General features: G+C 42.4%; 53 protein-coding genes, 3 tRNA genes, 4 pseudogenes and 1 CRISPR repeat array (1 of these 61 running past the window's edge). Of the genes and pseudogenes, 10 read left to right on the top strand and 50 right to left on the bottom strand.

Annotated features, from left to right (window positions below; translation table 11 throughout):
* The 3 genes in view from FFV08_06145 to FFV08_06135 are tightly spaced (each overlapping or abutting the next) and all read right to left on the bottom strand, a layout consistent with a single transcriptional unit that may run on beyond the window.
* Positions 1 to 261 carry the beginning of an RluA family pseudouridine synthase gene (locus FFV08_06145; protein ID QLB52242.1) on the bottom strand. Its footprint begins 630 nt before the window's first position, so only the first 261 of its 891 coding nucleotides appear in the window; its start codon is at positions 259 to 261; its stop codon lies beyond the left edge, outside the window.
* Positions 258 to 1,106 (bottom strand): NAD kinase, encoded by an 849-nt coding sequence (locus FFV08_06140; protein QLB52241.1) that lies wholly within the window; start codon positions 1,104 to 1,106, stop codon positions 258 to 260. Before FFV08_06140 ends, FFV08_06145 begins: the two co-directional genes overlap by 4 nt.
* Positions 1,060 to 1,731, bottom strand: coding sequence for a GTP pyrophosphokinase family protein (locus FFV08_06135; protein QLB52240.1), 672 nt, complete (start codon positions 1,729 to 1,731; stop codon positions 1,060 to 1,062). The genes FFV08_06140 and FFV08_06135 overlap by 47 nt, the downstream gene beginning before the upstream one ends.
* 93 nt (positions 1,732 to 1,824) lie before the next feature.
* Here FFV08_06135 and FFV08_06130 point away from each other — a divergent pair, with 93 nt between their 5' ends.
* The 7 genes from FFV08_06130 to FFV08_06100 all read left to right on the top strand — a co-directional run bounded on the left by FFV08_06130 (position 1,825) and on the right by FFV08_06100 (position 6,785).
* Entirely contained in the window at positions 1,825 to 2,394 is a 570-nt protein-coding gene (locus FFV08_06130; protein ID QLB52239.1) for a CYTH domain-containing protein, read from the top strand.
* Between the two features lie 134 nt (positions 2,395 to 2,528).
* Positions 2,529 to 3,485, top strand: coding sequence for a ribose-phosphate diphosphokinase (locus tag FFV08_06125; protein QLB52238.1), 957 nt, complete (start codon positions 2,529 to 2,531; stop codon positions 3,483 to 3,485).
* The gene (locus tag FFV08_06120; protein QLB52237.1) at positions 3,418 to 4,608 is read left to right on the top strand and encodes a cysteine desulfurase; all 1,191 of its coding nucleotides are present in this window, start codon (positions 3,418 to 3,420) and stop codon (positions 4,606 to 4,608) included. Before FFV08_06125 ends, FFV08_06120 begins: the two co-directional genes overlap by 68 nt.
* Before the next feature lies 1 nt (position 4,609).
* Positions 4,610 to 4,972, top strand: a complete 363-nt coding sequence (locus tag FFV08_06115; protein ID QLB52236.1) for a cysteine desulfurase — start codon at positions 4,610 to 4,612, stop codon at positions 4,970 to 4,972.
* 106 nt (positions 4,973 to 5,078) lie between these two features.
* Entirely contained in the window at positions 5,079 to 5,300 is a 222-nt protein-coding gene (locus tag FFV08_06110; GenBank protein QLB52235.1) for a DUF4649 family protein, read from the top strand.
* Positions 5,301 to 5,420: 120 nt separating this feature from the next.
* On the top strand, positions 5,421 to 6,068 hold the full coding sequence (locus tag FFV08_06105; GenBank protein QLB52234.1) for a redox-sensing transcriptional repressor Rex: 648 nt from the start codon (positions 5,421 to 5,423) through the stop codon (positions 6,066 to 6,068).
* A 24-nt stretch (positions 6,069 to 6,092) separates the two neighbouring features.
* Complete coding sequence (locus FFV08_06100) at positions 6,093 to 6,785, top strand: gamma-glutamyl-gamma-aminobutyrate hydrolase family protein (protein QLB52233.1); 693 nt, start codon at positions 6,093 to 6,095, stop codon at positions 6,783 to 6,785.
* A 68-nt stretch (positions 6,786 to 6,853) separates the two neighbouring features.
* On the opposite strand, the gene FFV08_06095 is transcribed toward FFV08_06100, so the two are convergent.
* The 3 genes from FFV08_06095 to gyrA all read right to left on the bottom strand — a co-directional run bounded on the left by FFV08_06095 (position 6,854) and on the right by gyrA (position 10,961).
* The gene (locus FFV08_06095) at positions 6,854 to 7,537 is read right to left on the bottom strand and encodes a JAB domain-containing protein (GenBank protein QLB52232.1); all 684 of its coding nucleotides are present in this window, start codon (positions 7,535 to 7,537) and stop codon (positions 6,854 to 6,856) included.
* A gap of 173 nt (positions 7,538 to 7,710) precedes the next feature.
* Entirely contained in the window at positions 7,711 to 8,466 is a 756-nt protein-coding gene (locus tag FFV08_06090; GenBank protein ID QLB52231.1) for a class A sortase, read from the bottom strand.
* A 14-nt stretch (positions 8,467 to 8,480) separates the two neighbouring features.
* Positions 8,481 to 10,961, bottom strand: a complete 2,481-nt coding sequence (gyrA, locus tag FFV08_06085) for a DNA gyrase subunit A (protein QLB52230.1) — start codon at positions 10,959 to 10,961, stop codon at positions 8,481 to 8,483.
* A gap of 173 nt (positions 10,962 to 11,134) precedes the next feature.
* Between gyrA and FFV08_06080 the strand changes: the two genes are divergently transcribed.
* Entirely contained in the window at positions 11,135 to 12,121 is a 987-nt protein-coding gene (locus FFV08_06080; GenBank protein QLB52229.1) for an L-lactate dehydrogenase, read from the top strand.
* 45 nt (positions 12,122 to 12,166) lie between these two features.
* Here the strand turns inward: FFV08_06080 and FFV08_06075 are convergent, their stop codons facing one another.
* From FFV08_06075 to parE, 17 genes and pseudogenes are all read right to left on the bottom strand, one after another.
* Positions 12,167 to 12,583 (bottom strand): NUDIX hydrolase, encoded by a 417-nt coding sequence (locus FFV08_06075; GenBank protein QLB52228.1) that lies wholly within the window; start codon positions 12,581 to 12,583, stop codon positions 12,167 to 12,169.
* A 57-nt stretch (positions 12,584 to 12,640) separates the two neighbouring features.
* A tRNA-Arg gene (locus FFV08_06070) sits at positions 12,641 to 12,712 on the bottom strand.
* Positions 12,713 to 12,799: 87 nt separating this feature from the next.
* Complete coding sequence (gene rpsA / locus FFV08_06065) at positions 12,800 to 14,002, bottom strand: 30S ribosomal protein S1 (GenBank protein QLB52227.1); 1,203 nt, start codon at positions 14,000 to 14,002, stop codon at positions 12,800 to 12,802.
* A gap of 163 nt (positions 14,003 to 14,165) precedes the next feature.
* A tRNA-Gln gene (locus tag FFV08_06060) sits at positions 14,166 to 14,237 on the bottom strand.
* A 13-nt stretch (positions 14,238 to 14,250) separates the two neighbouring features.
* A tRNA-Tyr gene (locus FFV08_06055) sits at positions 14,251 to 14,331 on the bottom strand.
* 49 nt (positions 14,332 to 14,380) lie between these two features.
* Positions 14,381 to 14,611, bottom strand: coding sequence for a DUF2969 domain-containing protein (locus tag FFV08_06050; protein QLB52226.1), 231 nt, complete (start codon positions 14,609 to 14,611; stop codon positions 14,381 to 14,383).
* 105 nt (positions 14,612 to 14,716) lie between these two features.
* The gene (locus FFV08_06045) at positions 14,717 to 15,736 is read right to left on the bottom strand and encodes a branched-chain amino acid aminotransferase (protein QLB52225.1); all 1,020 of its coding nucleotides are present in this window, start codon (positions 15,734 to 15,736) and stop codon (positions 14,717 to 14,719) included.
* Between the two features lie 174 nt (positions 15,737 to 15,910).
* The gene (gene parC, locus FFV08_06040; GenBank protein QLB52224.1) at positions 15,911 to 18,361 is read right to left on the bottom strand and encodes a DNA topoisomerase IV subunit A; all 2,451 of its coding nucleotides are present in this window, start codon (positions 18,359 to 18,361) and stop codon (positions 15,911 to 15,913) included.
* A gap of 335 nt (positions 18,362 to 18,696) precedes the next feature.
* Complete coding sequence (locus FFV08_06035) at positions 18,697 to 19,188, bottom strand: hypothetical protein (GenBank protein QLB52223.1); 492 nt, start codon at positions 19,186 to 19,188, stop codon at positions 18,697 to 18,699.
* A gap of 63 nt (positions 19,189 to 19,251) precedes the next feature.
* Complete coding sequence (gene ant(6) / locus FFV08_06030) at positions 19,252 to 20,064, bottom strand: aminoglycoside 6-adenylyltransferase (protein ID QLB52222.1); 813 nt, start codon at positions 20,062 to 20,064, stop codon at positions 19,252 to 19,254.
* 16 nt (positions 20,065 to 20,080) lie between these two features.
* Positions 20,081 to 20,617 (bottom strand): GNAT family N-acetyltransferase, encoded by a 537-nt coding sequence (locus FFV08_06025; GenBank protein QLB52221.1) that lies wholly within the window; start codon positions 20,615 to 20,617, stop codon positions 20,081 to 20,083.
* Positions 20,618 to 20,646: 29 nt separating this feature from the next.
* Positions 20,647 to 20,754, bottom strand: a pseudogene (locus tag FFV08_06020) (cell filamentation protein Fic).
* Positions 20,748 to 20,819 (bottom strand): annotated as a pseudogene (locus tag FFV08_06015) (cell filamentation protein Fic). The pseudogenes FFV08_06020 and FFV08_06015 overlap by 7 nt, the downstream one beginning before the upstream one ends.
* Before the next feature lie 13 nt (positions 20,820 to 20,832).
* Positions 20,833 to 21,206, bottom strand: a pseudogene (locus tag FFV08_06010) (GNAT family N-acetyltransferase).
* Positions 21,207 to 21,269: 63 nt separating this feature from the next.
* Positions 21,270 to 22,016 carry a hypothetical protein gene (locus FFV08_06005; protein QLB52220.1) on the bottom strand — a complete coding sequence of 249 codons (747 nt, stop codon included), beginning with the start codon at positions 22,014 to 22,016 and terminating at the stop codon, positions 21,270 to 21,272.
* A gap of 273 nt (positions 22,017 to 22,289) precedes the next feature.
* On the bottom strand, positions 22,290 to 23,435 hold the full coding sequence (locus FFV08_06000) for a beta-carotene 15,15'-monooxygenase (protein ID QLB52219.1): 1,146 nt from the start codon (positions 23,433 to 23,435) through the stop codon (positions 22,290 to 22,292).
* A 47-nt stretch (positions 23,436 to 23,482) separates the two neighbouring features.
* On the bottom strand, positions 23,483 to 25,432 hold the full coding sequence (parE, locus tag FFV08_05995; GenBank protein QLB52218.1) for a DNA topoisomerase IV subunit B: 1,950 nt from the start codon (positions 25,430 to 25,432) through the stop codon (positions 23,483 to 23,485).
* A 190-nt stretch (positions 25,433 to 25,622) separates the two neighbouring features.
* Between parE and plsY the strand changes: the two genes are divergently transcribed.
* Positions 25,623 to 26,273 carry a glycerol-3-phosphate 1-O-acyltransferase PlsY gene (gene plsY, locus FFV08_05990; protein QLB52217.1) on the top strand — a complete coding sequence of 217 codons (651 nt, stop codon included), beginning with the start codon at positions 25,623 to 25,625 and terminating at the stop codon, positions 26,271 to 26,273.
* A gap of 39 nt (positions 26,274 to 26,312) precedes the next feature.
* On the opposite strand, the gene FFV08_05985 is transcribed toward plsY, so the two are convergent.
* The 12 genes from FFV08_05985 to FFV08_05930 all read right to left on the bottom strand — a co-directional run bounded on the left by FFV08_05985 (position 26,313) and on the right by FFV08_05930 (position 38,938).
* The gene (locus tag FFV08_05985; GenBank protein ID QLB52216.1) at positions 26,313 to 28,472 is read right to left on the bottom strand and encodes an LPXTG cell wall anchor domain-containing protein; all 2,160 of its coding nucleotides are present in this window, start codon (positions 28,470 to 28,472) and stop codon (positions 26,313 to 26,315) included.
* Between the two features lie 163 nt (positions 28,473 to 28,635).
* Complete coding sequence (locus FFV08_05980; GenBank protein QLB52215.1) at positions 28,636 to 29,904, bottom strand: dihydroorotase; 1,269 nt, start codon at positions 29,902 to 29,904, stop codon at positions 28,636 to 28,638.
* Positions 29,905 to 29,916: 12 nt separating this feature from the next.
* On the bottom strand, positions 29,917 to 30,381 hold the full coding sequence (locus tag FFV08_05975) for an 8-oxo-dGTP diphosphatase (GenBank protein QLB52214.1): 465 nt from the start codon (positions 30,379 to 30,381) through the stop codon (positions 29,917 to 29,919).
* A gap of 8 nt (positions 30,382 to 30,389) precedes the next feature.
* Positions 30,390 to 31,043, bottom strand: coding sequence for a uracil-DNA glycosylase (locus FFV08_05970; protein QLB52213.1), 654 nt, complete (start codon positions 31,041 to 31,043; stop codon positions 30,390 to 30,392).
* A gap of 35 nt (positions 31,044 to 31,078) precedes the next feature.
* Entirely contained in the window at positions 31,079 to 31,831 is a 753-nt protein-coding gene (locus FFV08_05965) for a DUF4336 domain-containing protein (GenBank protein QLB52212.1), read from the bottom strand.
* Positions 31,828 to 33,366 (bottom strand): hypothetical protein, encoded by a 1,539-nt coding sequence (locus tag FFV08_05960; protein QLB52211.1) that lies wholly within the window; start codon positions 33,364 to 33,366, stop codon positions 31,828 to 31,830. Before FFV08_05960 ends, FFV08_05965 begins: the two co-directional genes overlap by 4 nt.
* 111 nt (positions 33,367 to 33,477) lie before the next feature.
* Positions 33,478 to 34,107, bottom strand: a complete 630-nt coding sequence (locus FFV08_05955) for an orotate phosphoribosyltransferase (GenBank protein QLB52210.1) — start codon at positions 34,105 to 34,107, stop codon at positions 33,478 to 33,480.
* Positions 34,108 to 34,185: 78 nt separating this feature from the next.
* A complete protein-coding gene (gene pyrF / locus FFV08_05950; GenBank protein ID QLB52209.1) occupies positions 34,186 to 34,878 on the bottom strand; it encodes an orotidine-5'-phosphate decarboxylase in 693 nt (230 codons plus the stop codon).
* Positions 34,879 to 35,125: 247 nt separating this feature from the next.
* Positions 35,126 to 36,064, bottom strand: coding sequence for a dihydroorotate dehydrogenase (locus tag FFV08_05945; protein QLB52208.1), 939 nt, complete (start codon positions 36,062 to 36,064; stop codon positions 35,126 to 35,128).
* A gap of 11 nt (positions 36,065 to 36,075) precedes the next feature.
* Positions 36,076 to 36,882 (bottom strand): dihydroorotate dehydrogenase electron transfer subunit, encoded by an 807-nt coding sequence (locus FFV08_05940; protein ID QLB52207.1) that lies wholly within the window; start codon positions 36,880 to 36,882, stop codon positions 36,076 to 36,078.
* 210 nt (positions 36,883 to 37,092) lie between these two features.
* Positions 37,093 to 38,070 carry a hypothetical protein gene (locus tag FFV08_05935; GenBank protein ID QLB52206.1) on the bottom strand — a complete coding sequence of 326 codons (978 nt, stop codon included), beginning with the start codon at positions 38,068 to 38,070 and terminating at the stop codon, positions 37,093 to 37,095.
* Between the two features lie 25 nt (positions 38,071 to 38,095).
* Positions 38,096 to 38,938, bottom strand: coding sequence for a hypothetical protein (locus FFV08_05930; protein ID QLB52205.1), 843 nt, complete (start codon positions 38,936 to 38,938; stop codon positions 38,096 to 38,098).
* A 248-nt stretch (positions 38,939 to 39,186) separates the two neighbouring features.
* On the opposite strand from FFV08_05930, the gene FFV08_05925 reads away from it, so the two are divergent.
* Entirely contained in the window at positions 39,187 to 40,095 is a 909-nt protein-coding gene (locus FFV08_05925; GenBank protein ID QLB52204.1) for a LysR family transcriptional regulator, read from the top strand.
* Positions 40,096 to 40,212: 117 nt separating this feature from the next.
* Here the strand turns inward: FFV08_05925 and FFV08_05920 are convergent, their stop codons facing one another.
* From FFV08_05920 to rpiA, 15 genes and pseudogenes are all read right to left on the bottom strand, one after another.
* Positions 40,213 to 41,529: a hypothetical protein gene (locus FFV08_05920; protein QLB52203.1), complete on the bottom strand. Its 1,317-nt coding sequence runs from the start codon at positions 41,527 to 41,529 to the stop codon at positions 40,213 to 40,215.
* On the bottom strand, positions 41,526 to 42,662 hold the full coding sequence (gene csm5, locus FFV08_05915) for a type III-A CRISPR-associated RAMP protein Csm5 (GenBank protein ID QLB52202.1): 1,137 nt from the start codon (positions 42,660 to 42,662) through the stop codon (positions 41,526 to 41,528). The genes FFV08_05920 and csm5 overlap by 4 nt, the downstream gene beginning before the upstream one ends.
* Positions 42,659 to 43,566: pseudogene (gene csm4 / locus FFV08_05910) on the bottom strand (type III-A CRISPR-associated RAMP protein Csm4). Before csm4 ends, csm5 begins: the two are co-directional and overlap by 4 nt.
* An 11-nt stretch (positions 43,567 to 43,577) precedes the next feature.
* Complete coding sequence (gene csm3 / locus FFV08_05905; GenBank protein QLB52201.1) at positions 43,578 to 44,288, bottom strand: type III-A CRISPR-associated RAMP protein Csm3; 711 nt, start codon at positions 44,286 to 44,288, stop codon at positions 43,578 to 43,580.
* Positions 44,285 to 44,815 (bottom strand): type III-A CRISPR-associated protein Csm2, encoded by a 531-nt coding sequence (gene csm2, locus FFV08_05900; GenBank protein ID QLB53277.1) that lies wholly within the window; start codon positions 44,813 to 44,815, stop codon positions 44,285 to 44,287. The genes csm3 and csm2 overlap by 4 nt, the downstream gene beginning before the upstream one ends.
* A complete protein-coding gene (gene cas10 / locus FFV08_05895; protein ID QLB52200.1) occupies positions 44,796 to 47,093 on the bottom strand; it encodes a type III-A CRISPR-associated protein Cas10/Csm1 in 2,298 nt (765 codons plus the stop codon). Before cas10 ends, csm2 begins: the two co-directional genes overlap by 20 nt.
* Positions 47,074 to 47,808 (bottom strand): CRISPR-associated endoribonuclease Cas6, encoded by a 735-nt coding sequence (cas6, locus tag FFV08_05890; protein QLB52199.1) that lies wholly within the window; start codon positions 47,806 to 47,808, stop codon positions 47,074 to 47,076. Before cas6 ends, cas10 begins: the two co-directional genes overlap by 20 nt.
* A gap of 1,723 nt (positions 47,809 to 49,531) precedes the next feature.
* A CRISPR array of direct repeats spans positions 49,532 to 50,736; the repeat unit is 37 nt; unit sequence GTTTCCGTCCCCTCTCGAGGAGACTGGGGTTTCTTAC.
* Between the two features lie 103 nt (positions 50,737 to 50,839).
* Positions 50,840 to 51,172 (bottom strand): CRISPR-associated endonuclease Cas2, encoded by a 333-nt coding sequence (cas2, locus tag FFV08_05885; GenBank protein ID QLB52198.1) that lies wholly within the window; start codon positions 51,170 to 51,172, stop codon positions 50,840 to 50,842.
* A complete protein-coding gene (gene cas1 / locus FFV08_05880; GenBank protein QLB52197.1) occupies positions 51,169 to 52,170 on the bottom strand; it encodes a CRISPR-associated endonuclease Cas1 in 1,002 nt (333 codons plus the stop codon). The genes cas2 and cas1 overlap by 4 nt, the downstream gene beginning before the upstream one ends.
* Positions 52,171 to 52,283: 113 nt before the next feature.
* Positions 52,284 to 53,021: an NAD-dependent protein deacylase gene (locus FFV08_05875; GenBank protein QLB52196.1), complete on the bottom strand. Its 738-nt coding sequence runs from the start codon at positions 53,019 to 53,021 to the stop codon at positions 52,284 to 52,286.
* 11 nt (positions 53,022 to 53,032) lie between these two features.
* A complete protein-coding gene (locus FFV08_05870; GenBank protein ID QLB52195.1) occupies positions 53,033 to 53,794 on the bottom strand; it encodes a hypothetical protein in 762 nt (253 codons plus the stop codon).
* Positions 53,791 to 54,504, bottom strand: coding sequence for a purine-nucleoside phosphorylase (gene deoD, locus FFV08_05865; protein QLB52194.1), 714 nt, complete (start codon positions 54,502 to 54,504; stop codon positions 53,791 to 53,793). Before deoD ends, FFV08_05870 begins: the two co-directional genes overlap by 4 nt.
* 287 nt (positions 54,505 to 54,791) lie before the next feature.
* Positions 54,792 to 55,604, bottom strand: coding sequence for a purine-nucleoside phosphorylase (locus FFV08_05860; protein ID QLB52193.1), 813 nt, complete (start codon positions 55,602 to 55,604; stop codon positions 54,792 to 54,794).
* 29 nt (positions 55,605 to 55,633) lie between these two features.
* Entirely contained in the window at positions 55,634 to 56,845 is a 1,212-nt protein-coding gene (locus FFV08_05855; protein QLB52192.1) for a phosphopentomutase, read from the bottom strand.
* A 13-nt stretch (positions 56,846 to 56,858) separates the two neighbouring features.
* Positions 56,859 to 57,536 carry a ribose-5-phosphate isomerase RpiA gene (gene rpiA / locus FFV08_05850; protein QLB52191.1) on the bottom strand — a complete coding sequence of 226 codons (678 nt, stop codon included), beginning with the start codon at positions 57,534 to 57,536 and terminating at the stop codon, positions 56,859 to 56,861.
* Positions 57,537 to 57,671: the final 135 nt, after the last annotated feature.

Here is a 57,671-nt window from a genome sequence, read left to right as displayed (position 1 = left end):
AACCAAGAAATGTTCATCTTCGTAAATGACTGACAAGTCCTCATCAACAGCCTTCAGACTCTCAAATCCTTTTTCAGACGGGATGTCAATCGTCACCTTATCGCCAATATCCAAGAGATAAATAGCGTTCTGAGGCTGATGGTTGACGAGAATATTTCCGCCGGAAAATTTTATTTTAGCCAAGAGGCCTTTGGAAATTTCATGCCGCTTCAAAAAAGTCTTCACCTTGACATGTTGGTCGGCAATAAACTCAAACCTCATTCCTTGCACTCTCCAATAAAGGAGTCTCTGACACGATTCCAAAAGCTGGTATGGCTTGGTGAAGCCACAAAATGTATCTTATGATTGTCAATCTGATACTCAATACGGACAATATTTTTGAAAGAGAAAGTCTGATTATCAACTGCGATAGTGTGATAGTCACTGCGGGTCGGCACTAACTCAATCTTGTCTTTTTTTGGAACAATGACAGACGAACCCAACGTCCGATAAACCCGATTGTTGAGACTGGCAATTTCTGTCACTTGCAAGGCTTCAATCGTCGGATGCAATACCGCTCCACCCAGAGATTTATTATAGGCTGTACTGCCCGTCGGAGTTGAAACAGAAATCCCATCTCCTCGGAAACGCTCGAAATGAACCCGATTGATAATGACATCGGCTACCATAGTCCGATCAGAGCGCTTGATTGTTGCTTCGTTCAAAGCACGAATGATGCGTGTATCACCATTTTCAAAAGTAATTTTGACATTTAAAATTGGATAGGAAACCTGAGCACCAGAGTCTAATTTGAGATTTTCTACCAACTTATCTAGTTCAAAATCACGGTAGTCCGTATAGAAGCCGAGATGGCCTGTATGCACACCAACAAAGCGAACCCGATCCAGCTGTTCTTCATACATATGAAAAGCCGATAGCAACATGCCGTCACCACCCACCGAAATCACGATGTCGGGATTCTTAGGGGTTAAAATAAAGCCGTTCTGTTTCAGCTTTTGCTTCAAATCCTGATAAACTTGTTCGCTCTGTCTTTTCCGATTGCGGATAATCGCTATTTTTTTATCTGTATTCTTCATCTGTATCATCACTATTTCCCACACCGTCATTTAACTTGCGGTGAAGAGGGTCAAAGAGGGCCTGCGCCTCCTGGATAGCGTCACGGATAGCACCCATCTCCTCATCCAGCTGATAGGCTAGGTTAGCTGTGATTTCCAGGCGACATTTGATTTCCTCGGGAAATTCTCCTTTATACTTATAATTCAAAGAATGCTCGATCGTTGCCCAAAAATTCATCGAAAGGGTGCGAATCTGAATTTCAGCCAGAATAAGCCTATGACCATTAATCGTATCAACTGGATACTCTATAATCACATGGTAGCTCCGATAGCCACTGGCTTTTTTGTTTTTGATGTAATCCCGTTCCTGGACAATACGCATATCGGTCCGGTTTCGCAGGACTTCTAAAACTTCATCCACATCATCAACAAACTGGACCATGATCCGTAAGCCAGCGATATCCTGCATCTCCTGCTTGATATTTTCCTCACGAATGCCTCGCAGAATCATCTTTTCTTTAATGCTCTCAATCGGTTTGACACGCCCGGTCACAAACTCAATCGGGGAATGACGCTGCTGCTTGCGGTATTGCTTTCGCACCCCACGAAGCTTAATTTTCAGCTCTCCAACCGCTTGAATATAGGGGTCTAGAAAATCTTCCCATTCTATTGTCATACACTTACCTTGTCATATCATTATTTTTGTATAAAATAAACACAACTGTTATTATAACATAAATCGCTTTCAAACAAAAGCAAAGAAAAGGACTTGAAAATGAACCACTTAGAAATTGAATTCAAAACCATGCTGACAAAAGAAGAGCACGACCGTTTGCTCCAGTTGTTTGCAGACATCACTCCCGTTAGCCAGACCAACTACTACATCGAGTCAGATCAGCAGTCTATCCGTCACGCCCGCATGGCTTTTCGAGTACGAACTTTTAACCATCGCGAAGCTGAGCTGACACTCAAGATTCCTCAAGAAGTCGGAGCCTTGGAACTTAATCAGAACCTGACATCAGAAGAAACTGAAAATATTTTACAGTACAATACCTTTCCTGCTGGTGAGATTTTAGATACGCTGATTCAAAAAGGACTTCCCATTCAAGACTTAAAAGTTTTAGGTTCTCTAGAGACTATCCGCTATGAAAAAGAAGACGAAATCGGCCTCCTCGCTCTGGATGAGAGCCATTATTTTGGCAAAACAGACTTCGAACTTGAAGTCGAAGTTGAAAATTTTGAAAAAGGAAAAGAAAATTTCCTTGACTTCCTAAAACAGCACAAGATCGACTACAAGCCTGGCAAGAGCAAAATAGCAAGATTTTCTGAAAACTTGTAAATCCAAGACCACAAAATAGCTGAAATAATCTATTTTTTTTGGTAAAATAAAAGGTAGCAATTTAAAGCCTATTGAAAAATAAATTTCATAGAGCATTAAATATAAAAAGAGACAAAAAGAGGACGGTCCAACTCATGTCAGATAAAAAAAATATGAAGCTTTTTTCCCTCAACTCCAATCATTCCATAGCTGAAAAAATCGCTGAGGCTGCTGGGGTTCCTTTGGGTAAACTTTCCTCCCGCCAATTCTCGGATGGCGAGATTCAGATTAACATCGAAGAAAGTGTCCGTGGCTATGATATTTATATCATTCAGTCCACTAGCTTCCCTGTCAATAATCATTTGATGGAACTCTTGATTATGGTGGATGCCTGCAAGCGTGCCAGTGCTAATACAGTCAATGTTGTTATGCCTTATTTTGGTTACGCCCGTCAGGATCGGACAGCTGCTCCACGCGAGCCAATCACAGCTAAGCTGGTTGCCAACATGCTGGTCGGTGCTGGAGTAGATCGCGTGATTTCTCTGGATCTTCATGCGGTGCAGGTACAAGGTTTCTTTGATATCCCAGTCGACAACCTTTTCACTATTCCACTCTTTGCCAAACACTACTGCAATAAGAGACTAACTGGCGAAGATGTCGTTGTCGTCAGTCCTAAAAACTCTGGCGTCAAACGCGCTCGCAATCTTGCTGAGTATTTAGATTCTCCGATTGCAATTATTGATTATGGCGAAGACGAGGCAGGTCGCTCAGAGGGCTATATCATCGGTGATGTCGAAGGCAAGAAAGCAATTCTAGTTGACGATATTTTAAATACTGGCCGGACTTTCTCTGAAGCAGCTAAAATTGTCAGCCGCGAAGGAGCAGTCGAAATTTATGCCGTATCCAGTCATGGACTCTTTGCAGATAAAGCTGCAGAATTACTGGATAATTCTTCTATCAGGGAAATTCTTGTGACCGACTCTGTTGATACCAAAGAAAAAACACCTAAGAATCTCCACTACATTACAGCAAGTGAACTGATTGGTGATGCAATTGTCCGCATCCAAGAAAGAAGACCAGTCAGCCCACTCTTTGCCTATCAAAAGAAATAAGGTAATCGGAGTGATTTATTTAGATAATGCCGCCACAACTGCTTTATCGCCCGCTGCAATCCAAGCAATGACCAAGACTATGACCGTCTTTGGAAATCCTTCCAGTACGCACAGCCATGGTAGAGAAGCTAGTAAACTGCTCAGACAGGCGCGTGAAGATATTGCTCAAGCCCTGCATACTCAAAGCAATAAGATTCTTTTTACTTCAGGCGGCACTGAAAGCAATAATACTGCTATCAAAGGCTATGCCCTTCGTCACCAGAACCGAGGGAAGCATATTGTCACCACCGCTATTGAGCACCATGCTGTCTTAGAAGTGGTGGAGTACTTAGTAGATAAATTCGGCTTCGAAGCTACTTTTGTTCAGCCGGTGGATGGTCAGATTCGAGCGGAGGATATTAAGAAGGCTCTTAGACCTGATACTATTCTTGTATCTGTCATGGCAGTTAATAACGAAACAGGCGCCATGCTTCCCATTAAAGAAATTGGTGAATTACTGCAAGAACATCCTGCTGCTTTTCATGTTGATGCTGTCCAAGCAATTGGTAAACTTCCCATCTACCCTGAAGAGCTAGGGATTGACTTCCTCTCTGCCTCAGCTCATAAGTTTCATGGTCCCAAAGGCGTTGGCTTCCTTTATGCCGAGAAGATGGATTTTGACAATTTCATGCACGGTGGTGATCAGGAAGAAAAACACCGGGCCGGAACAGAAAATCTAATCTCTATCACAGGCATGGCGGCGGCTCTGTCAGAGAGCATGGAACATCTAGAGAAAAATTTAGAGCATGCACAAGACTTAAAAAACAGCTTACTTGCTGACTTATCGGACATTGACTTTTACTTAAATGAAAGTCAGCCAAGCTTGCCTTATGTCATCAATTTGGGATTTCCCAATCAAAAAAATGACCTGCTTCTGCTTCAAATGGATTTAAATGGATTTTCCATTTCAACAGGATCAGCCTGCACAGCCGGAGCTATACAACCCAGTCATGTCTTGCAGGCTATGTATGGCAAGGATTCCAATCGCTTGTATGAGTCCGTTCGTATCAGCACTTCGGACCAAACGACTTTGCAAGAGATTCAATCATTTACAAAGAAATTAAAAGAAATTTTAGGAGGATAAGATGGCCTTTCAAACATCTGTTAGCTTAGCAAACTGTGAATATACCTATTCGCTTCACCCAAATGTCAAGAAATTTACCCTGCGCGACAATACTTTCGCGGAAAGCAAGGTTGGCAACTATGAACTCTCTCGTCTGCTGGAATCTGTTCCCAACAGCGGAAATGGTTTTCTGCTGAAAATCATCGTCAATAAAGATTTGAATGGTTTTAAAATTAACATCACTGACAAATCAGGCCTGCGCTTGGTCAATATTTTCAAATCAGAAGATCATCACATTATCCAACAAAAATTTTATTTCTTGATGGACAGCTTGGTTGAAAGAAATATTTTTGAAAAGACACCACAAAAAGCAAGATTCTCGTAATTTTGCTTTTTGGGTTTTGATTCTTCAAAATTTAAACGAGCTTGACCTCTACTTGGAACGCTTGAAAATATCAAATGACTAATCGAACCCAAAGAAAGGATTAACGATGGTTGAACTGACCTATTTGGACTCATATAAGGTAAAACGAACACTAACCTATGAAGACTTTGACGAATTTCTTCTAGCCTTCTCTGGCTGCGTCACGGTTCCTGACTCGCTCAAGGTGCTTTCTGTTACTTATAAGGGACACCAGCTGCCTTTTACAGGGCTAATTGGGGACTTGTACCGCCAGATGTACCAGCTAGACCTGAGTCCCTACCAGGACTAGGTTTTTCAAGGCTACTATTCCCAGCAATTACTGATTTTCTTTTTTATAAATCAAACATTCTTAATTAGTTGATTTTTTCACAAACTTCCTATAAAATAGAGTTAGAAAGGTTGTGATTTTGTGAAAACTGAAAAAAATACTACAATTCCTCGAGCAACCGCTAAGAGACTGTCGCTCTACTATCGTATTTTTAAACGGTTTAATGCTGAGAAGATTGAGAAAGCCAACTCCAAGCAAATCGCTGAAGCTATTGGCATTGACTCTGCTACCGTCAGACGAGATTTTTCTTATTTCGGTGAACTTGGCCGTAGAGGATTTGGCTATGATGTCAAGAAATTGATGAACTTTTTTGCTGACCTCTTGAATGACAATGCTATCACCAATGTCATGATTGTTGGTGTCGGTAACATGGGGCGGGCTCTTCTGCACTATCGTTTTCATGAGCGCAATAAAATGAAGGTTGTAATGGCTTTCGACACAGATGACCATCCAGAAGTTGGCAGCACAACCAGCGATGGGATTCCTATCTATGGAATTTCCCAAATCAAAGAAAAAATACAGTCAGGAAATGTGCAAACTGCCATCCTAACTGTACCTAGCGTAAAAGCCCAAGAAGTTGCATCTATCTTAGTCCAAGCAGGTGTTAAAGGTATTCTCTGCTTCTCGCCAATAAATCTATCCCTACCTAAGGACGTGGTCGTTCAGTACGTTGACCTGACTAGCGAACTGCAGACTCTGCTCTACTTCATGAGAAAAAATGAACATTAATTTGAAAGAGGTATTAAACACTCAATGAGTAAACCAATTATTGGAATAACTGGAAATGAAAGAGAAATCCCAGATGATCACTTCATCCATATGAGCTATACGGCGACTGGATTCGTTGAGGGAGTCAAAGAAGTTGGCGGAATTCCAATGATTTTGCCAATCGGTGATGAAGAAATGGCAAAACAATATGTTTCCATTGTTGACAAATTAATCATCACAGGCGGCCAGAATGTATGCCCCCAGTTCTATGGAGAAGAAAAAGTCATTGACAGCGATGATTATCTACTCAAACGGGACATTTTTGAACTTGCTTTAATCAAGGAAGCTCGCCGTCAAAACAAACCAATCTTCACCGTCTGCCGCGGAACACAACTTTATAATGTCGCCCTAGGCGGAACTCTTCATCAAGACATTGAAGATCATTGGCAAGATAGCTCTGCTGAGTATACAACTCAAAGTATGGTGACCAAAAATGGCTCTATTCTGCACGAAATCTATGGCCCTGCATCTGAAATCAACTCCTTCCATCACCAAAGTATCAAGGATTTAGCGGCTGGCCTAGAAGTCATTGCTTATGATCCGCGCGATAAGATTATTGAAGCAATCACTTCTACTGACGGCAGTCCTTTTCTTGGTGTCCAATGGCACCCAGAGTTCTTGTTCGGCTCCAGAGAAGGAGACTTAGCCCTGTTTGATTATGTTGTCAATATTCTTTAAAAGCTTCTATTCCTAGATAAACTTCTGTTCTACACGAATAGAAGTTTTTTATATTCAAGTAAATCAAGTTATATCATATCTGTCTCTTCTCTGTAGCTATAGTAGTTAGACCTAGAAACAATCAGATGATCCAAAAGAACCAAGCCCATCATCTCACAAGCTTCTTTCATATGCTGGGTCACTTCATCATCGTTTCTGCTAGGAACGACTGAGCCTGATGGATGATTGTGTACCAGTATAATAGATGTCGCCAGGTGCTTGAGAGCGTAGTGGAGAATTTCTCTCGGCTCAGCAATGCTTCTGCTGACCGTCCCCATGAAAATAGTCTGCTGGTGCAAAATTTGATTTTGACTATTAAGATAAATAGCAACCAAGCACTCCTGCCTCATGTCTCCTAGCTCTTGCTGCATCTTCTGGGCTAATTTTTGACTGCCCATAATCTGCTCTTTCTGCAAAACCTCTGCTCGATTAATCCGTCGCCCCAATTCGATAATGGCCTGTAGCTCCACAGCCTTAATCGGACCGATTCCAGAAATAGTCTGCAATTCCTGCAGAGTTAAATACTTGAGATCGTTCAAACTGGAAATAGATGATAAAATTCTTTGAGAAACTTGAAAAACAGTTTCTTTTTTGTTACCTGTCCTTAGAAAGATTGATAGGAGCTCCTGGTTACTGAGTTTTTCAGCTCCTTCTCTCATTAAACGCTCCCGTGGCATGATGCTAATATCATCTTGAAATGAAATGCTATACATAGAAACCTCCTTACCTTATTATTCGGAAAAAGAGTTGAAATCGTCAAGAATAAATACAAAAAATAAAGATTGAAAATCTTTCGTCCAGAACAAATTTTAGATAAAAAAAAACACTCCAAAAGTTAGCGTTCTTCCTAACCTTTGGAGTAAAATGTCTTTAAGTTTTTTTGCCTTTAAATCTGCATTTGATTATAGGACTTACTGAAAGATTCAAGAACTTCCTTAGGAGCCTTGTCATACTCGACAGAGCCTTCTAATGTTCCTTTGACAATAGTCCGGTTGGTTGCCGCAGCATCCTCACAGGTAACCAAAGTAATCTCTGTAACGCCTTCAGTATCCTCAATCAAATCTGTTCGATCTGGAGTTACCGTTTCAACACTGGTGATTACATATGTATAGATTTGCTCTTTATCGGTGATATAGATCTTCATACCAGCCTTGGCACGATCCAGTGGGGAAAAGAGCATGTTACTAGCCCCTGTGATGCCAAAGACATGGTGGCTAGCCAAGGCATAATTTCCCTGTCCCATCTGCTGAGTCTCTTTCATCGTACCAGCACCATAATACAATCCAGCATTATCCAGCCCTTTGAAGATTGGCAAATTCATGGATACTTCTGGAATCGAGATGCCTCCGATAACGGGCAGTTGCTGGGCTTTCCACTGAGCATTGATGACCGCTTCTGTAGAAAGCGACTCTACCTTATTAAAATCAAAGCTAGTCTCGACATTTTTATTTTTATTAATAGAGTCTTTAGAAACCTTGCTAACCTGATATTGGTTGGTATGCCAGACCATAATCATGTTTCGGATTTGCGCATTAAAGATTAAGCCAAGAGCCACAATAATTAATAATGTCGCAACGATATTGATAAAAATATTTCTTTTGCTTTTTTGTTTTCTTTTTCGACTTCTTTTTCCTTGTACCATATAGAGGTCCTCTTTTACGATTCGTTTTCTTCCTCTGCTACATCTTCTTTGTCGTCTGCTTCGACGCTAGTAAAGGTGACAATCTGTGCATTTTGGTCCAGACGCATGACCTTAACCCCCATGGTTGAGCGGCCGGTCTGAGAAATATTAGCCACACTGGTCCGAATGATGACACCTGTATTGGTGATAATCATCAAATCTTCCTCGCCAGTAACGGTCATCAGACCAGCAAGAGGCCCGTTCTTATCAGTGATATTGGCTGTTTTAATCCCTTTACCGCCACGACCCTTGGTTGGGTACTCGCTAGCAAGAGTTCGCTTACCATAGCCTTTTTCGGTAATGACAAGCACTTCGTCTCCCTCAGCAATCACTCCAGCTCCAACGACCTGATCACCATCTCGAAGATTAACTCCGCGGACACCAGTCGCTATACGGCTCATGCTCCGAACAGCTGTCTCATTGAAGCGGACAGAATAACCAAACTTGGTACCGATGATAACGTCTGCAGCGCCGTCTGTCAGAAAGACATTGATTAACTCGTCTTCGTCTTTCAAATTCAAAGCCTTAAGACCGTTCTGACGAATATTAGCAAATTCCGTTACACTGGTCCGTTTGACCACCCCATGACGGGTAGTAAAGAAGAGATAGGAATCATCACTGCGGTCTTGCTGGACATTAATAATGGTCTGAATAGTCTCTCCTTCATCCAGCTTCAAGAGATTGACCACTGGCAAGCCCTTGGCTGTCCGGCCATACTCAGGAATTTCATATCCTTTGAGACGATAAACTCGGCCTTTATTGGTAAAGAAGAGCAGTCTATCGTGAGTACTCGTTGAAACCAGCTCTTTGACGAAGTCATCGTCTTTGACACCAGTTCCTTGAACACCGCGGCCACCACGTTTCTGAGCAGTGAATTCAGCTTGATTTAGTCGTTTGATATAGCCTTTATTAGACAGGGTAATCAAAACATCCGCTTCCTCAATCAAATCTTCATCTTCAAGAGAAAGAACTTCCCCCACCATCAGCTCAGTTCGGCGATCATCCGCAAATTTACGCTTGACCTCGTCTAACTCTTCCTTGATAATAGCGATAACTCGCTCTGGCTTAGCCAAAATATCAGCCAAATCCGCAATCAAAGCAATCAGCTCGTCGTATTCTGACTGAATCTTATCACGTTCCAAACCAGTCAGACGACGCAGACGCATGTCAAGGATAGCCTGACTCTGGCGCTCAGAAAGTTCAAACTTAGCCATCAATTCAGCTTGGGCTTCTGCGTCCGTCTCGCTATTACGGATAATGCGAATCACTTCATCAATGTGATCCAACGCAATCAGCAAACCAGCCAAGATGTGAGCTCGAGCTTCCGCCTTTTCTTTATCGAAGGCAGTCCGTCGAGTCACCACTTCTTTTTGGTGCTCAATGTAGGCCAACAAAATCTCACGCAGAGATAGAATCTTCGGCACACCATTTTGAATAGCCAGCATATTGAAGCTGAAATTGGTCTGCATCTGAGTCAGCTTGAAAAGGTTATTTAGAATGACATGTGCAGAGGCATCTCGACGAACCTCAATGACAAAACGAACTCCTTCACGGTTGGACTCATCACGAACAGCTGTGATACCGTCAATACGTTTTTCCTGCACCAGACGAACAATATGCTCATGAACCTTAGTCTTATTAACCATGTAAGGAAACTCGGTTACGACAATTCGCTCACGGCCATTTTTCATCTCCTCGATTTCAGTACGAGAACGAAGAACAATCGAACCTTTCCCTGTTTCATAAGCCCGGTGAATACCGGACTTGCCCATAACCAGTGCTCCTGTTGGAAAATCTGGTCCAGGCAGGACTTCCATGATGTCGCGAGTCGTTGCTTCCGGATTGTCCATAACAAGCTTAACTGCATCAATAGACTCACCAAGATTATGTGGTGGGATATTGGTCGCCATCCCAACCGCAATTCCTGTAGCTCCATTTACAAGCAGGTTAGGGAAGCGAGCAGGAAGGACTAAAGGCTCTCTCTCGCTGGCATCATAGTTATCGATATAATTGACCGTGTTTTTATTAATATCACGAAGCATCTCAAGAGCAATCTTACTCATACGTGCTTCTGTATAACGCTGGGCAGCGGCTCCGTCTCCGTCCATCGAACCAAAGTTTCCATGACCGTCTACTAGCATATAACGATAGCTCCACCATTGAGCCATCCGCACCATCGCTTCATAAATAGAGGAGTCACCATGCGGGTGATACTTACCCATGACATCCCCAGTGATACGAGCTGATTTCTTATGAGGCTTCTCAGGTGTCACGCCCAGCTCATTCATACCATAGAGAATCCGACGGTGAACTGGCTTGAGACCATCACGAACATCTGGAAGTGCCCGAGACACGATAACACTCATTGCGTAATCGATGAAACTAGTCTTCATTTCACTAGTCAGATTAACATTTACTAAGTTTCTGTCTTGCATTAAAAAATGCCTTTCTTTCATATTAAACTATCCTATATTATACCACATTTTCTTTAATTTTTCAGTATTTTGAACCATTTGTAAAAACGTTTACATCGCTAGATACACAAGTTGACCGTGACAAAATATGCCAAAAGTGGTAGAATGAATGTGTATGGGAAATCTTCCCTAAAAAAATAAGGAGATGTTTAGAAATGACTGCTACTAAACAACATAAAAAAGTCATCCTTGTCGGTGACGGTGCTGTAGGTTCATCTTACGCATTTGCTCTTGTAAACCAAGGTATCGCTCAAGAACTTGGTATCATTGAAATTCCTCAATTGTTCGAAAAAGCTGTTGGTGATGCGCTTGACCTTAGCCACGCGCTTGCTTTCACTTCACCGAAGAAAATCTACGCAGCTAAATACGAAGACTGTGCGGATGCTGACCTCGTAGTCATCACTGCAGGTGCCCCTCAAAAACCAGGTGAAACTCGTCTTGACCTTGTAGGTAAAAACCTTGCTATCAACAAATCAATCGTTGAACAAGTTGTTGCTTCAGGCTTTGATGGAATCTTCCTTGTGGCAGCTAACCCAGTAGACGTATTGACTTACTCTACATGGAAGTTCTCAGGATTCCCTAAAGAACGCGTTATTGGTTCAGGTACTTCACTTGACTCAGCTCGTTTCCGTCAAGCACTTGCTGAAAAACTTGATGTCGATGCTCGTTCAGTTCACGCTTACATCATGGGTGAACACGGTGACTCAGAGTTTGCGGTTTGGTCACACGCTAACATCGCCGGTGTAAACCTTGAAGAGTTCCTTAAGGATACCCAAAACGTTCAAGAAGCTGAATTGGTTGAGTTGTTCGAAGGTGTTCGTGATGCAGCTTACACAATCATCAACAAAAAAGGTGCTACATACTACGGTATCGCAGTAGCACTTGCTCGTATCACTAAAGCTATCCTTTACGATGAAAATGCAGTACTTCCATTGTCTGTATTCCAAGAAGGTCAATATGGTGTAAGCAACGTCTTTATCGGTCAACCTGCTATCGTAGGTGCACACGGTATCGTACGTCCAGTAAACATCCCATTGAACGATGCGGAACAACAAAAGATGCAAGCTTCTGCTAAAGAATTGAAAGCAATTATTGATGAAGCATGGAAGAATCCAGAATTCCAAGAAGCATCTAAAAACTAATTATAAAAAACATCTCCTGACAAAAGGGGATGTTTTTTTGTTGCTTTAAATGGATTTGTTAGCAAAAATTTCAAGCAAATAAGGAACAACGAGATCACTCTCTATGTCTTCTAAAGAAGAAATCCAGACAAAGTCTGTATGCTCTTCTGGATCCAATATAATATCACGATGCTCCACAATTCTGCCCCCATAAACTAAGCGTGTGAAAACACTATCTTTGCTAGCATCAAACTGACTATCTTCATGGATAATCTTATCAATCCGAAGCTTTTGATTAACTTCTTCCATAGCCTCACGTAGAGCCGCCTCTATAGGCAGTTCATTCTCTTCTACACTCCCACCAGGAATATCCCAATAGCTAGAATCCACATTAGTAAGACCTCGCTTTATTTTCGAGCGTTTGATAAGCAAATACCTCCCGTCTTTCTCGATCAAGGTATGGGCGATTAATTTTACTGTCATTGCATTTTCCTCAAAGAAAGAACAAAAAAGGACTCCAAGGAGCCCAGTCTTAAGTCATCCACCCTGAGAGAATCGAACTCCCATCTCAAGAACCGGAATCTTGCGTGATATCCATTACACTAAGGGTGGCAACTAATTCATTATAACTGATTTTCTCTGAAAATACAAGTGAAAATCAGAAAAAGAAGTTGAGAAATCTCAACTTCTTTTATCTAATTACAATTCAATATCGCCAAACAAATCAGCCATTGAGAATCCAGTTTGAGTTTCTGGAAGTTCAAAGTCACGTTTTTCTTGACGTTTTGGACGACGAGGACGTGATTGACGTTTCTCATCTTTTTGTCCTTCTTCTTGAGCTGGACGTTCTTCAAGAGCCTTGATAGAAAGTGATACACGCTCAGCAGCAGCATTCACTTCAAGAACCTTAACAGTCACTTCTTGACCAACCTTAAGGGCATCCTTAGGGCTTTCAACACGTTTGTGTGAAATTTGTGAGATGTGAACCAATCCATCAATACCCGGCAATACTTCAACGAAAGCACCGAAATCAGTCAAACGTTTTACAGTTCCTTCAATCACATCGCCTGCAGCAAGTTTTTGCTCAACGCCATCCCATGGTCCAGGTGTTGTTGCTTTAAGAGAGAGGGATACGCGTCCTTCTTCTTCGTTCAAGTCAAGAACTTTCACTTCAATTTCATCACCAACTGATACAACAGACTTAGGCGATACATTGCGCTCATGTGACAATTCAGTCAAATGAACCAATCCGTCAACTCCGCCAAGGTCAATGAACGCACCGAAGCTAGTGATACGAGCAACTTTACCAGTTACAACATCACCAACATTCAACTTACCAAAGACTTCAGCACGTGCTGCTGCAGCTTCAGCTTCTACAACTTCACGACGAGAAAGGATGAAGCGGTTTTCTTTTGGATCTACTTCTTTAATCTTAGCATCAAACTCTTGACCTACAAAACGCTCAGTGTTGCGAACGAAACGAGTATCAAGCATTGAAGCAGGGATAAATCCACGAAGTCCTTCAAACTCAACTGAAAGTCCACCTTTAACAGCACGAGTGCCCTTAACAGTGACAACTTCTTCTTCACGACCAACCAATTTGTCCCAAGCTTTGCGAGCTTCCAAACGTTTTTTAGATACCAGGTAAGTTACTGTATCTGTATCTTTACCTACTACTTGACGAAGAACAAGCAATTCAAGTGTTTCACCTGGTTTTACAAGGTCGTTGATATCAGCGTCGCGGTCGTTTGTCAACTCACGAAGAGTCAAAACACCCTCAACACCAGTTCCAGCGATTGCAACATTAGCTTGGTTAGCGTCAACAGTCAATACTTCAGCAGTAACGACGTCACCTGGCTCAACTTGGCTAACACTGTTTAGCAAATCTTCAAATTCATTCATCTAAAAAAATCCTCCAACAATCAAGCTTTCGCTTGACATACTACTTATTTATTTTCCTAAGCACCCGCAAATGACATTGATCTATCGTTAACGATTTCCATCCTATAAAGAAATAAAACACCTGAAGACATTTTATTATTTTATCAGATCTATTACCTAAGAACTGGGGTAGCTGGATTCGAACCAACGCATGAGGGAGTCAAAGTCCCTTGCCTTACCGCTTGGCTATACCCCATTAATATAAAGAATGGAGAGAGAGGGATTCGAACCCCCGAACCCGAAGGAGCGGATTTACAGTCCGCCGCGTTTAGCCTCTTCGCTATCTCTCCGACAATCAACGCTATCTATTATAACATTGATACAATGAAAATGCAAGCCCTATTTGCTTAAATTATAGGTTTCAATCAAAGTTTCCACAGCTCTTTCAAGTTTTTTATAAAAACTTTCAGCATTTCCATTTTTGATGATTGCAAACTGGCCATCTAGTTCGGCAATCTCGCCGATAACCTTCTTGCCAATAGCAAGACTATAACCATCAAATTGGTCTGCTCCGACCTTCACTTTGCTGTCTGTGATTTGAATTTCAATCTTTTTGTCTTTTTTACTCATAACTTACCTCTTTCAAATTCCTATTGTACACGAAAAAAACTGACTTCGCAAGCTATCTTAGGCTAGAATCACAGAAAAACTGCCCAATCAAGGACAGTTTTTAGATTATACTTTTACAATCCAACCTTCTGGTGCTTCAACATCACCGAATTGGATACCAGTCAATTCGTCATACAGCTTGCGAGTGACTGGGCCAACTTCTGTTTCGCTATAAAAGACATGGAAATCTTCGCCGTGCTGGATACCACCGATAGGTGATATAACTGCAGCTGTTCCGCAAGCTCCCGCTTCAGTGAATTTACCCAAGTCTGCCAGAGGAACATCACCCTCAATCGGTTTGAGTCCTAGTCTATGCTCCGCCAGATAAAGCAAAGAGTACTTGGTGATGGATGGCAAGATTGAGGGACTGAGCGGTGTTACAAACTCATCATCCTTGGTGATACCAAAGAAGTTGGCTGACCCTACTTCTTCAATCTTGGTATGGGTTGCTGGATCCAGATAAATCACATCAGAGAAATGCTTATCCTTAGCAATCTTTCCTGGTAATAAACTGGCAGCGTAATTGCCTCCTACTTTAGCTGCACCAGTTCCGTGCGGTGCCGCGCGATCATAGTCATCTGAGACAATGAAGTTAGTCGGAGTCAGACCGCCTTTGAAGTAATTGCCGACTGGCATTACAAAGATTGTAAAAATGTATTCTTCAGCTGGTTTCACTCCGATAATGTCACCGACTCCAATCAAGAGAGGTCGAATATAAAGGGTTCCGCCTGTTCCATAAGGTGGTACATATTCTTCATTAGCTCGGACAACTTGCTTGACTGCTTCCACAAACATTTCTGTAGAAACCTGCGGCATGAGCAAGCGGTCAGCTGTCCGCTGCAGACGTTCCGCATTTTTATCCGGACGAAAGAGCTGAATGCTGCCGTCTTTAGTTCGATAAGCCTTCAGACCCTCAAAAGCCTGCTGACCGTAGTGAAGGCAAGGAGACGACTCAGAAATATGGAGCGTAGCGTCCTCAGTTAGGGTTCCTTCTTCCCACTGGCCATTGCGATAGTAAGCTAAATAGCGATAAGGTAGTTTCATATATGAGAATCCTAGATTTTCCCAGTCAAGATTTACAGTCATGGTCTTTCTCCTCTTCTTCCAAACTTCATTTTTAGATACTCCCTATTTTACACCTTTTTAAGATATTTTCAAGTATTATTTTCAATTTTCAGAAAATTTTGTTATTCAATCTTTTGTGCCACTATCAAACTTTTAGAAATTGAAAAAACCAGCTCCTGCGAACTGGTTTGATGATTATTTAATGTAAGCTGAGAAGACTTCTTCGTCTGATATGGTATCAGAAATGAAGCTGCCATTGCTAGTTCGCTCGGACAGGCTAAGATCAGCCAGATTGATTTCATAAGCAGTGCCTTTATTGGAAAGCACCTGCAAAATCTGCTCCTCACTGGCTTCTGTTTCTGTTGTAAAGAGATCAAAGTCCAGTGCTTCGCTATAAACTGGTCCAGCTGCAAAGACACGATGCGGTTTGGTCTTAAGCTCTCTCAGAACTTGAAGACCACGATTTGCCCGACTGGTAACAGGAATATCTGCGACTGCCATACGCTTGAGCGAACCTCGCTGAGTCAGGAGGTAAAGTGAGTCTGTATTGGCGATAAAGGCTGCCGCTAGGACATCGTCCTTCTTGAGGTTGATGGCTTTAACCCCAGCTGCCTTAGCTCCGATGACAGGAACTTCCTCAATATTGAAGCGCAGTGCATAGCCATTCTTGGTCACGAGCATAACATCATCCAGCTTAATCGGCGCCAGAGCAATAACCTGATCTTCTTCATTTTTTAGTTTAGCAAACTTGAGCGACTTAGACTTGTAGGTCCGCCAAGGACTGAACTCCTTGCGCTCTACACGCTTGATTTGACCTAACTTGGTCGCTGCAAAGTAAGTGCCCTCCTCAAAGCTATCCAGCAATTCTGTATAGATAACCTCTTCCTTGGTATCAAAGTTGCTGATAGTCTGGCTGAGGTGTTCTCCGATTTCTTTCCAGCGGATGTCTGACAGCTCATGAACAGGCCGGTAAATGACATTTCCAAGACTCGTAAAGATCAGCAAGTGCTGGGTTGTCTTGGCCGGACTAACAAAAATCAGTCGGTCATCGTCACGCTTGCCCATCTCTTCTAGGGTCGACGCCGAGAAAGAACGCGGACTTGTCCGCTTGATATAACCAGAACGAGTCACGCTGACATAGGTCTCTTCCTCAACGATGAGACTAGCTGTATCAATCTCGATGGCGTTTGCCGTATCCTGCAGCTCGCTGAGACGCGGATTGCCAAACTTCTTCTTGACATCGCGGAGCTCACGCTTCATAAGATTATACATGGTGCGCTCATCGCCGATAATGGCTGCCAGCATCGCAATCTTCTCGCGTAGCTCTGCTTCTTCCTCTTCCAGAACCACTACGTCTGTATTGGTCAAACGGTAGAGTTGGAGAGTGACGATAGCTTCAGCCTGCTCCTCAGTGAAATCATAGCTGACTTTAAGATTTTCCTTGGCGTCTGCTTTGTTTTCTGATGCACGAATCAGGGCAATTACCTCGTCCAAGATGGAAAGCACCCGAATCAGTCCTTCCACGATATGAAGCCGTTTCTCAGCCTTGGCCTTGTCAAACCGGCTGCGAGCCAGAATGATCTCCTTGCGGTGGGCAATATAACTGGTCAAGATTGGTACAATTCCCACCAAACGAGGCGTAAAATTGTCAATAGCCACCATGTTGAAATTGTAATTGACTTGCAAATCAGTGTACTTAAAGAGATAGTTGAGAATCAGCTCAGTATTGGCATCTTTCTTGAGCTCGATGGCAATCCGAAGACCGTCACGATCGGATTCGTCCCGCACCTCGGCAATGCCAGCCACCTTATTGTTGACCCGCACATCGTCAATCTTCTTGACCAAGACAGCTTTATTAATCTCGTAAGGAATCTCGGTGATGACGATTTGCTCTTTGCCGCCCTTCAGCTTTTCAATCTCAGTTCTAGAGCGCACCACGACGCGACCTTTACCAGTCTCGTAGGCTTTCTTGATCTCATCACGGCCTTGGACAATGGCTCCTGTCGGGAAGTCTGGACCAGGCAGAAACTCCATGAGTTTGTCCACCTTGGCCGACGGATGGTCAATCATATAGATGACCGCGTCAATGACTTCGGCTAGATTATGAGGTGGAATATCAGTCGCATAACCAGCAGAAATCCCAGTTGCTCCATTGACCAAGAGATTAGGAAAGGCTGCCGGCAGAACAGTTGGCTCCTTCTCGGTATCGTCAAAGTTCCATGCAAAAGGAACGGTATCTTTCTCGATATCCTGCAAAAGATAGCCAGCCATCTCAGACAGGCGCGCCTCAGTATAACGCATAGCTGCCGGTGGATCACCGTCCATGGAACCATTGTTACCGTGCATCTCAACGAGAATCTCACGATTTTTCCAATCCTGAGACATACGAACCATGGCATCGTAGATGGAGCTGTCGCCGTGGGGGTGGAAATTCCCCATGATGTTCCCGACAGACTTGGCAGACTTGCGGTAGCCCTTGTCAAAAGTGTTGCCGTCCTTGTTCATCGAATAAAGAATACGGCGCTGAACAGGCTTCAAGCCATCGCGAATGTCCGGCAAGGCCCGCTCCTGAATGATGTATTTGGAGTAGCGACCAAAGCGCTCTCCCATGATGTCCTCAAGGGACATGTTTTGAATGTTACTCATAAGATACAAAGGGACGTTTCGGCTTGCCGAAAATTTCTGTAGAAAAATAGGAAATCGATGCAGGGTTCGATGAACCCCAAGCGATTTATCTTTTTTCCTAAGTCTTAGTCCCGTGTTCAGTTACTATAAGCAACTAAACTATCCTTTCTGTAGTTTAAATACGTTGTTAAATGGTGGGGAAGGAGTTTTCACACAGTATTTAGGGCGTGTTCAACTCCTTTCAAAGAATGTAGAGTAGATTTTTACATTAAAATTGGTAGTTAAGAAAAATATTTTTAGATAGCATTTAAGTCATTCACAAACACTTATTTAGATTAACCAAAAGCAACTATTACCTATGGATTGTTCTTTCTTCTTTGAAGTATGTACAAATATAGACAAGGTAAATAAGAAATTATAGCAGTTGATATCAGCAAGATATCAAATACAAACTTTTGCCTTCGAAATAGCTCCTCCCAATGCATTGTATTAAGATAATGAAAAATTAAACCGAATAAATAACAGATACTTATAGGGAAGACTCTCCACTTGATTGATTTGTATAAATAATATAAGCGTATTGAGTGATAGAGCGCGGAAGAAATAAGCATAGGTAAACAAAAATCAATTAGAAAAAAATAAAACCTTAAAGCATCGTGAAACATATCTGTCCGATCTATGGGAAACAACCAAATATTACACATGGTGATAATTACAGGAAAAAATAAACCATAAAATCTTTTGCTATGTTTATTATTTTGTAAGGCAATATATATTGATAAGATTATGGACACAATCGGAAGAAATGGGAATAACATAGCAAATATTCCAAACATAAAATCCAACATACTGTTTCACCTCAATAACTATTATCAACCAAAGTTTTTTTCATCTTGTAAGTGTCTCTGAAACTATTTCAACTTCTCCTCAGCATACTCAATCATCTTCTCTGCAGTTTCTTTGTCATAGTGGAAACCGGTTTTGCGAGAGAAAGCTTGTGCTTCTTTTTGGAAAAAGTGCATGGTAGCTAAGAGAGACTTGGTGATTTTTTTCTGGTCAGAAAAGTCAAGCAAGGCTGTAAATTCTTTCTCTTTCTCAGCAGGCAAATACTGAAAGAGGTACTTGTAGTTCTTGCCAACATCGACCGTCCCCTTATCTGCTGCCACTTGCCAAGCTAAAAGCTTGAGCAATTCTTGCTGGCAGATTCCATACAAATGATCCGTCGCATAGACAAGGTGATTTCGATAAATGCCCTTGACTACATAAGCTGACACCCACCAAAATTCATTGCAGGATTTATCAAAGTCAGTCGCACTAGCTGGTGTCGTCCAATAGCGCTTGGGTGTCGGTGCATAAGGAGCAAACAGCCCCTGCGAGTCATCCAGCACCGTGAAATCCGCTTCGCTATCCACCCACTCTTTGATGTGCTCCTTTGGGCAAAGGGTCAAATCTATCCGATTTCCATCCTCCAAAAGCATGAGGTAGAGACGGCGATGGTCTAGTAGGACATGCTGCTCGATCATGCGCTTGCCAAATCCTTCCAACCAAGCAAGGTCAGCCACCAGAGCATCCAAATCCTCTACAATGTAGACTACATCATAGTCTTGGAACTCGTCCTTGGGAGCATTCGGATTTGTCCGCGAGCCGGACATGGCGACAGCGTCGACTTGTAGCACTTTTGCGGTTTGCAAAATCACATCAAGCATTTCGGGTTCAGTTCTCATGGGAATACCTGCCTTTTTAATGAAAACTCTTGATTCTGTAGAGGACATGTCTGTAAAGCGGACTGTCTGCTGGAACTTTTTCATTATCAAATTCTTTGACAAATTCCATGCCTAGCTTTTGCATGACTTTTTGCGAAGGGAAATTGAGTAAGGATGTAAAAGAGTAAACTTCTGACAAACCAGCTTGCTGGAAAGCGAAGTCTAGACAGGCCTGGGCAGCCTCCGTCGCATAACCACGATTCCAAAACTCTTTTCGCAGACGCCAGCCGATTTCTACAGCTTCTTTTCCAGCAAAAATCCGTAAATCCGAATGGTGGAGACCTACCAAGCCGATAAACTCCTGACTGTCCTTTTCTTCAACAGCCCAAAGACTGTATCCATAGGCCTTAACTTCATCTTGAATGCCCCGATAAAGCCGCAAGGACTCCGCTTGGCTATATGGCTTCGGAAAATACTGCATGACCTCCGAATCCTGATTCATAGCAATCAAAGCCGGCAAATCTGATTCCTGCAAGTCCCGCAAGATCAGATGGTCTGTTTCAAGAATAGTCATCTAAACACTCCTCTGCAAACTTTCTTTTCTCACAACTCCTCAGCTTTATATAGGCTATAGCCTTCATAGTAGTAACTATGATCTACGCCCTTCATGTAGAAGTTGCGGTTATGAATGTCCTTTGTGAGGGCTTGCTGATTTTTTCTTCCATCTTGGCTAGTTCAAGCGAATCCGTCAGACCCAGTTTATTGTCAAGCGTCATTGGCTTGCTCCTTTCATTCAGATTTTCTAAATCCTGTACCAACAGGCTTAAAACCTACTGCCCGATAAAATCCATCTGCTTCAGATATGAGTTCAATCCGTGTCAAAGGATATTTTTTGTGGATCTCCTCAATCAGCTGCTGTCCCAATCCTTTTCCGCGATAGGATTTATCAATGATAATCTCAGCTAAAAAGGTCGTCATGACTTCATCTGTCAGGTAGCGGGCAAAACCAAGGATTTTCTGGTTCTCTTCAACTACCAAGTAATGGGACAGATTTGTTGAAAATAGTGATGTCACTTTTCCTCTGTAAAAGACATCCATTTTTCATTTTGATAAAGGGCATAAATAGCTTGACAATCTTTTGTGCTTGCAAGTCTGATTATCATTTTCTACTCCTTTCAAATCCGATGCGACCACTAACAATTTTTCAACTCAAATTTAGTTATATTCTAGTTGCTCTCCGCCACTTCTTCTTTCACCTTCTTAGTAGGTTTGCGTTTTTTGTAGCGGCTGCGGATAGTGTTGAGGTGGTCGCGAAGATTGACCACATGAGTTCTTTCAGGATAAGCGTAGGCAATGATCGCAGTGAAATCGACCAGAAAATCATAGATTTCTTGCAGCTTGAGGCGGACGTTCTTATTCTGGCTCGGTGTCTTTCCCTTGAGCTCAGTCAGTCGCTCCTTGTAGACCTTTTCAAAGGCCTTCTGAGCAGCTGCCAGACTGTCGACATGGGCTTCCAGATGGAGCTTAGCCAGTGCTGTCTGGTAGGCCGGCTTTTTCAGCTCTTGGAGTAGGTGGTTGATGCCCTCGGTCTCCTTCTCCAAGCTAGTTGCAGCTAGACCAGTGTAGTTTTTCAGGAGCTGAGACAGGGTCTCGTAAGCTTCCTTGGTCGCTGCGTCCTTGACCCGTGCAAAGGCCCAAACCAAAGACTGGAGCGTACCCAAAGCATCATCACGCTCGCGGTCAGCCTGATCCAAACTAGCCACCAGCTTGCTGGACTTAGTCTGATGAAGTCCGCCCTGAAGCTGTTCCAGAAGTCTGTCCATCTCATCCAGCTTGGTTGTGTAAACGCCATCCACCTTATTTTCCTTGATAAATGCCGCAACCTCGCTCCGACTCTCGGACATAAGCTGGAAAAATTCGTTGTTTTCTAAAATCTGAACATCTACACTAGTAATTCCATAAAATTTTTTCATTTCTATAATCTCCTAAATTTTTTATTTATTTTAACTTTAATTCCTTTTTTACCTTTTCTGATTTTCTGAAAAAGTTTCTTGCTTTAAAACTGCTTGCCAGAAAAATAAACGTTCGTCTTTTACTCAAAAAATCCTCGCCAGATTTTCTGCCAAATAGAATTTGCTAAAAAATGCCTTATCAGAAAATCTGACGGTCTCACTTTAACTCTGGCGAGTTTGTCAGAAAATCTGGTGAGAGGGAATTATTATTTTAGGTCTGGGGGGAGAAGTTATTTATAAATAACTTCTTCCCTTATATGCTTTATAAAGCCTATAATCATCATAAGTTTTTAAATCTTTTAATGATTTCAATTCATTTTTTACAATCACTTCTAAAAATTTCTCTGTGCTTAGCAATTTCTCTTTATACTTCTCACCACCATGATAGTAACATTTTTTTAATTCTTCATAGTCTGGATTGCTTGAAAGAAGTTGTATTTCAAAAATCCGTTGTGCTTTTTCATACAGTTTTGAAAGGCGATGCGAATGGTACCATTCAAAAAAAGTCGTCTGAATAACTAATAGTAAAAGACCGATAGCAATTGGTCTAACTTTATCAAGATCAATGCCGATTACGAATGTTATTATCGCAAGAAATGCAATAATAAAACGATTTTCAGTTCCCATAGCTTCTAAATCAAAACTATCTTGTATTAAAACAAAATTTAAAACCATATAAAGAGAAAGGCACGAACCAATAAACACCGCAGTGATCATCAACCAAAAGTGCCAAGCGGGTTTGGTCACGTCATACGCTCTAAAAAAGGCGCGCATAGTTGAATCTTTCTCATCCGAAAACAGATCTACAGTCATATCTGTAATATAATATGCATAAAAAAACATTGAGGTAGAAAGAATAAGATATCGCGATATAAAAAGAATAAGACGTCGCCACAATTTAGAAAGGAGAGGACACCGCGATATAAAAAGAATAAGACGTCGCCACAATTTAGAAAGGAGAGGACACCACGATATAAAAAGAATAAGACATCGCCACAATTTAGAAAGAATAAAAAGAATAAACCGCAGCAAAATTCTACACAAAGATAGAATGAATAGGACACAAAAATTGATAAGGCTGAAAACAAGAACAGTCATTAAAAAAACCAAAGGTACGATTAGGAGGGGAGAGGTATTTTCAAGCAAAGTTTTTTTCGGCCAAAATACTATTATTATTAATAGACTTATAATAATTAATAAAACACCTAGTTTTAAGATATATTCACACCACTTGTTTTTATATTTTTGAATAAGATAATTTTCATCGTCTAGTATTGCTAAAAATTTGAGACTATTTATCTTATCTTTTGTACCCTTTTGGCCATATCCCCAAATTTCCTCAATTGGACTTTTTATACTATCTATATAAGACTGCACCATATTAACTAATTTTTTCTTACATTGTTTAAATTTATTTATAATCCTCCTCAAAACACCATCTCCCCGCTCTCCTCAAGCGTAAACTTGACGTTATCCTCAATCCACTTGCGGCGTGGTTCGACCTTGTCGCCCATGAGGACATTGACACGGCGTTCGGCGCGGGCCAGGTCCTCGATAGTGACACGGATGAGGGTGCGGGTATCAGGATTCATAGTCGTCTCCCAGAGTTGGTCAGCGTTCATTTCACCAAGCCCTTTGTAGCGCTGAAGCATGGCTCCCTTGCCAAACTTGCGGCGCAGGTCATCCAGCTCGCCATCGGTCCAGGCATACTCAACAACTTCGCTCTTGCCCTTGCCCTTGGACATCTTGTAAAGAGGCGGCAGGGCAATATAGACGCGGCCAGCCTCGACCAGCGGGCGCATATAACGATAGAAAAAGGTCAGCAGCAAGGTCTGGATATGGGCACCATCGGTGTCCGCATCGGTCATGATGATGATCTTGTCATAGTTGGCATCCTCAAGGGTAAAGTCTGACCCAACACCTGCTCCAATCGTGTAGATCATGGTGTTGATTTCTTCGTTCTTGAGAATGTCAGCCATCTTAGCCTTGGCAGTATTGATAACCTTACCGCGCAGGGGCAGGATGGCTTGGAACTTACGGTCACGGCCTTGCTTGGCAGAGCCACCGGCAGAGTCACCCTCGACCAGATAGAGTTCGTTCTTGGCTGGATTCTTGGACTGGGCCGGAGTCAGCTTACCAGAGAGCAAGCCCTTGTCTTTCTTATTCTTCTTGCCATTGCGGCTTTCGTCACGTGCCTTGCGGGCTGCTTCCCTGGCATCTCTGGCCTTGATAGCCTTGCGGATGAGGTTGGAAGCCAGCTCGCCATTTTCCAAGAGGAAGAAGGTCAGCTTGTCAGAGACGATAGAGTCCACAGCCGGACGAGCCAAAGGGCTGCCTAGCTTGTCCTTGGTCTGGCCTTCAAACTGCAGGTGCGCCTCAGGGACCAGGATGGACAGGACAGCAGCCAGACCCTCGCGGTAGTCCGATCCTTCTAGATTCTTGTCCTTTTCCTTGAGAAGTCCGGTCTTTCTGGCATAGTCGTTCATGGCCTTGGTAATAGCGGTCTTGAGCCCCGTCTCATGGGTACCGCCGTCCTTGGTGCGGACGTTATTGACAAAGGACAGGATATTATCGGCGTAGCCGTCGTTATACTGGAGAGCCACCTGGACTTGGAAGCCGCTCTCCTCGCCCTCGAAGTAGAGGACAGGAGTCAGGGTTTCCTTGTCTTCATTGAGATAGCTGACAAAGTCTTCAACCCCGTTCTCATAGTGGAACTCTACTTCTTCACCAGTCCGCGCATCAGTCAGCGACAGGCGGACATTCTTGAGCAGGAAGGCTGATTCCTTCAGCCGCTCAGCAATAGTGTTGTACTTGAAGTCAGTCGTTGAAAAAATCGTATCGTCCGGCATGAAGGTCACTTTAGTCCCAGACTTGGACTTAGGTGCAGTGCCGATTTTCTTGAGCGTAGTGACTGGTTTCCCACCATTTTCAAAGCGTTGTTTGTAAACATTCCCATCCCGCGTGATTTCCACTTCCAGCCAGCTGGACAGGGCATTGACGACAGAGGACCCTACACCATGGAGACCGCCCGAGGTCTTATAGCCACCTTGACCAAACTTACCGCCGGCGTGGAGAACTGTGAAGATGACCTCAACCGTAGGAATACCCATAGCGTGCTTGCCGACTGGCATCCCACGTCCGTGGTCTGCGACGGTCAAACTGCCGTCCTTGTTGATAGTCACATCGATCCGGTCACCGAAGCCTGACAAGGCTTCATCGACAGCATTGTCCACAATTTCCCAGACCAGATGGTGGAGTCCAGCTCCGTCGGTCGATCCGATATACATCCCCGGACGTTTGCGAACCGCATCCAACCCTTCTAATACCTGAATGGCATCGTCATTATAATTGTTAATATTGATTTCCTTTTTTGCCACAAGAACCTCCTAATGATTCATCTTTTCTATCTTACAAGTTTTTACCAAATATTGCAAAGATTTTTTTGAAAAAAATGCTGATGAGGACTGATTTTACACGAAAAACAATCCAATATCCGAGTAGACATTTCCTGCTATAAATTCTATCCTTTTCTATTGTAAGAAAGCGAAATAATGGTATAATAAAATCATGATGAACACGATAATTGGATTAATACTAGCATACTTACTGGGCTCTATTCCAACTGGACTTTGGATTGGGCAAATTTTCTTTAAAAAGAACCTGAGAGAATACGGCAGCGGCAATACCGGAACGACCAATACTTTCCGTATTTTGGGAAAGACGGCTGGGACAGCTACTTTTGCTATCGACTTTCTCAAAGGAACTGCAGCGACCCTGCTGCCTTTCTTTTTGCATATTGAGGGAGTTTCGCCGCTTGTCTTTGGCCTCTTGGCTGTGATTGGCCATACTTTTCCTATCTTTGCTGGCTTTAAGGGCGGCAAGGCTGTGGCAACCAGTGCCGGTGTTGTTCTGGGCTTCTCACCAGCCTTCTTTATCTATCTGATTGTCATCTTTGCCAGCATCCTCTATCTGGGAAGTATGATTTCTCTGGCAAGTGTGCTCTCAGCAGTCATCGCTATCCTATCAGCTCTGCTCTTCCCTCTAATCGGCTTTATCCTGCCCAGCTATGACCTCTTCTTCACTCTGATTATCATTTCGCTAGCCTTGATTATTATCCTCCGGCACAAGGACAATATCCAACGTATCAAGCAGAAAAAAGAAAATTTAATCCCTTGGGGCTTGAATATTACACATCAAAATCCTGAGGCTAAGAAATAAAACGGAAGTGAACAACTTCCGTTTTATTGTGTCTTCTAACTAGTCTTCTTTGTGACTTTTCTTGATTCCTGCCAATCCAAAGAATCCTAAAACCATACCAACTAGGCTCAAGGCAACTGCTGATTCGCTGCCTGTTTGTGGCAGTTCTTTAGCTGCAGGGTCCTTAGTGAAGGTCTTGGCAACATGGACAGGTACTTGCTTAGTTTGATTTGGCGTGTTGGCCATTGGAGCTGCCTGTTTTGCAGGATCAGCTGCTTTGGCACCAGCTGGGTAGGAAGCTGCATTAGCAGGATCCGTTCCTTGCTTGATTTCCTCAATATCAGTGTAGCCATCACCGTCTGTATCTTTAGTGGATGAAATAGAGATAGCACGTGAGTTTGGATTAATGACCGAATAGCCTGTCAAATCAGCTTTTGCAAGATAGTCTGCAAAGGCCACATCCATAGATGGTCCTTCCTCGCGAGGGCCACCCAGCATGGTATAGCCGTCACCACCAGCAGCCAAGAAGTCATTAGTCGTCAGATAGTAGGTCTTATTTGGATCAAGTGGCTCATAAACACCAGTTTCTTTGTTCTTAATCTCGATGTGTAGGATACGCTGATCAGCCGGCAGAGTCGTGTCGTAGTAGACTTTAGCTCCAGAGATTTGCAAGTAACCACCGCTTGGTTCTAGCAAGGGTTGTCCGTTCTCATCCAGCACAGGCTTGCCATCTTTTTCCTGAAGAATAGAGCCCAGAGATTTGGCAAACATATCTGCGATATTTTGACCAGTTACCTTGATTTGAGAAATAGTATTTCCAAAAGGCAAGACAGCGATAACATTTCCCTTGGTGATTGGCTTGTCTTTGGCAATAGTTTCGCGCAGACCGCCTCCGTTAGTAACAGCTAGGTCTGTTTTATTGGCAAAGCCAGTTTGACCATAATCGTAGAGAGCATCAGCTACGACATTACCCAGATTGGTTTCGCGAACGCGGACATTTTCTCGGTCGCCATTAAGCTCTACAGGGCTGTTTGCTACGATAACTTTGGCATTATCTGCGTCGTATCTAGCTTTAATCTTGCTAACCATGTCTGCAACAACTGGGTCTGGATCGACTTTTTTAGCTGTTTCAGCAGGGATTTGCTGAGGATTACCCAGAAGTTGATTGGCCTTGAAAGTCACTTTTCCGATATTGTGTAGGTAGCTACCGGTCTGGTTGTAAGTTACATTGTCACCATAAGTGGTAGACTCTACTGTGTGGGAGTGGCCGTCAATAACGGTTACACGCTTACCTTTGAGCTTAGGATTTTTAGAAAGAGCTTCAGCCAAGGTTGAGCCGCGCCACTCTGTCGGAGTGGTCGTATCAATACCCAAGTGAGCTAGAACAACATAGTTTTTGTAGTTCTTTCCTTCTGCTGCTGCGCGTGCTTCGATTTCGTCAATGACGCGATTGACTTCTGTGATTGGATCAGTGAAGGTCACGCCTTGAACGTTTTTAGGGTGAGTTTTTGTAGCAGTTTCTGGTGTTGTCACACCGATGACTACAAACTCATCTCCCTCAACTGCTGGATCCTTGTCCACAATGGTAGAAGCTTGGAAAATCCGAGCATTATTGGCGTAGGTGTTAGAACTGAGGAGTGGGAATTTAAGAATTTCCTTATATTTCTTTGCCTCATCCAGACCAAAGTCAAACTCATGGTTACCGACTGCCATAGCATCATAGCCAATTTCATTGAGGATTTTTGCTTGTTCTTCCCCCTTGGAGCTATTGGAAATTGGCAGACCCTGGAAGGCATCACCCGCATCCACAACAAGCACTTTAGGATTTTTAGCGCGCTCCTCCTTGATAACAGTAGCCAACTTGGAATCACCGATAACGCCTTTTTCCTCTACGATGCGACCGTGAACATCGTTGGTATGGAGAATCGTAGCCTCTGGTAGATTTTCAGACTGGGCTGGTGCTACAGCGGCTTCCGTCGCAGCTGGACCAGCCGGATCAGCTGCATTCTGACTATCTGCTGCTGGTTTTTCTTCTGCTGAAGCTGCTGGAGCAGTTGGTTGCGCTGCAGAAGCTGTCTCAGTAGCTGGCTGACTGGTCAACTCCGTCGTTGCAGGTTCAGGACTAGCCTGAGCCTCTTCCGCAGAGACTTGATGCGCCAAAAAAGCAGGTGCCAAAAGCACTGTTGATAGAACAGGTAAGATGAAAAATTTCTTCTTCATATAACGAACACTCCTCTTTAGTATTTTGTTATATTATACCTCTTTTTAGTTTAAAAAGGAACTATATCCTTAATATTTCAACAAACATTCGTTTTTTCAGAAAACTTCTGGAAAGTTTTCTGTGTTAAAAAAGACCCTGAAATTCATCAGAGCCTTATTAGTATTATCCTTCAAAGACAACTTCCCCATCACAGATGGTAAACTTCACTTGACCTTTGAGTTTTTCATCAATAAATGGCGAATTGGCTGCCTTGGAGGCAAAGTGGTCAGTCACAAGTCTATCTGCTTCTGGGTCAAATATCGTCAAATCGGCTGGACCATCCTGAGCGATGAAGCCAGCATCGAAACCATATAACTGAGCCGGATTAAGAGTCATTTTCTCTAAAAGTTCCATCAAGCTCAGATGACCAGTCTCAACTAGGTAGGTCAGTCCCAGAGAAAGTGAAGTCTCAAGCCCAGTCATTCCAGAAGGTGCCTGAGTGATATCAGCTACATTTTTCTCGTCAGCATGATGTGGAGCATGATCCGTCGCAATGACAGAAATGACACCAGACTTGAGCCCCTCAATAACTGCCAGACGGTCCGATTCTAAGCGCAGAGGCGGATTCATCTTAGCATTGCTGCCCTTGGTCAATAGCAGAGCTTCTGTCTTAGAGAAGTGCTGAGGTGCTGCTTCAGCGGTGACTTGAGCGCCTAGATTCTGAGCGAATTCCACCACCTTTACACTCTCAGCCTTGGACAAATGCTGGATATGCACATGAGCCTTGGCATCATAAGCAATCATGACATCGCGGGCAATCATGCTGTATTCTGCCACACCTGTCGCACCGCAGATATGAAAATGCTCTTTAGCGATATGCTCATTGAAACCAAGTATACCGTTGAGATTTGGATCTTCCTCGTGCAAGCTGATAAAGGTGTTATTTTTACGCGCTTCTACGAGGGCCTTGCGGACAATGCCAGCGTTGGTCAGCGGAATACCGTCATCAGAAAAACCTACTGCACCAGCTGCCAAAAGACCTTGGAAATCTGTCAGATGCTGCCCATCAAAATTTTCTGTAATTGTTGCAACCGACTTGATATGGATTTTTTCGCGACTAGCCGACTCCAGTACTTCTTTCAGGGTTTCAACCGTTGAAATGGTAGGATTGGTATTGGCCATCATAACAACAGTCGTAAAGCCACCTGCTGCTGCAGCCAATGCCCCCGTATGAATGTCTTCCTTATGAGTCTGGCCCGGCTCCCGGAAATGAACGTGTATATCCACCAAACCTGGAGCCACAACCAAACCACTGGCATCAATAACTGTTGCATCTTCCGCCTGCAAATCTTGACCGATTTTGACGATTTTCTTCCCCTCAACCAAAAGGTCAGTAATTTGGTCAAAACCAGTCTTAGGATCCATAACTCGTCCGTTTTTGATTAATAGCATCGTCTTATCTCCTTATTCGTAAAAGTCCACCTGCGTATCCAACAGCTTATCCCCGTCATAAACAAACTTTGCTGAAAAGAAAGGCTTGTCTTCTAAAAGCCACTCAACAAAAGTATGATCGCCTTCCCAAGTTGGTTTAGATAAAACCTGGTCATAGGGCACCCATTCCAAAGTCCCTTCGTTGCAGTCAATCAGTTCACCCTCAAACTCAGTCACCTTGAAAACATAGGTATACCAGTCCAAGTCGGGAGTAAACTCTGGAAAAGTGATAACTCCTTTGAGAACAGGTTTAGCCTTTAGACCTGTTTCCTCTAGAATCTCACGTGCAGCGCATTCCTGTGGGGTTTCTCCACGCTCTAGCTTGCCACCGACACCAATCCATTTCCCAGCATGGACATCATTGGGCTTTTTGTTGCGGTGAAGCATGAGAAACTCCCGGCCATTATCGATATAACAAATCGTTGCTAACTGAACCATACTACCTCCTAAGCTAACCAATCAATAGGTTCCAAGCCCTTAGCCACTAAGAAATCATTGGTACGTGAAAAAGGTTTGCTGCCAAAGAAGCCACGGTAAGCAGACAGCGGACTTGGGTGAGCTGACTCAATAATCAAATGTTGGGAATTACTAATCAAGGCTTTTTTCTTGCGGGCATAGGAACCCCATAGGATAAAGACAACTGGATCAGACTTTTCATTGACCACTTTGATAATAGCATCTGTAAAAGGCTCCCAGATTAGGCCGGCATGCGCATTGGCCTGGCCAGCAGGCACAGTCAGCCCAGCATTGAGCAATAGAACACCTTGCTGAGCCCAGGAAGTCAAATCATGTGACTCTTTCACTCCGATATCTTCTGCCAGTTCTTTAAGAATATTCTGCAAAGAAGGTGGAGCTGGAATGTCATCAGGTACCGAAAAACTCAAGCCTTGTGCCTGTCTCGGTCCGTGGTAGGGGTCCTGCCCCAAAATAACCACCTTAACATCCGCTAAATCTGTCGTCTGAATCGCATTAAACACCTTTTCCCGAGGTGGGTAAATGGTCCCTGAAGCATACACTTCATCTAAAAAATGATTGATTTTTGCAAAATAACCTTCTGGCAGCTGCTCCTTAATCAAAGCATGCCAAGCTGAATGCTGCATATATGTCTCCTCTTATTTCCTACGATAAAATTCTCTTACCTAATCCACCTAAGCGCTCTTTTGAGTTCTGCTGTGCTATTTTCCAGAAAACAAGAACCGTGAGCTAAGATGATTTTTTCCGGTTGCCAAGCCAGCATCCGCTCTAGACATTCTTTGGCTTCTTTTTGATGACCTATAAAGGTCATACGGTAGTCAATAGGCGTCTGACCATCTGGAGCTGCAACTCGAACTAATTTATAAGCCTTGCCACGAAGCGAACTCGGAAAACGCTCTGTTTCAAAATTCTCAATTAAATCCGTCAAAATCAAGGTTTGACTGTCCTTATGAAAAAAGACAACTTCCTCAATATAAGTACTTCCCTTGAAAATCAACTGTTCTATCTGGCCTGCCCAAGCTTCAGGAGCCTCATTCGTCAGCTTTTCATCAAAAGAGACTGGGATTTTCTGCTTGGCTGCTCTCTCCTCAACTCCTGGGCTAGACCAAGCAATTGTCTCAGGATAACTCTTCTTCCAGTCAGCTATATAAGCATAGTGAATCTTATTGGGTGAAACAAGATGCGAAACTGATCCCAAAGCGTCTAACTGGTCAAACAAGGCTTGATTTGGCTGGATTGGTGAATGGCACCAGAGCTGACCATTTGCTAACTTGATGACAGTCATGCGGGTAGAAAAGGGCAACTTTGTCACCACCGCATCCATCTCAATCAAATCACCGTCAACAATCCAAATATTCTCAGCAATGGGCTTCAAGCTATAAAGCGGTTCATAGATAGGAACAGGTCTTTTCATTCTAAAGACTCCTTCTTTCTAGTCCAAAAACGAAACTTCCCTAGGGCTTGTGGGTACTGAGATAAGCCCACAGCGGACAGAATCAGTATCTGTGGTAGAAACTGAATCAAATAACGCGTCTTTCCTCCCTCGAAAATCTGCAAAAAGAGCAGGCCGCCAAAAACAGCTAAGGTTAGAAAATTCAACTCATCGCTGGAGCGATATTTCCAAAGGACAAAGACAAGTCCTGCTGTCATGACAATCCAAACCACCTGCTTGGACAGCGAGAAATAGACAAATTCTGACTTGTCAGTGTTTATGAAGAAGTCGCGGACAAACTGAGTTAAAGGATTATCTTTCGTAGCTTGGTAAAAAGGCGATATATAAGGCGTCTTTTCATTCTCGACACTGCGGTAGATCCAGCCCAAATCTCCTTCAGCTACAGTCAGAGACTGCTTGTAGAAGAGATGAAGAGCGAAAGTCAAAGGATTATATTCACTTAAACGCCGCTTGATTTCCTTGATAACATATTCCTTGGCAAACATGCCGTTGTTGTAATCAGCTTGCTTATCAGGTTCAATATACTGCAAGAGACCTTCTTTCATATCTTCCTGATTGTGGCCATTGAAGGTCAGACCTAAATTGATAAAGAGCAAGGGGCCTTTTGCCAATCCCTCTCCCTCTATAATCGGCACTTCCGTCTGGTGCTTGGACCAGTAATGCAGCGGAGCATAGCTAATCGCAAAACTACAAGCAAAAACGACTAGTGTCAGAAAGAACTTCTTCCAATTCTTTTTGAAAAAGAGGACTCCGAAGACAGCTATTAGCAAAATCATTACCGTTGGTCTAAAGAACAAAGCAAGACTAGTCATCAGCCCAAGCAAAATACTGCGCCAAATCAGCTGTCGGCTGGATTCCTCTCTCTTCAGCAATCCCAGAACTAGGAAAATCTGCAGACTGATGAAAGGCAGAGGCGGGATATCCGTATACATTGAAATGAAATAAGGAGAGAAGCCCAGCAAGAGCACATATAAACTAAAGACAGCATCCGCAGTCTTTTGGGAAAAATACTTTTGGCAGCCCTTATAGAGAATCAAGGCCGTTACGTTAGTATAAAGAATATTCAAGGCCTGCATGACCCATAGACCGGATTCCCCAAATATATTAAAGAAAAAACGCTCATAGAGAAATAGTGAGACATTGTTAGGGTTCCGGGTCAGATAGCTGGAAATGGAGCTTTCTTTCAGAATTTTGAAAGCCCCTGTAAAGACAACTGCTGCATCCCGCCTAATCAAAAGCTCTGCCGAAAAGAGCATAATCAGCTGAAAAATAAAGGCAGCTAGCATAATAAGAAGTTTATGCTTCATCAGCCAATGATAAGCTTTTTCTAGCAAATGTCGATAGCGATAGGCCAGATAAGCTAAAGCAGCAAAGGCAAACAAAGCTAAGATATTCAGCTCTGCAACATGCCAGACAGCAATCAGAAACCAGTGAACAGCCGTAATCAGCATAACTTTCTGTAATATCAAAAAGGATAGGTGATAAATCTTAGACATAGCTCTATTATACCAAACGCCGAGACTTTAAGCCATTTTTAAAGGCAGTCCAAGGACGTTTTACAGAAAAATGACCTGAATAAAGGTCAGATCATTTTATTTCTATTCGGTCTAAGACTGCCAATTTTCTTGGTCATGCTTAAATTTTTCAAGCAAGGCCAAGCCCTCAGGACTGACATAACCTTCTGCTTCAGCCAGAGTGATTAGCTCAGTGTAGTTAGAAAGGGTCACCAATTTCACACCCGCTTCATTGAAGTTCTTTTCTGCCTTTGGCAGCTCATAGGTAAAGATGGCCGCTGCGCCAATCACATCCGCACCTTCACGTTTAGCGGCAGCTATAGCATCCAAGACCGAACCGCCAGTCGAGATTAAGTCTTCGATGACAACCATCTTCTGCCCAGGCGCTACGCGACCTTCGATTTGATTGCCCGCTCCGTGATCTTTTGGTTTGCTGCGGATATAAGCAAATGGCAGGTTCATCTTATCAGCGATAATAGCTCCATGAGGAATTCCTGCTGTCGCAGTTCCGGCAATGACTTCTACATCTGGAAATTCAGCCCGAATCTTTTCGACGAAACCATCTTCAATCAAGGTTCGAGTCTCTGGATAAGCCAAGGTCACACGGTTGTCCGTATATATAGGTGATTTGATGCCTGATGCCCATGTAAAAGGCTCTTCCGGCTTCAAATACACAGCTTTGATTTTCAATAAATCACGCGCAATCTCTTTTGCTAAAGTCATTTTTTGCTCCTTATAAATTTGAAATTTTATGATGCTGTTAATTTTGACAAACGATTTAATTCGTATCTCTTGTTTTACCTAGCTATTCCACTGCTTCTTAATCTCGTGGTAAGCATCCCAAGGATTTTCAGCTTGGATAATTGGACGTCCTACTACAATATAGTCACTGCCGATTTGGTGGGCTTCCTGCGGTGTCATGACCCGTTTTTGGTCACCGATTTCTGATCCAGCTGGCCGAATCCCCGGCGTCACACAGAGAAAGTCATTTGCAGTTGCTGCCTTTATTAGTTCCACTTCTTGAGCTGAACAAACTACGCCATCCAAACCAGCTTCTTTGGCCTTGCGAGCGTAATTGACAACAGACTCCTGAACTGTGGTCTGGATGTTTTGGCAATCCCGCATATCTTCCTCACTGGTTGAGGTCAGCTGGGTCACCGCAACCAACTTAGCCTTATCCCCTAAGACCTTCTTGGCTTCACTCATCATCTCCACACCGCCTGCTGCATGAACTGTCACCATGTCGATACCAAAAGTACCTAAGACAGACATGGCTGAGCGAACCGTATTGGGAATGTCGTGCAGTTTCAGATCCAAGAAAATGCTGTGTCCAAGACCTTTCAGGTAATGAACGATTTCTGGACCAATGGCATAGAAGAATTCCATACCGATTTTGACATAGAGTTTTTCATCTTCCGGAAAATGCTCCAAGAAATCTTTGACATCGTCAAAAGATGGAAAGTCGAGGGCGATAATAGGCCGTTCTTCACGCATGAGGGGAAAATCTCCTTTTAAATTATTATCTTCAAAGAAGTCTGCTAGGCAATCCTATCTAAAAACCAACTGTAACGTTAGTCCTAAAGACATAGAAAAACCTTGCCCGAGAGCAAGGTTACACGAAAATGTGGCAGTATCTGCCATTCAAACGTATGTACCTTAGTAGCCTCTCTGGACTTCTTTAAAGGTTATATTTAGTTCATTCTATAATTTCACAGCAGGATTGTCAAGTAAAAATGTAACTTTAAAGCAAATTCTCTCGAACTTCTTTTCGTAAGCTTTCAAGACTTTCGATGCCGTATTTATCCATAGCCTTAGGCAGGTTCTCAATGATGGTAGGACAAGCATATGGATCCGTGAAATTGGCAGTTCCCACTCCAATGGCTGAAGCGCCTGCTATAAACATCTCCAGAGCAGCCTCCGCCGAATCAACTCCACCCATACCAATAATAGGAAGTTTGCTTGCCTGAGCCACTTGACGGATTAGCTTGAGAGCTACAGGAAAGACAGCCGGACCCGACATACCGCCTGTGCCATTAGCGATAATAGGCTTGCGTGACTTCAAGTCAAATCGCATACCTACTAAGGTGTTAATCATGGTAAAACCAGCAGCACCAGCGTCTTCAACAGCCTTAGCTACCTGAGTGATGTCTGCCACACTCGGAGTCAATTTGACATAGACTGGTACAGCAGAACTTTCTACTGCTGCCTTGGTTGCTTGGTAAGCCAACTCCGGAACTTGACCAATCAAAAGTCCAGCATTTCCATGGTCAACGTTAGGGCAGGAAATATTGAGCTCAATAGCCATGACATTGGGGGCTTGAGAAATTTTCCCAGCCACTGTGGCATACTCGTGATTGGAAAAGCCTGCTACATTGGCGATGATTGGCAGGTTGGGATAATGCTTTTCCAGCCAGGGAAGTTTTTCAGCTAGAACAACATCAAGACCTGGATTTTGAAGGCCAATGGCATTAAGCATCCCAGCTGGCGTTTCTGCAACCCGCGGAGTGGGATTGCCAAAGCGGGGGTCCAAAGTCGTAGCCTTTATCATGATGGAGCCTAGCAACTCTAGGTCATAGTATTTGGCATATTCTTGTCCGAAGCCAAAACAGCCAGATGCTGGAATAATTGGATTTTTCAGGTCCAAGCCTGGCAAGGAAACTCTTAAACGTTGGTCACTCATTCTTTCCCCTCCTAGACAACAATCGTGCCCGTCTCAAAGACCGGGCCGTCTTCACAAACCCGCTTATTGACTGACTCGTCCTGACCTGCAAGATGAACTACGCAGGCATAGCAGGCGCCCATGCCACAAGCCATACGAGACTCCATGGAGAGATAAGCATGCGGATGGTCCTGAAACTTACGATCCACATACTGAAGCATAGCAGGCGCACCACAGGAATAAACAGCTGCATAGTCTTGAGACAACTCATCCACAACGGCTGATACATAGCCCTGGCAGCCATAAGAGCCGTTATCCGTTGTAACAATGACCTCGGCGTATTCTTTCATTTCTTCCTCTAAAATGACAGCAGATTTATCAGCAAATCCCAGAACAGCAGTCACTTGAGCTCCCTTGGCATGCAATTCTTTAGCAACCTCAAGCAGGGGAGGGACGCCAATCCCACCACCGATAATCAAAGCGTGGTCACCTGCCCTTACAGGACTCAAATCAAAGCCATTGCCCTGAGGCCCCATAACATCAAGAAAAGTTCCAACTGAAAGTTGAGAAAAAATAGCCGTCCCGCCACCTTCTATCCGATAAATGATGCGACAAGTCAGATTGTCTCGGTCAATCTGTGCGATTGAGATAGGCCGGCGCAAAAGCTTGCTGTCATCTGGTACCCGAATATGTAAAAACTGCCCTGCCTGCATCTGAGCAACCATTTGTCCCTTTAGAAGCATGGAAAAAATATTAGGCGCAATCTCTACTTGCTCCAGCAGCTCCATTTGCTCCAGCATAATCTTGCCAAATCTCTTTTTACAACTGTCACTAACCATGACAACCTCACTTTCTACAAGAAAAAACCTCGCCGCAGCAAGGTTTCGCAAAAAACAAGGCAGTCTACTTGCCTCTTATAACGTTTTTCCTACCTTGCAGCCTCACTGGACTTGATTAAAGGTTAAATTGTAAACATTATATCGTTAGAGATGAGGAATGTCAAGGCATAAAAAATATTAGAATTTTCACATCTCCGACTTACCACAGCTTTACCAGCTCTTATCAAATTCACTTCTTGCGTCTGCTAGACAAAAGCTGCCATCCTCCTGTCTTCTGAAAATCAAGGCTACTCTATCACTTTTTCGTTCAGTATCTGATTTTCGTATATTAATATACTGTATACTCAACGATAAGGGATCAAAATCCGTATCATTCCCATGAATATTACTGTAAGAGGGTAATCCAAAACGTTCAACAACTTCTTGATAAGTCATACCACCTTTACCTCGCTGCCTATCACCCAATATCAATGTATCGATATCTTCTGGCTTCCAGTTAAAGACAAACTCCTCTTTGGCAGCCACTGGATAGCGACTATCGTCCAAGAACAATGCCGATTTAGTTATCAAATAGTACTCCTTGCCATTGGAATCGGGATCAAAAAAACCTAGTCTTATCTCCTGAGGATGATCAGATAAGCTGTTTTTTTCTATGTTCATCACCCTTGTCTTATAAGTTAGTGTCAATCCATTTTCGGTAAAACTCACATTTGAACCCTTACCGTATTTCGTAATAACCTCTTCCAAAGTCGGATTATTCTTCCACTCCCCAACTTTTGCTATTTTGAGTTCTACAAAATTGTCTAATGTCCATTTAAAAGCAAACTTTTTTTCATCTTCTACCACAAGTTTATTTTTAAGTTCCTTCTGTTTCTTGTCCGTTTCTAACTCAGGTTCATCTTGCTGACTAGTAGAGCTTTCTTTACTAACTGACGAGACTGTCTTATCTTCTTTGTGTTTAGCATTGTCTTTGTTAGGAACCTTTAGTGATAAATAATAGAAGCCAAATAATAAAGTAAATGATATGGTTAAACAAAGAAGAATAAAGGCTAAGTTAGTCCTTTTTTTCTTCTCCTGTATGGCCATCATGCTGAGTTCTTCTCTTTTTATCTTTTGTTGTCTATAAAGTTCCTTTTTTATATCTCTAAATGAATTGGAATCATGTTTTTTCTTGCTATTCTTTCTCAAGTTTGTCTCCTCTTTCTTATTTAGTTTACTGGCTTTGTTTAGAAACTAAACGCCATGTTCCATCTTCTTGGTTGTAGAATTCTAGAATAACAGTCTGTAATTTATTACGTTCTTTCCAACCCTTTGGATTATTATAAGTAATCCTTAACTTAAGTTGATTGTTTTCTCCTGAAATTATTTGATAAAAAGGCAAACCAACATTTGAAACAATCTCATCATAAGCCGTACCTTTGTCAGTACCTTCTCTAGCACCAATAACAAGACTATCTATATATTCTTGCGTCCATAAAAAATCTCGATCAGGGTTTTTATCAACTTTAATTGCATTACTTGAAAGATTAAAGAACTTTGAGGTGAGCTTATAGACACCATCAAATTCAGCAAATATTAAAGATACATTGCCTATATTACCGTTTTTATCTTTCCAGAAAAGACTAATATAGTTTCGGACTTCATGATTTGGTAACAAGTGAATCCACGAACCAGCTTCGACAGGTTTTCCAAATTCTTTTAAAACATCTTCCAAGACGTCTCCGCCTTTATCTTTGTCCATGTGTAGAGAAACTGCCTTGTCAACCGTCCAAAGAAAGGGACCACTTTTTTCTGGAGAAACTGTAAGACTTTCAGCGAATTTTTTTACTTCAGTCTTCTTATCCTCTAATTCTTTTGATGGTGAAATAATCTGACTTGACTGGCTCACCGGTTGCTTAGATTGAGCTTTTTCCGGTATAGAAAGCATTAAAAAAACTGCTCCAACAATAGAAAAGCCAATAATGGCTAATAAAACGAATGGTAAGAATTTAGACTTAGAAGTCTCCTTCTCTAACTCAAAAGCAATATCTTCAAAAGAATCCTCTTTTCTCTTCATAACTACTCCTTTTACAGTCTAAAAATCATCATATCACGAATAACTTGAAATTGCAAAATCTGCTTCATTGTAAAAGACTAGATAAAATTCCTCAATATAGTTCCAATAAGAACAAACTTTAAAAATGTCACTATATCCAATAGAATTTCTTTTACCACCTATCCATTTTAATAAATTCAATTACAAAACTATGCTAGCTTTCATTGATTTATCAGGAAAAAATCCCCAGTTTGTGATAAAATAGTCCTATGAGAATTCAACAGTTACACTATATTATCAAAATTGTCGAGACTGGCAGTATGAACGAAGCTGCCAAACAGCTTTTCATTACCCAGCCTAGTTTGTCCAATGCTGTGCGGGATTTGGAAAATGAAATGGGTATCGAGATTTTCATTCGCAATCCCAAAGGAATTACCTTAACCAAGGACGGCATGGAGTTTCTTTCTTATGCCCGGCAGGTGGTTGAGCAGACTCAGCTTCTAGAGGAGCGATACAAAAACCCTGTCGCCCACCGCGAACTTTTCAGCGTTTCTGCCCAGCACTATGCCTTTGTGGTCAATGCCTTTGTCTCCCTGCTCAAAAAAAGCGATATGGAGAAATACGAGCTCTTTTTACGGGAAACTCGGACTTGGGAAATTATTGACGACGTAAAAAACTTCCGCAGCGAAATCGGCGTCCTCTTTCTCAATAGCTACAACCGCGATGTCCTATCCAAGATGCTGGATGACAATCACCTGATTGCTACTCATCTATTCACAGCTCAACCCCATATCTTTGTCAGCAAGTCCAATCCGCTGGCCAAGAAAAAGCTGGTTCAATTATCTGACTTAGAAAACTTCCCCTACCTCAGCTACGACCAAGGAACTCACAACTCCTTCTACTTTTCTGAGGAAATTCTCTCTCAGGAACACCATAAAAAATCAATCGTCGTCAGCGACCGCGCGACCCTCTTTAACCTCTTGATTGGTTTGGACGGCTACACGATTGCAACCGGTATTCTAAACAGCAACCTCAACGGAGATAATATCGTCTCCATTCCACTGGACATTGATGATCCAATTGAACTGGTCTACATCCAACACGAAAAAGCCAGCCTATCCAAAATGGGAGAACGCTTCATTGATTATCTGATTGAGGAAGTGAAGTTTGATAAATAAAGTAAAACACCTAGAAGCAGGCAGCTTACTGCAGGCTCTAGGTGTTTTTTCTATTTTTCAGACTTGGTTTCACTTCAGGTCTATCAGATGGAGGAAAGAGGTAGGGAAAGCGGAAGTCTATTTAAGACAGCTGATTAAATCTTGATTCTTTATATCATAATAATCAAAATATTTCTGATATAAAGAGACATCTATATCAGAATATGCTGTAGTGACCAGCTCCTTCAAACCTTCCACTAATTCATCCAATTCCTCTTGCTCCACTGAGATTCCAGTCAGTCCATGAGCAACTTTGTTTCTTTGAGAATTTACATCCTGAACTTTAGAAATTGAAGTTTCAAATTCAGAATATTCATGATAATGGTTGAGAATTTTAACCATATCAAAGATATTAATTTTCTTAATTTTTTTAATTACTTTTAAATCCGGATGTCTTCTTTCAATTACAGATTTCAAGATAAATTCCGCAAAGGATTTTACCTTGACTAGCACATCAGTAACTTGACCTCTACGGTTTAGAATATCAATCATCAGATAATAATTTAACACTTTTTGAAACTCCTCTGTGTCATCATATTGCAAATTATCATCAGCAGCAATCTCTTCAAGAACTCTCTGTTTTTGAAAAACACTAATCATGTTTTCTAATATATTTTTTGAATCTTCCCAATCTTGTTCGTTGGAAATGATATCGCGATTTGCCTTTAAGATATCTAACGCCGCTTTGTACTCATACTTCAAAATGAAGTTTTTATAGGTTCGTTGTAGTAAATTGTTTTTTAATTTTTCGCCTGTTTCAATTTCTGGTTTACGCTCATCTTCATTTTCTGCTGTTTGCTTTTTCAATAAATCATCTAAAACAACTTCTTCAAAATAAGGAGCGCCCTGATTAGACCTATTTGTTTTCTTCCCATTTGGAGAATCTACCCGAGCAAGTCTTGTATGATAATCCTTGATAAAATTGATAAAGTACATGGCAGCCTGGCATTGAGCAGTACCACTTGTGATATTTAAAATATAATCTCCGTTCGACATATCTTCTCTATCAAGGATTTTTTCCACGAATTTATACATCGCTTCAAATTCATGAATCCCCTCTGCTACATACTCATTTTGAATCTCAGGGATTTGGACTGCTTTTGTTCTATAAACAGCTTTAGCAGCCCTTGTAAAGTTTTCCTGTTTTACCTTCATCTCATCACTATATATCACAATAATTTTGTCAGGTAATTCATTTTTAATAATTACGAGTGCAGGACCATCTGAAATTTCCTGTTGGTACCCATCATGCTCATATGTATGAATGTCCCCTATAGACAAGGCTCTTCGAAAATTGTCCGTTTTTTCTCGACCCGTTTCATCTTTTTTTGTAGGATGTTTAAATTTTACACCAATCGGATCATACTGACTGATAAATGTAACCAACGTCTTCATCTTGTAGCTACCTCCGTAATCGTAAAACAGGTTTTGCCCATTTCATAGAAATTTTGCGCATTATTTATCAAGCTTTTTTCGCCTTTAGTAGTTTTTATAACTTGCTGGGGTGCCTTCGTCAATTTTAGAGCGCCTCGTCCAGACATTTTCTTATGTCGTTTTTGAACTTCGCCATCCGCTTGCCTAAATATTGTTTTGGTCCAAGCACCACTTCCACCACCTAAATAGAGGGGATAGGATAGATTGTTTTGAATTAAATGATTAGGAAATTTCTTTAGAAAGAAATCTTTATATCCTTCATAGCCTTCATCTTCTGTCACTCCAAAGTAAAATTCTTGTGCATATTCTCCAAGAGAAGCAATGAGGTCACCTGCTCTTCCACCCTTAAAACCTGAAGCAGTAATGATTTCAAATTCCAGCTTGGTTCCAGGTTTCAAAGCTTCACGATAGATACTTAGTGAATGTGCCTCTGTATCCTTATCTGGAGTAAAATCCCACTTTTGAACAAGAATTAAATCATCATTTGTCAGAGGCTGACTGTCTGAGACACGAATCTCATTAAAAATATCATCAAAAGGTTCTAATTCTTTATATCTCTGCTGTCGAGTTGGTCCCCAAGGAATCGCTTTCTTATTTTCAAGAATTTTGTCTTTTTTTTCCTGCTTAAAATCCGTTGAATGCCAATGTGTATTCATCAAAATAGTTCGAATAGCACCTTTAAGAGAGCTGCCAGGGACATAAGGATTACCGTAACAATCTCTCATAAATTGATGAACGCCATTTATTTCTCCTGGATCTGTCGTTTCCTGGTTTCTAGGTACTTTCTCTCCTTTAGGCTTTTCAAGTCCTGTTGCTTTAAGTCTATAGCCCCCAAAATCACGTTTTGTTACACCATGCTCAGCTAGAAAATCACTTATTCGATTGGTTTTATTATCCGAATCAATTAAGAACTTTTGGAATTTTTCATCAATACCTCGTTTGATAAGTTCGTCATAAAGCAGAGTCATATCTGGAAAATAATATTCATCCCCTTCAAGAATATACTCACGAGCAGTATGAAGCTGACCACTCCCGATATGCACTGGTCCCAAGGTCCACAGAGTCAGCTTGAATTTCCTATATTTTGTCTTCATTTGGATTCCTCCAATATATAGAATAAGGGTTTAGCATAATGCCAGACTGAATGAGGAAAATCATCACTTGGCTTGACATCGCAGATTTGCCCACTATAAGTTTTGGAAAAGGTTGAACCTGCCTTAAAAGTGTAAAGATTCTGCTTGCGGAAGTTAGATACCGTCTCTTCACTAAATGCAAAGCCACTTGCCTTTTTCAGTAAGTATCTCCCCTCATTCATTGCAACTTCCAAATCACTATCCACTGGTAAAGAAGTCGTCAAAGTCATTACTTTGCCTGTATGGTTAACAGTTAATTTTTCCAAAAAATCCAGTGGCTGGGCAACAGTTTTATCCAGAGTAAAACCACCGTAACCACTGCTGCGCTTTCCTCCGATACCACTAAACTGAAGACTTTCCAATAAACGATCCAACAAATCAGATTGACTAGCGATGAAATACAGACTGCTTTTGTCAAAGTGAACTGAAGCAACTTGATAAAGATTTCCATCTTGGAAGGGCTGGTTTTTTGTGTTAATTGATTTTGTAGCCAGAGATTCACCAACGATACTATTTCCAGATAGAAAGCAGTCAAAATCCCCAGCTTAATAAAGGCTATTTTTTTTGCTTTTTTTGCCTCTTCACGCTGTTTGATAATATCTTCATTTCGGTTGACTTTATCCAACAATGGATAGCCGATTGGCTTAGGGAGATAAGGGGCTTCCATATAGGGGAAAGCATCAGTCAGTACAAACTCATCCTGTCGAGATAAATTCTCAAACTCATCTAAGACCCCCGCCTTGATAGCTTCAAGCACTAAGGCAGAGTAAAGACGAGCTGCCGTGAAAGTCATGGCCGAATCATCCAAATGACCTTCTCCAAAATGAGCAGACTTAAAATCTAATTTATAGAGTTGATAGGCCATAGCAGACCTCCTTACTTAATTTCTGAATCTGGGATCTCTGTACTTCCTCCACCATCGGACTCATCATTAGTAAATGGTTTCAGGGCTTTTTTAATCCTAAACTCATCAAATTCACCAAAGACAGTCTTAACCTCAAAGTTTTTAAAACACACTTTACCATAGCCACGACTGCCAGAACCGCCTAAGTAATCCCATTCTAACAATTCAAAACCAGCTTTGAGAATTTCCATATCCTTTTCGACCTCAGTGAGTTCTTTCTCCTGAATAGAATAGATAATCTCAAAAGCAAATTCACTTTCACGAATAGCTCGCTCAACTTGTCGAGGAGTTGCTTCAGCTGTAATGCGATTGATTGTATTTTCAAACTTAACTTCTGTGTAAGTAGATACTCTTTTACCTAGCTCTTCTTTGTTGTTTAGAAAGGCATCTCGAAAAACCAAGCGGCCAATTTTATAAGTTTCTGAATTTCCGAAGAGACGGCTAATTTCCAAACTATCTTTACTTAACTTCTCTGTTGTGTTGCTATTATAGTCTGTCCGATAAAGTAAGCTGCGCATTTTTCCTTTTAAAGTGGATCCAGGAATATAGGGAAGATTCGTAAGGGGATCTTTTATAATAGGATTATTGGTAGCACCAATAGCTGCGAAAGCATTACTTGTCCCAATATGAAGTCCGCTTTTCAGCTCAATAATTCCTGAAATTTTTACTTTTGAATAGGTCATTGCTCTCTTCCTCCATTAAATTTAAAATATGCAATCAAAGCTTCCATATACCGACAGAAGCGTTGCAAACTAGGTATATCTTGAATTTCTTTCAACGCTTCTAATAAACCTGCTTTTTTAACAAAATCTTCTACAGCTGGTTCTCTTCCAGATTGGTAAACAAACTGAATCCTCAAATAGGAAATTTTTTCTCTTAATTCCTCAATATCATTTTTTGTCTTACTTTCGTCAAAAAGATTGCTGGTCAAGGCTGCTAAATTACGAATTTGTGTACTGGTTAACTTGAATTTTTTCTTACCGTTATTTAGTTGTTTTTTATCGGAATCTAAAGTATGAATAACTAGGTCAGCTTTATCAACATAATCATCCGTCAAAATAGGCGGGTGAAGCTTGAAATTTTTTTGTCCATTACTTTGACTACTATAACTACCTTTACTACGATTGTTTTGAAATTGATTTCTGCCGTTAGTTTGGTTGTTTCTATTTTTTTCGTACGGTGCCATCATTTTATGCCTTTCTAATTTCATATAGATAGTAGACGAGAGCGAACTCTGCTTCTCTCTGTGTTTTACTGCTGCTCTTGTACCAATTCCAAAAAGCATCTTTAAATTCTCTGAAGTGCTCCTTCCCCTCTTTGCCAGCTTCATCTTCCATTCGCGCCAATAGATAAGCCAAGCGGGCAACATTCATCCTTCTATCATCTTCCGGCCCATATCCCTTATACATCGTTTTATCATTAAGTTGCAAAAGTTCGACCAAGCGATAGAGAAAATTGATACCCCGCTCCTTCTGCCCAGAGAAATATTTCCGAATATCCTTCAATTTCCCTTTGTAAATCTCATCAATAAAGTCATCAAACGTGAAAGTGTACCGTTCATTGAAAAGAGAAATGCTATCTTTGCCATTGGACTTGGCAGCCTCTTCAAGTTGTCCAGCATCCAAAGCCATCAGATGAATCGGAGTTTTGTCTGGATAAAGCCCAACACCTGCAGATAAGGTCAATTTCCCATTTGTAAAAGCAATAAATTTCTGCCTAATATCTACCGCAAAATCTATAACATCCTGCCAGCTGCCAATCGCAAACACATCATCACCACCTGCATAGATGATCGTCAAATTCTTATCCTTTGCAAATTGATTAATATGAAATTTAAAGAACAGACTCATCTGCTGAGAAAATACAGCAGAGCGAGCAAGAGTATTATAACTTCCAGCTGCTTGCTCAGAAAATCCAGCCATAAAAGCTGCACCTAGATTGTCTACATCCAAACGCAAAACAGCCAGCCGCTTAATTCCCCTAGTCACTCCCTCACTTCCTTCGATTTCTTTTTGAGACAGACCAGCATAATCTTCGATATTCGCTGCCTGATGATCTCCGATATAGACATGAATAGCAGCATTGTTCGTAGAAAATTTATTTTTCACATATAAACGACCTGAAGTGGGAATATCATCTTCATCCACAGCCAGCAATACAGCTCCAGGGCCAATCGGCAGTCCTTCTTCTCCCTCTACAATTTGAAAATAATAATAGTCTTCCCTTTCAGGATTTTCAGTGTCGTTAAAAGTATGAATTTTAGCAGCAAATCCTCTAAGCTCACGACAAATAGGACAAAGATTTTGTACATCCTCGCCACCTATCCGCAGCACCTCAATATCCCCAACTGCATGGCAAATTTCACACTCTCGTTCAGACTGTTTACCACCCTTATTAAGCTCTCGCAGGGTAGTTGCATCGTAGCGAGAGATTTTCTTTTCAGAAATCATCCGACTAGTCTCTTGGTAGATCTCGCGATAGTGCTGTAGATAACAAGCAACCGAGCCATAACGGTATTTCATAATCTGCTCTGCAGCAAATGGTGCCCAACCAAAAGCAACATAGAGACCCGTCTGAAAATGCTTCAGGAGGAAACTGTTAAATTCCATTTCAAACTGCTCCAAAACTGCCACTGTTGCTTCTGTATTGGGTAAAACGAAATAGGCATGGCCACCGCCAATATAAAGGGCATTAGCGCGTGATAGTGCCAACTTCTCCAAGAGACTATCCACAATATTCTCACTCATAAATTCCAGATAAAGACTACGAGCCTTGAGTTGCTTAGCAGCCCCTTTGCTGGCGATATTGTAGATAAAGTCCTGGATACCTGACAAATCAAAACTAGCTAGTAAGAAAGCAGATGCTGTATAGAGATTCGATGAATCATCCAGCAGAGAATCTTGACCTTGATTTTCCAGATAATCAAAAATCGCAGTAGCAAAAGCAACTGTTAATCGGCTATGCTCTGCCAAAGAGAGATCTCCCAGCTCCTTGTCTCCAGGAAGTAGAGGTACTTTCGAAAACAAAGTCCTCCAAAGATTGAAAAAGGAAGGCAAGCTTTCTTCCTCTAAGGGAAGTTGTTGCAGTTTTTCATTCAAAACATTCAGTAGTTCTTCATAGCAGTCCTGACTAATATCAACAGCTTCGTGGCCGGCAATATTGAGCTCAATCTCATCTGTTAAGACTTCAAACTTCTGATAACGAGACTCCTCTTTCTTTTTGAAGGCGTTAAAGATATCAGCCAGAGGTTTGAAAAGCTTCTCTTTTGAAACTTTGTTTTCATCCAATGAGCCACTGGCAATATGACTGGCCAAAGTGATTATTTTTTCTGTTCTGCTATCCCCACCAAAATTAAGATGGGGCAGTTGCTCTTTTAACCATGCTTTTCCCAAATCTATATCATCGGGCTGACCGTTCGAGCGACTAACAACTCGGCCAAGATTGTGAAGCAAGGCCGCATGGATTAAATCAAGTTTTTCTTTCTTCAATTCTCATCCCTCCCATTCCTAAGCTGCATTTAGCTCCGACTCCAGAATATTCCCCGAATCTCAGAAGCATCTGGGCATAGGCCTTTAAGGTAGATGCTCCCTGGATCCGAATAGTTACCCTGCCCTCAAAGGCGGGGTATTTTCGTCCATGAATCGGGAAATAATGACTCTTCAGACGATAACTGGTGATTTGGCTATGCTCTGCTAAAAACTCCAGAGTTTCCTCCTCTATCTCTGCTTTGCCTTCTACCAGCCGGCTGTACTTCTGCATGAGGCTCTGAAAGATTAGACGTGTATCTGGAAAAAGGACAAACTGCCCCTGACGTTTAAAGGTCGTCGGAGTATAGAAGTGCAAGCTTATCAAGTGCGAAGCCTCATCTCCCTGAAAAACCTCCAGCAAGGACTGGGACGAAAGGGACTGGATCTCGATATTCTTCACCAGAATCTCCTCAGAATAAGTCTCTAATTTTATCGTTTCAAGACTCAATAACTGGGGCAATATCTGCTGCTCCGCTTCTTCCGAAAGTAAGTTTACCGTCCAAATAGACTCTTCCCGCTCCGAGCGAAGATTCATCGAGTAGGGATTGGTCTCTTGCTGATGGAGGAAGGAGGCAAAGTCATCCGACAGCTTCTCCATGAGAAAGCCCTGCAGTTTACAGACTAAGTCATCATCCTTCAAAGATACCTTTGAAAGATGCAATCGTATTTTCTTCACATTTCCATTCCTTTCTATAATAAGAAAAAGCGCCTAAAAACGGTGAAAGTATTTTTCACCGAATCTAGGGCGCCCTTTTTAGTTATTATCAGTACTGTTTTTACGATTGTTATTATATCAAATCTTGAAAGCGATGTCAAGGTTTTTCTTATTTTAAATATCTAATCCTATTTTAAAAATCGCATCATAATTCCCCCAGTTTGCAGTCCCCTCGCGAGGAGACTGGGGGTTCTTACGGAGCTTATGGCTCAACCATTACAGGCTACTATGCGGAGTTTCCGTCCCTCGCGAGGTGACTGGGGCTTCTTACCGTCCATTGGGTTGCTCGTATCAATTACAGGAAAGCGCTTCCGTACCCTCGCGAGGTGACTGGGGTTCTTAACTGAATAATGTACAACTTATCGGTCGAACTACGGCGTTTCCGTCCCCTCCCGAGGTGAATGGGGTTTTTACAAGGAAAATTATGATTACTAGTAATACTCAAAATTCAGTTCCCGTCCCCTCTCGAGGAGACTGGGGTTTCTTACGAAAGCATACGATGCAGGCATGCCTGCGGAATTCGAGTTTCCGTACCCTCGCGAGCTGAATGGGGTTCTTACAGACTACAAAGCACATCAAAGAAGCTTGTGACCTAAGTTTCCGTACCCTCCCGAGGTGAATGGGGGCTTACGAAATGAAGGACAATCAATGCGACATGATACAGAGTTTCCGCCCCCTCTCGAGGAGACTGGGGGTTCTTACAAAAATCGTTGAGGTTTTACCAGTGTTCTTTCAGTTTCCGTCCCCTCGCGAGGTGACTAGGGGTTCTAACGTCAGTTGTGAAATTAGAAAGAAGGTAACTTATGACAGGTTTCCGTACCCTCGCAAGGTGACTGAGGTGTCTTACTCTGTGCTACACAAGCGACAGTGCCGGTCAACATAATGTTTCCGTACCCTCTCGAGGTGAATGGGGGGGCTTACAATTACTAGCGGAGAATACAACGATTATAGGCAACTAGTTTCCGTCCCCAATCGACGTGACTGAGGCTTCTTACGTTGAAAGACCAAAGATTGATACGGTTAGAAATCTGTTTTCGTCCCCTCGCGAGGTGAATGGGGCTTCTTACAGAGGAAGGTGGTTAGAACTGATGTTTTTAGCTCGTTTCCGTACCCTCTCAAGGTGATTGGGGGTTATTGCTTCTGGAGATTTACAAATACCAGGCACAAGCTGAAAGGTTTCCGCCCCCTCTCGAGGCGACTGGGGTTTCTTACAGAATCCCGTTTATTGAAAGGTTGAAAGAAATTTCGGTTTCCGTCCCCTCCCGAGGTGAATGGGGGTTCTTACATCTGGTTCATCCTTGCAGGAAATCCAGCACCCTCTATGTTTCCGTCCCCTCTCGGGGTGACTGGGGGGTCTTACTGAAATCACATTGGAAAACATTTATACAATGTTGCGTTTCCGTCCCCTTTCGAGGTAACTGGGGTTTCTTACATCGCTTGAAACTAAAAGATAGTTATTTGGGAGAAGAAGTTTCCGTACCCTCCCGAGCTGAATGGGGGTTCTAACTTGATGGTTCAGGGATGCCTACAGAGGCAATTGTTATGTTTCCGCCCCCTTTCGAGGTGATTGGAGTTTCTTACTGATATGACCAAGAACATTGGTACGTTTACAGCAGGTTTCCGTTCCCTCTCGGGCAGATTGGAGGTTCTAACCGTTACTAGACGAGCGATGTTTCATAATCTCCTTGTTTCCATCCCCCTCGAGGTGACTGGGGGTCTTACCGTTTGCAACCACGAACAAAAGATGCAGCAGATGCAGAGTTTCCGTCCCCTACCGAGGTGACACTGGGGTTCTTACTTTCTTCCTAACCAAACAATCGAGGGCAATATTTAGTTTCCGTACCCTCTCGAGGTGAATGGGGGGTATTACTTACACATGACAAAAGTACTAGCTATCTCTAACAAGTTTCCGTACCCTCGCGAGGTGAATGGGGGTTCTAACATAACATTTCATAACCAATCTATTACATTACGAAAGTTTCCGTTCCCTCTCGGGCAGACTGGAGGTTCTAACCGTTACTAGACGAGCGATGTTTCATAATCTCCTTGTTTCCGTCCCCTCCCGAGGTGACTGGGGTTTCTAACAAAATCAAGATAAATATATCGGGTGTATTGTTGAAGTTTCCGTACCCTACCAACGTGAATGGGGGTGTCTTACGAGATATACGTCTAAATTACAATTTAATCGCAAGACGTTTCCGCCCCCTCCCGAGGTGAATGCGAGTTCTAACAAGTACTCTTCGTTAGCGAATATCCTGGCAACAACTGAGTTTCCGTTCCCTCTCGAGGTGACTGGGGGTTCTTACCGAGAAGAGCAGACAGGAAGCAGGCCATCTTTTAAAGTTTCCGTCCCTTCGCGAGGTAAATGGGGGGTATTACAGCAAGTAAATAAGCACTAATCGAATTTAATAAAGCGTTTCCGCCCCCTTGCGAGGTGAATGGAGATTTTTACTATACTGATAAAGATGTGAGCAAGTTAACAGGGATTTCGTTTCCGTACCCTTACGAGGGGAATAGGGGTTCTTACGCGGAAAAGCTATATAGCATTGCGGTTAGTCGCTTTGGTTTCCGTCCCCTCTCGAGGAAACTGGGGTTTCTTACACAACAACCAGTTGTTGAAGAGAAACAAGGAAAAGGTTTCCGTCCCCTCTCGAGGAGACTGGGGTTTCTTACCAAGATGCGTAGTGATGAGAAAATCGATAACGTGTTTCCGTCCCCTCTCGAGGAGACTGGGGTTTCTTACTAAAGTCGTTCACCTAAAACGTCCTTAATTTGTTCGTTTCCGTCCCCTCTCGAGGAGACTGGGGTTTCTTACGAAATGGTCTTTTATGAGTATGACGAAAACTCAATCCGTTTCCGTCCCCTCTCGAGGAGACTGGGGTTTCTTACCCCATATCTTGTATAGGGTCTTCATGTCAAACTACTAGATCTAGTTTGACATCCCAGTTGAAACTTATCCTTATTATACCATGAAGCCAGCAAAATTTAAAGATTAAAAGAATAATATCTCTTCCAGCAACTCAGCGCCAGCATAGGGATTAAAGACTACAGTTTCTTCTTTATGCCCGACATATACGATGATATTGTCTCCTTCATCGGCTTGATAAAAGTCTCTTATATCTTTTATCAAAAGATCAAAATTCAGCTTTTCTATATCGACCTCGAAGCAAGAACGCTGAACCCTTGTACCATAGCCTTCTAAAAGCTTGGCTAGTTTTAAACGCCTTTTATTACTTACGATATCATAAATAACCAGACAAAACTTTGTTTTCTTCCTGGCAAATTCCTTGCTGACACTATCAAGATTATAAAAAGTCATCTTCACTCTCCCGTATAACTGCTGATATAGTCGTCAGCATTCCTTGACTTAAAACATCGAATCAAAGACTTGATTTGCTGATCTGCCGTGTACAAAAAAGTGTAGCGATTCTTATCCAATTCGACATAATGATGGATTTCTAAGATGCGCTCCCTCATAGCTCGAGAAAATACTTCAATCCCTTCCGAAGTCAAATGCATTTCATCCCCCATCTTCTCAAAATGCTCCCCCCTAATATCACCATGCTTAATCAGACTCATCACAGTATCATCTACGATGACTGGCCGCCACTCTTCCATTAGGTCGCTGGCTAGTACTGCATGATGGGTATGTGGCTGATGGGTAACGCCAAAGCCTGCACTAAGACCATTTTTCCGAATCAAACCAATAAAACAGGAATACAAAATTGAATACCCAAAATTTAGCAGCGCATTAAAACGATCTAAGGATGGCCTCCTATTGCGACTATAAAACTGAAAATCTTCTTCTACCAGTAGATTTAGATAGTAGAAATAAGATTTTGCAATTCTGCCTTCAATCCCCATAATTTCTGATATGCTTTTGGCAGATTTAAGGCTCTCACAAGCAGATTTAAAACGTTTAAAGTCCTCTTCGTCAAATAGCCCTTGCTCATCGTATGCTTTTAGCAGATTTAATTGATTCATGATTTTTGCCGAAGCTATTCTCTGTGACATCTTCAGACAGAAACATTTATCAAAAGAAGCCTGAGCCTGCTCTCTCTGCTTTTCATAGTCCGCTTCCTTAAAAGAATCCATCGAAAATAAAAACTCACCCTTACTAGAAAAATAGAAGACTGGAATCCCATGGCGAGATAAAGATTTCAGTAATTGTGTAGATAACTGAGGATTGCCAAATATGAGAATGTTATCAATTAGACTTAATGAAATAGCCTTGAGCATAGTTCGTTCTTGGTTCTTTATCATTAACTTATGATCACTAATTGATAAGCTGTATGAAGAGTTCTGAATATACAAATCAGCCATATTAAAACACTTTCTTTTTTATTTAATATTTTAATATGGCTATTTTAAGTTGTCAATAAAAACCCTTGCAAAATCTACAAGAGTCTTTTTTTCTTATTTTTTAGTAGTAGATTCTAGCTATCTCTTCTCAATTTCCCCAGCACTTCCCCTATTTTACCTTCAATAACTAGATCTGCCTGGCTGTCTTGAGGGATGCTGGTCTTATTGATGACGACCAAATGCTTACCTGCAAAGTACTGGATGAGGCTGGCTGCTGGATGGACGACTAAGGACGTACCGCCGATTATCAGTAGATCTGCTTGCTGGATAGCTTGGGCAGCCTGCTGGAAAACTTCCATATCTAGAGGTTCTTCATAGAGAGTCACATCTGGCTTGACAATACCACCACAGTCAAGGCAGTGAGGAATGGTACCGTCCAGAGCCAGAAAACCATCCAAATCATAGAATCGCTGACAATTCAGACAATAATTTCTATCCGCACTGCCATGAAGCTTGAGAACCTTTTTCGAACCGGCCATTTCATGCAAGCTATCGATATTTTGAGTCACCACAGCCTTGAGCTTGCCCGCTTTCTCTAAGTCCGCCAAGTAGAGATGTGCTGCATTGGGCTTAGCTTCTGGATAGAGCAGGTACTTCTTGTAAAAGTCAAAAAACTCCTGCGGATAGCGCTCAAACATAGTGTGAGAAACCAGCTGCTCCGCTGTAAAATGCCGTCCCAACTTGACACTGTAAATTCCATCTGAACTGCGAAAGTCCGGAATATTGGACTCAGTCGAAACACCCGCACCTCCAAAAAAGACGATATTCTGACTTTGGTCTATCAATTCTTGCAACCTTGCAATCTTATCCATCCTGCTACTCCTTATAAGAGACTTTCTATGACCGCATTCGCTCGGTCGAAGTAAAAGGGTTCCCTCTGATAAACTATGCCTGTCTCCTGCACCAAATCAATCAGAAGCTCCATAAAGTGCTGAGATGAGAAACCTGTCGTCCTGTGCAACTCCTCCTCATCAAAAGGCTTGATAAGATGAGCCAACGGATTGCGGACTGACTTTTCTAACTCTCTTAGCTGCTGTGCTGATTCTTTGACAGATTCGGGCAAATGCAACTGCAAAATCAGCTCCGTCAAACTAGAAGAATTGACCGTGCTTTCCGCATGAAAATTTTGCAGGTCAGGATTATCAGAATTTCGCATCTTTTCAAACTTCCAACGGTCATAACTGGCCCCTCGTGAATTATGAATATAGCAGTCAATATCCGGTATTTGCATGCGAATCAACCGCATAAAAATCCTATAAATAGCTGGACTGACAGCCCGGATAAAGTCAATCAGCTGCTCATTTCTAAGCTTGGCTTCCAGATCATAAAGGTAATTAACCAGCTGTTCATCCGCTTCATTTTCATGGCAAAAAAGCTGAAAATCAGCTAGGTTAGACCCAGTGATTTCCAACTTTAGATTCATCATAGATTGGATGTTGAGCTCTCTTCGCTCCGCTAAAGCCTCAAGAAGACGGACCAAGTCAGACTGGACACTGCTTCCTGCTCGCTCAGCCAGCTTATACGCATAAGCATAGTCATAGCGGGAAATAGCAAAGAGAATAGCTTCTTTGACATCTACTTTCATGCTTCTGCAATCAAGGTTTCCAAACCAACCTTCATCATATCGGTAAAGGTATTTTGGCGTTCTTCTGCTGTCGTATCCTCTTCAGGATTGACCAAGCTGTCAGAAATGGTCATAATCGCAAGAGCATCTACATGGTGCTGAGCAGCCAGATAATAAAGTGCCGCAGCTTCCATTTCAACAGCTTTAACTCCCCATTTACCAAGCTCAATATTCTTTTCAAAGTAGTTTGAGTAAAAGACATCAGACGACAAGACGTTTCCAACGTGCGTCGTCATACCGAGATCTTTAGCGATATGATAGGCCTTATCTAGTAAATCAAAGCTAGCGATTTGTGGGAAATCATACTGTGGCCAGTCATTGCGGATGATATTGGAGTTAGTTGCAGCTGCTTGCGCCAGTACTAATTCACGGACATGGACATCAGCATTTAACGAGCCAGCTGTTCCGACACGTATCAGCTTTTTCACACCGTAATCAACAATCAGCTCACGCGCGTAGATAGAGATTGAGGGCATTCCCATCCCTGTCCCCATAACAGAAACACGCTCGCCTTTGTAAGTACCTGTGTAGCCGAACATATTACGGACTTCATTGAAACAAACAGCATCTTCTAGGAAATTCTCCGCAATAAATTTGGCCCGAAGCGGATCACCAGGAAGAAGGATTTTATCAGCAATTTCACCTGGCTTAGCAGAAATATGAATAGACATAGTTATGATACTAAGGGCTTAAAAGAGGCAAAGCAAAAATAGGAAATCGAACGAAGATGCGACTGCATCTAGGTAGATTTATCTTTTTTGCACCGCCTCTAGCCCGAGTTCAATTCAGACTCAGACGCCCTTCCTTTCTGTGTTTATTTGAAAGATAGTTTTCCTCTCGTGTTCAAATCTGAACAACTCACTCTACCTTTCTCTAGTTTAATGATTTTATCAGCATAGATAGAAAAGCTGTTTTGGATTCAATTACAAACCCAGACACTCCGCCTTTCAACATTTTTTTACAATTCAGCAAGTGTTTCTTTAAGCAGTCGTTTAAAATCACCTTTGACACGTTCTGTTACTTCAACCACTTCCTCATGATTAAGCTCTTCTTGGAACCCAGCAGCAAAGTTTGTAATGCATGATATGCCAAGGACTTTCAAACCAGAATGTGCTGCTACAATCACTTCAGGAACAGTAGACATGCCGACTGCATCTGCTCCGAGCGTCTTATAAGCACGGATTTCTGCAGGCGTTTCGTAAGTCGGACCGGTAACACCAATATAGACACCGTCATCAAGCTTAATGCCAAGCTTATCAGCGACTTGATGAGCAGTTGCACGATATTCTGGAGTGTAAGATTTAGACATATCAGGGAAACGTGGACCAAATTCATCCAAGTTTTCACCAATCAAAGGATTTTGGCCAGTCATATTGATATGGTCAGTGATCGCCATAAGCGTACCAGGGCCATAGCCGATACCACCAGCTGCATTTGTCACAATAACACCTGTCGCACCAAGAGCCTTCATCACACGCACTGGGAAAGTAACGATTTCTAAAGGATTTCCTTCATAGAAGTGGAAGCGGCCTTGCAGTGCCAAGACTTTACGTCCTGCCAAGTCTCCATAGACTAATTTACCAGCGTGACCAACAACAGTTGAGCGACCCCAGTTTGGAATATCCGCATAGTCAAGACTAACGGTATTTTCGATCTCTTCAGCCAATTCTCCCAAACCAGATCCCAAGATCAGACCAAATTCAGGCTCTGTCATCCCTTTTTCTTTTAAGAAGGCTGCTGTTGCTTTGATTTTTTCTGATAAGCTTGTCATAAAACATTTTCCTCACTCTCTTATTATGCTTATACCAATTTGTCCAAGAAGCTTTCACCAATCATCGCCTTGTCCACTCCGAAGTTTTCAGCAACGGTAGCTGAGATATCCGCAAAGTGTCCAACAGGAATGTGACCATGACCGCTCAGCGATTTTCCGAAGACCAAGAGCGGAATGTACTCACGAGTGTGGTCAGTTCCAGCATAGGTCGGGTCATTACCATGGTCAGCAGTAATCATGAGCAGATCATCTTCACGCATGTTTTCAATGATTTCTGGGATGCGTGCATCAAACTCTTCTAGGCAGTCACGGTAGCCATGTGGATCACGGCGGTGACCATAAAGAGCATCAAAGTCTACTAGGTTGGTAAATGAGAAACCTTCTTTGAAATTCTCGTCTTTGAGAGCTTTGACCAAAGTATCTACACCATGATTGTTAGACTTATTGTGTCCCATGTCATGGTTAATTCCAGCGCCATTGAAGATGTCATTAATCTTACCAACAGAATAAGTATCAATTCCAGCTTCATTGAGCTTATCAAGTACAGTTGGATTAAACGGAGAAACGGCATAGTCGTGACGGTTGGCTGTACGAGTGAAGTTGCCAGGCTCACCTACATAAGGACGAGCGATAATACGTCCCAGAAGCGCAGGCCGTTCCAAGGTAATAGAGCGGGCGAATTCACAGATGCGATAGAGTTCTTCCAAAGGAATCACTTCTTCGTGTGCTGCAATTTGCAATACTGGGTCAGCAGAGGTGTAGATAATCAGCTCGCCTGTTTCCATCTGACGAGGACCAAAGTCATCAATAACTGCTGTACCAGAGTATGGTTTGTTAGCCTCGCGAATGACCTTGCGACCAGAAAACTCTTCAATCTGAGTCAGGATTTCTTCTGGGAAGCCATTCCAGAAAGTATCAAAAGGCTCAGTAATATTGAGACCCATGATTTCCCAGTGCCCTGTCATCGTGTCTTTTCCAAGAGATACTTCTTCCAGTTTGGTATAGTAGCCGCTAGGATTTTCTTCTTGAGGAACTGTCTTCAAAGGAACAGGACGCTCGATATTTCCCAGACCAATCTTAGCCATGTTTGGTACATTCAGCCCTACCGTTTTGGAAATATGTCCTAGAGTATCTGAAGCACCATCTGGTACTCCTGCATTGACAAAGTTATTAGCATCTGGTGCAGCACCGATACCAACTGAGTCCATGACTACCAAGTGAATACGATTAAATTTTGGCATAAAATACCTCTTTCTATTTATTGGCCTCTAAAACTTGAAGACCTGATTTTCCAGCAACAATGACCTTGTCTACCATTTGATTAAACAGTCCATGCTCCACTACGCCCACTACATGATCTAGTTCTTGCGCAAACTCGACTGGATTTTCAATCACACCTAAATCTAAGTCGATAATGAAATTCTGCATGTCTGTAACAAAGCGTTGGCCATCTTTCTCACGAAAGGCAGGCTTATAGCCCGCACGCTCAAAGCGACGAAAGAGCTGCTCAGCACCATACTGAACAACTTCTACTGGCAGCTTGAAGGCACCTAGCTTGTCTACCATCTTGCTTTCATCGACTACCCAGATATAGTGCTTGGTAGGCACCGCTACGACTTTCTCCATGAGAAGTGCGCCGCCACCGCCCTTGATACCGTTAAAGGCTGAATCTACCTCATCAGCTCCATCAACTGTCACATCAACAAAGTCAACTTCATCAATGGATTTGAGCGGAATACCTAATCCTTCCGCCTGTTTGCTAGTGACACTGGAAGTCGTGACAGCTGTTATCTGCAGTCCTTCCTCCTTGACACGCCGTCCAATCTCCTCGACAAAATAGTAGGCAGTTGAACCCGTCCCGAGACCGACAATCATCCCGTTTTGGACAAATTCAGCAGCCTTGATACCTGCCAGTTTTTTTAGATTTTCCATAGCACCTCCTCAAATCACACTACTTTTATTATATCATGATTCCCCCTGTTATGAAAGTGTTTTCTTTGCCATACCTAAATTTCATTCCTCCCGCTTGATAATCGAAAGCCTTGCTCCTCCTTGATTTTTGCGTTA

Origin of the sequence: Streptococcus sanguinis, assembly GCA_013378335.1 — a bacterium.
GTDB lineage: Bacteria > Bacillota > Bacilli > Lactobacillales > Streptococcaceae > Streptococcus > Streptococcus sanguinis_I.
Note: the sequence above shows the minus strand (reverse complement) of the source record. Positions and strands in the feature narration are given on the sequence as shown.

Excerpts from the sequence above, each read along its gene's own strand:
- FFV08_06140 (QLB52241.1), bottom strand. The coding sequence starts at position 1,106 with ATGACGGTGTGGGAAATAGTGATGATACAGATGAAGAATACAGATAAA.
- FFV08_06135 (QLB52240.1), bottom strand. The coding sequence starts at position 1,731 with ATGACAATAGAATGGGAAGATTTTCTAGACCCCTATATTCAAGCGGTT.
- FFV08_06125 (QLB52238.1), top strand. The coding sequence starts at position 2,529 with ATGTCAGATAAAAAAAATATGAAGCTTTTTTCCCTCAACTCCAATCAT.
- FFV08_06115 (QLB52236.1), top strand. The coding sequence starts at position 4,610 with ATGGCCTTTCAAACATCTGTTAGCTTAGCAAACTGTGAATATACCTAT.
- FFV08_06110 (QLB52235.1), top strand. The coding sequence starts at position 5,079 with ATGGTTGAACTGACCTATTTGGACTCATATAAGGTAAAACGAACACTA.
- FFV08_06100 (QLB52233.1), top strand. The coding sequence starts at position 6,093 with ATGAGTAAACCAATTATTGGAATAACTGGAAATGAAAGAGAAATCCCA.
- FFV08_06095 (QLB52232.1), bottom strand. The coding sequence starts at position 7,537 with ATGTATAGCATTTCATTTCAAGATGATATTAGCATCATGCCACGGGAG.
- FFV08_06090 (QLB52231.1), bottom strand. The coding sequence starts at position 8,466 with ATGGTACAAGGAAAAAGAAGTCGAAAAAGAAAACAAAAAAGCAAAAGA.
- gyrA (QLB52230.1), bottom strand. The coding sequence starts at position 10,961 with ATGAAAGAAAGGCATTTTTTAATGCAAGACAGAAACTTAGTAAATGTT.
- FFV08_06080 (QLB52229.1), top strand. The coding sequence starts at position 11,135 with ATGACTGCTACTAAACAACATAAAAAAGTCATCCTTGTCGGTGACGGT.
- FFV08_06075 (QLB52228.1), bottom strand. The coding sequence starts at position 12,583 with ATGACAGTAAAATTAATCGCCCATACCTTGATCGAGAAAGACGGGAGG.
- rpsA (QLB52227.1), bottom strand. The coding sequence starts at position 14,002 with ATGAATGAATTTGAAGATTTGCTAAACAGTGTTAGCCAAGTTGAGCCA.
- FFV08_06050 (QLB52226.1), bottom strand. The coding sequence starts at position 14,611 with ATGAGTAAAAAAGACAAAAAGATTGAAATTCAAATCACAGACAGCAAA.
- FFV08_06045 (QLB52225.1), bottom strand. The coding sequence starts at position 15,736 with ATGACTGTAAATCTTGACTGGGAAAATCTAGGATTCTCATATATGAAA.
- parC (QLB52224.1), bottom strand. The coding sequence starts at position 18,361 with ATGAGTAACATTCAAAACATGTCCCTTGAGGACATCATGGGAGAGCGC.
- FFV08_06035 (QLB52223.1), bottom strand. The coding sequence starts at position 19,188 with ATGTTGGATTTTATGTTTGGAATATTTGCTATGTTATTCCCATTTCTT.
- FFV08_06025 (QLB52221.1), bottom strand. The coding sequence starts at position 20,617 with ATGACTATTCTTGAAACAGACCATCTGATCTTGCGGGACTTGCAGGAA.
- FFV08_06005 (QLB52220.1), bottom strand. The coding sequence starts at position 22,016 with ATGAAAAAATTTTATGGAATTACTAGTGTAGATGTTCAGATTTTAGAA.
- FFV08_06000 (QLB52219.1), bottom strand. The coding sequence starts at position 23,435 with ATGGTGCAGTCTTATATAGATAGTATAAAAAGTCCAATTGAGGAAATT.
- plsY (QLB52217.1), top strand. The coding sequence starts at position 25,623 with ATGATGAACACGATAATTGGATTAATACTAGCATACTTACTGGGCTCT.
- FFV08_05985 (QLB52216.1), bottom strand. The coding sequence starts at position 28,472 with ATGAAGAAGAAATTTTTCATCTTACCTGTTCTATCAACAGTGCTTTTG.
- FFV08_05980 (QLB52215.1), bottom strand. The coding sequence starts at position 29,904 with ATGCTATTAATCAAAAACGGACGAGTTATGGATCCTAAGACTGGTTTT.
- FFV08_05975 (QLB52214.1), bottom strand. The coding sequence starts at position 30,381 with ATGGTTCAGTTAGCAACGATTTGTTATATCGATAATGGCCGGGAGTTT.
- FFV08_05970 (QLB52213.1), bottom strand. The coding sequence starts at position 31,043 with ATGCAGCATTCAGCTTGGCATGCTTTGATTAAGGAGCAGCTGCCAGAA.
- FFV08_05965 (QLB52212.1), bottom strand. The coding sequence starts at position 31,831 with ATGAAAAGACCTGTTCCTATCTATGAACCGCTTTATAGCTTGAAGCCC.
- FFV08_05960 (QLB52211.1), bottom strand. The coding sequence starts at position 33,366 with ATGTCTAAGATTTATCACCTATCCTTTTTGATATTACAGAAAGTTATG.
- FFV08_05955 (QLB52210.1), bottom strand. The coding sequence starts at position 34,107 with ATGACTTTAGCAAAAGAGATTGCGCGTGATTTATTGAAAATCAAAGCT.
- pyrF (QLB52209.1), bottom strand. The coding sequence starts at position 34,878 with ATGCGTGAAGAACGGCCTATTATCGCCCTCGACTTTCCATCTTTTGAC.
- FFV08_05945 (QLB52208.1), bottom strand. The coding sequence starts at position 36,064 with ATGAGTGACCAACGTTTAAGAGTTTCCTTGCCAGGCTTGGACCTGAAA.
- FFV08_05940 (QLB52207.1), bottom strand. The coding sequence starts at position 36,882 with ATGGTTAGTGACAGTTGTAAAAAGAGATTTGGCAAGATTATGCTGGAG.
- FFV08_05930 (QLB52205.1), bottom strand. The coding sequence starts at position 38,938 with ATGAAGAGAAAAGAGGATTCTTTTGAAGATATTGCTTTTGAGTTAGAG.
- FFV08_05925 (QLB52204.1), top strand. The coding sequence starts at position 39,187 with ATGAGAATTCAACAGTTACACTATATTATCAAAATTGTCGAGACTGGC.
- FFV08_05920 (QLB52203.1), bottom strand. The coding sequence starts at position 41,529 with ATGAAGACGTTGGTTACATTTATCAGTCAGTATGATCCGATTGGTGTA.
- csm5 (QLB52202.1), bottom strand. The coding sequence starts at position 42,662 with ATGAAGACAAAATATAGGAAATTCAAGCTGACTCTGTGGACCTTGGGA.
- csm3 (QLB52201.1), bottom strand. The coding sequence starts at position 44,288 with ATGACCTATTCAAAAGTAAAAATTTCAGGAATTATTGAGCTGAAAAGC.
- csm2 (QLB53277.1), bottom strand. The coding sequence starts at position 44,815 with ATGAAATTAGAAAGGCATAAAATGATGGCACCGTACGAAAAAAATAGA.
- cas1 (QLB52197.1), bottom strand. The coding sequence starts at position 52,170 with ATGGCTGATTTGTATATTCAGAACTCTTCATACAGCTTATCAATTAGT.
- FFV08_05875 (QLB52196.1), bottom strand. The coding sequence starts at position 53,021 with ATGGATAAGATTGCAAGGTTGCAAGAATTGATAGACCAAAGTCAGAAT.
- FFV08_05870 (QLB52195.1), bottom strand. The coding sequence starts at position 53,794 with ATGAAAGTAGATGTCAAAGAAGCTATTCTCTTTGCTATTTCCCGCTAT.
- deoD (QLB52194.1), bottom strand. The coding sequence starts at position 54,504 with ATGTCTATTCATATTTCTGCTAAGCCAGGTGAAATTGCTGATAAAATC.
- FFV08_05860 (QLB52193.1), bottom strand. The coding sequence starts at position 55,604 with ATGACAAGCTTATCAGAAAAAATCAAAGCAACAGCAGCCTTCTTAAAA.
- FFV08_05855 (QLB52192.1), bottom strand. The coding sequence starts at position 56,845 with ATGCCAAAATTTAATCGTATTCACTTGGTAGTCATGGACTCAGTTGGT.
- rpiA (QLB52191.1), bottom strand. The coding sequence starts at position 57,536 with ATGGAAAATCTAAAAAAACTGGCAGGTATCAAGGCTGCTGAATTTGTC.